The organism is Streptomyces sp. NPDC001796, from assembly GCF_042892355.1.
Lineage (GTDB): Bacteria > Actinomycetota > Actinomycetes > Streptomycetales > Streptomycetaceae > Streptomyces.
Map to the genome: position 1 here is coordinate 115,344 of NZ_JBIAUC010000014.1, position 56,872 is coordinate 172,215.

The window sequence follows — 56,872 nt, forward strand, 5'->3', positions numbered from 1 at the left end:
TCGACGAGGACCGTACGGCCCGTCAGATCGCCGAGAAGCGCGCCGCCCGTGAGCGCAACGCGGCCTTCGCCAAGCGCACGCGCCGTGTGTCGCTGGAGGACCTGGACAAGGTGCTCAAGGCCGGCGAGGTCCAGCAGCTGAACCTGATCATCAAGGGTGACGCTTCTGGTTCCGTCGAGGCACTGGAGTCCTCCCTGCTCCAGCTGGACGTCGGCGAAGAGGTCGACATCCGCGTCCTGCACCGCGGCGTCGGTGCGGTCACGGAGTCCGACATCGACCTGGCGATGGGCTCCGACGCCATCGTGATCGGCTTCAACGTCCGTGCGGCCGGCCGCGCGGCGCAGATGGCCGAGCGCGAGGGTGTGGACGTCCGGTACTACTCGGTCATCTACCAGGCGATCGAGGAGATCGAGGCGGCCCTCAAGGGCATGCTCAAGCCGGAGTTCGAAGAGGTCGAGCTGGGTACGGCGGAGATCCGCGAGGTCTTCAAGTCGTCCAAGCTGGGCAACATCGCCGGTGTCCTCATCCGCTCGGGCGAGGTGCGCCGCAACACCAAGGCCCGCCTCATCCGCGACGGCAAGGTGGTCGCGGAGAACCTCACCATCGAGGGCCTGCGTCGCTTCAAGGACGACGTCACCGAGATCCGCGAAGGCTACGAGGGCGGTATCAACCTCGGCAACTTCAACGACATCAAGGTCGACGACGTCATCGCGACGTACGAGATGCGCGAGAAGCCGCGGGCGTAAGCCCGGGGTTCACCGCCGGCCGACGGAACCACGGTTCCGTCGGCCGGCGGCCGTCTGCCACGCCCAGCCGCCGGCGGGGGGCGAGAACAATCCCGTCGAGTGGCCCGCACCGTTCGTTGTACGGTTTTCGTGTCCCTGCCCATACCGACGGCAGGGCCACCGATCCCGTACCGGCGGGTCATCCGGACACACATGTACGTGGGGACCCTGTCCTTCGACCTCCTCCTCGGCGACGTACGGTCGCTGAAGGAGAAGCGTTCCGTCGTCCGCCCGATCGTCGCCGAGCTCCAGCGCAAGTACGCGGTGAGCGCCGCCGAGGTGGACCACATGGATCTCTACCGGCGGGCCGTCATCGGGCTCGCGGCGGTCTCCGGCGACGCGGGGCACCTGACCGACGTACTTGACCGGTGCGAGCGGCTGGTCGCCGGACGCCCCGAGGTGGAGCTGCTGTCCGTAAGACGGCGCCTCCACGGCGACGACGACTGACGACCGACCGAAGAACACAGCCAGGAAAGACAGGGAGACGGACCAGTGGCCGACAACGCGCGGGCTAAGAGGCTGGCGGACCTCATCCGAGAGGTGGTGGCCCAGAAGCTGCAGCGCGGGATCAAGGACCCGCGGCTCGGCTCGCACGTCACCATCACGGACACCCGGGTGACGGGCGATCTGCGGGAGGCGACCGTCTTCTACACGGTGTACGGGGACGAGGAGGAGCGGAAGGCAGCCGCGGCCGGCCTGGAGAGCGCCAAGGGCATCCTGCGCTCCGAGGTGGGACGCGCCGCCGGCGTGAAGTTCACCCCGACCCTCACCTTCGTCGCGGACGCCCTCCCGGACACCGCCCGGACCATCGAGGACCTCCTCGACAAGGCGCGCGCCTCCGACGCGAAGGTGCGCGAGGCGGCCACGGGCAAGTCGTTCGCCGGTGACGCCGACCCGTACCGGAAGCCCGGCTCCGACGACGAGACGGACGACACCTCCGAATGACCCAGCAGCACACCACGCCCGACGGCCTCGTCATCGTCGACAAGCCGTCGGGCTTCACTTCGCACGACGTCGTCGCCAAGATGCGCGGGATCGCGAAGACCCGGCGCGTCGGCCACGCCGGCACCCTCGACCCGATGGCGACCGGTGTCCTCGTCCTCGGCGTGGAGAAGGCCACCAAACTCCTCGGTCACCTCGCACTGACCGAGAAGGAGTACGTGGGCACCGTCCGCCTCGGGCAGACGACGCTCACGGACGACGCCGAGGGAGAGATCACCTCCTCCACCGACGCCTCAAAGGTCACCCGGGACGCCATCGACGCCGGGATCGCCAAGCTGACCGGCGACATCATGCAGGTGCCGTCCAAGGTCAGCGCCATCAAGATCAACGGCGTACGGTCCTACAAGCGGGCCCGGGACGGCGAGGACTTCGACATCCCGGCCCGGCCCGTCACCGTCTCGTCCTTCGCGGTGTACGACGTCCGGGACGCCGTCGCCGAGGACGGCACCCCGGTGCTCGACCTGCTCGTGTCCGTGGTCTGCTCGTCCGGCACCTACATCCGGGCCCTCGCCCGCGACCTCGGCGCCGACCTGGGCGTCGGCGGCCACCTCACCGCGCTGCGCCGCACCCGGGTGGGGCCGTACAAGCTGGACGCCGCCCACACCCTGGACCAGCTCCAGCAGGAGCTGACCGTGATGCCGATCGCCGAGGCCGCCGCGGCCGCCTTCCCCCGCTGGGACGTGGACGCCAAGCGGGCCCGGCTGCTCGCCAACGGTGTGCGGCTGGAGATGCCCGACGAGTACGCGGGCGCGGGCCCTGTGGCCGTCTTCGGCCCCGAAGACCGCCTCCTGGCGCTCGTGGAGGCCCACCGGGGCAAGGCGAAGAGCCTGGCCGTGTTCGGCTGACGCACGCGGTGCCTGCCCGTGGAGCGGCGATCACGGGGATGCCGGTCGCCGCTCCACGGTCCCCCCTCGGTTCCCCCTCACAGAGGTGTATCCAATCACCCGTATCCATTCACCCCGGGGAGCGGGCGCTCGGAGTGAACCGAGGGAGCGGAAGGGGGCGCGTTCACCGCACGATCGTCCCGACCGGTGCCGCAGGGCCCGCACGGCGGTCGCCTGCCCGCCGTCCACCCCGTGATCTGCCTGCCGACCCCCCTCGCTACGACGTGCCGCCCGTCACAGCCCCCATGCCGATGCGGGCCGAGGCCGCGCGGCATGGCACCCTTAGACCTGCGTACAAGCAGAGACGGACACGGGTTCGACGAGGAGCGGTCACAGTGCAGCGCTGGCGTGGCTTGGAGGACATCCCCGAGGACTGGGGGCGCAGCGTCGTCACCATCGGCTCCTACGACGGAGTCCACCGCGGTCACCAGCTGATCATCCGGCATACCGTGGAACGCGCGCGTGAGCTGGGCGTTCCCTCGGTCGTCGTGACCTTCGACCCGCACCCCAGCGAGGTCGTGCGCCCCGGCAGCCACCCGCCGCTGCTCGCCCCGCACCACCGCCGCGCCGAGCTGTGCGCCGAACTGGGTGTCGACGCGGTCCTCGTCCTGCCGTTCACCACGGAGTTCTCCCGGCTCTCGCCCGCCGACTTCGTGGTCAAGGTGCTGGTGGACAAGCTGCACGCCAAGGCCGTCGTCGAGGGCCCGAACTTCCGCTTCGGCCACAAGGCCGCCGGCAACGTGGAGTTCCTGGCCGAGCAGGGCAAGACGTACGACTTCGAGGTCGAGGTGGTGGACCTCTACGTGACCGGCGAGGCAGGCGGCGGCGAGCCCTTCTCCTCGACCCTGACCCGTCGGCTGATCGCCGAGGGCGACGTCGAGGGAGCGCGCGAGATCCTGGGACGCCCGCACCGGGTGGAGGGCGTGGTGGTCCGCGGCGCCCAGCGCGGCCGCGACCTCGGCTACCCGACCGCCAACGTCGAGACGCTCCCGCACACCGCGATCCCGGCCGACGGCGTCTACGCCGGCTGGCTGCAGGTCGAGGGCGAGGCGATGCCGGCCGCGATCTCCGTCGGGACCAACCCCCAGTTCGACGGCACCGAGCGCACCGTGGAGGCGTACGCCATCGACCGGGTGGGGCTTGATCTGTACGGGCTGCACGTCGCCGTCGACTTCCTGGCGTTCGTCCGCGGCCAGGCCAGGTTCGACTCGCTGGACGGGTTGCTGGCACAGATGGCGGAGGACGTGAAGCGCTGCCGTGAGCTGATCGCGGCGGCCGGAGGCCCCGCCTGAGCGACGGCCGCGTCCGTTCGCTCGCAAACCCCTCGCCGCCGCCCCCAGTTGTACAATTCCCCTCGTCCTTAAGGTCGGTGGAACGGAGTGGACCCGGTGGCGACCGAGCAGGAGAAGGAAGCGCTGTACGCCATGGACATCAGCGGCGTCGAGTGGGTCGGCTCCCCTGATGGTCCCCAGGACGAGCGGGTGGAGATCGCCTACCTGCCGGGCGGCGCGGTCGCGATGCGCAACTCCGCGGACCCCGACACGGTGCTCCGCTACACCGCGGCGGAGTGGCGGGCGTTCGTACTCGGGGCGCGCGACGGGGAGTTCGACCTGAAGTAGTGCTGAAGCAGTGCACCCGGAGTGAGACCGGGACAAGTGCGCTCGCGCCGCGACGTACGCGAAAGCCGGAGGGCCGGCACCGTGAAGGTGCCGGCCCTCCGGCGTTGCGACCGGTTCGCTACTGCTGCGTCCAGCCGGGCGGTACGGCGCCTTGCTGGGGCTGGGGCTGCTGCGGGTTCTGGTCCGGGGCCGGCTGCTGCCAGCTCTGGCCCGGGCCGGGCTGCTGCTGCCAGCCCTGACCCGGGCCAGGCTGCTGCTGCCAGCCCTGCCCCGGCTGCGGGGCGCCGCCGGGCTGGACGTAGGGCTGCTGGGGCTGCTGCGGGGCCGCGTACCCCTGCGGGGGCTGCTGGAAGTGCAGGTTCGGGTTGCCGAAGCCCTGCTGCGTACGGGCGATGTCCTCGGCGACGAGGGCGGCGAGGTCGAAGTAGGCCTCGCGGGTCTTGGGACGCATCATGTCGAGGTCCACCTCGGCGCCTGCCGCGAGGTGTTCGTCGAAGGGGATCACGACGACTCCGCGGCAGCGGGTCTCGAAGTGCGCGACGATGTCCTCCACCTTGATCATCTTCCCGGTCTCGCGGACACCGGAGATCACGGTGACCGACCGCTGGACGAGATCGGCGAAGCCGTTCGCCGACAGCCAGTCCAGCGTGGTGGAGGCGCTGCTCGCACCGTCCACCGAGGGCGTGGAGATGATGATCAACTGGTCGGCGAGGTCCAGGACTCCGCGCATCGCGCTGTAGAGCAGGCCGGTACCCGAGTCCGTGAGGATGATCGGGTACTGCCGCCCCAGCACGTCGAGCGCGGCACGGTAGTCCTGGTCGTTGAAGGTCGTGGAGACCGCCGGGTCCACGTCGTTGGCGATGATCTCCAGCCCCGACGGCGCCTGCGAGGTGAAGCGGCGGATGTCCATGTAGCTGTTCAGCCGCGGGATCTCCTGGACCAGGTCGCGGATGGTGGCGCCCGTCTCGCGCCGCACCCGTCGGCCCAGGGTGCCGGCGTCCGGGTTGGCGTCGATCGCCAGGATCTTGTCCTGTCGCTCGGTGGCGAGCGTCGCTCCGAGCGACATGGTCGTCGTGGTCTTGCCGACGCCGCCCTTGAGGCTGATGACCGCGATCCGGTAGCAGGACATCACCGGGGTGCGGATCAGCTCCAGCTTCCGCTGCCGCTCGGCCTCCTCCTTCTTGGCGCCGAACTTGAAGCGGGACGGACCCGTGTTGTTCTTGCGCGCCTTGGGCTGGTGGCGCAGCAGCCGGTCGGAGGAGAGCTCCACGGCGGCGTTGTAGCCGAGCGGCGTGCCGGGCGCGGCCTGCTGCTGGGGGGCACCGGGACCCGCCTGGGGGCCGACCGGAGCGGTCCAGCCCTGGTTGCCGTATGCGGCGGGCGGGGCAGCGGGAGGCTGCTGGGGCGCCTGCTGTTGCGGCAGTGGCTGTGCCGGGGGCTGCGGCTGGGCCGGAGCCGGTTGCTGGGCCGGGGGCTGCTGGTGCGGCGCGGGCTGCTGCGGCGGGGCGGGCTGCGGGTAGCCGTAGCCGGGCTGCTGGGGCGGGTAACCGTAACCGACCGGTCCAGGCTGCTGCTGCGGCAGCGGCTGGGCGGGCGGCTGCGGGTAGCCGTATCCGGCGGCCTGCGGGTGCGGCTGCGGGGGCTGGGGCGCCTGCCGCGGGTCCACCGCGGGCTGCCCGCCCTGCGCCGGGTACGCGGGAGGCTGGCCCGGGTACGCGGGAGGCTGGGCCGGGCCGAACGTGCCCTGCGGGGGCGTCGGGTACCCGGGCTGCCCCGGTACCGGCTGGGCGGGCGGCTGCGGGTAGCCGTATCCGGCGGCCTGTGCGGCCGCGGCCTGCTGGTCCGGCTGCCCCGCCTGCTGCGGTGCCCCCTGAGCGGGCTGTGCGGGCACGTAGCCCTGGGGGAGCGGCGGAAGCTCCTGGCCGGCCTGGGGCGCGGCGGGGGGCTGCGCAGCGGGCGCCGCCTGTGGCTGCTGCCCCTGCGCCGAGGGCGCGGGTCCTGGAGCGGCGGGCGCCGGCTCCGGCTCTGTTTCCGGCTCCGCTTCGCCGGTAGCCGACGTGGCCTCGGCATCGGGCCGCCCGGCGGATTCCGCATCGGAACGGACGTCCGCCGTCTCGTCGCCCTCCGGGTCCCGGACCCCGGATCCGGCGGAGTCACCCGACTCCACCTCGTCGCTCCGCCCCTCCTCCGGCTTCTCGTCGTCGTCGGATCCGCCGAACAGCCTCGCCGCCTCGGCGTCGGCGGCGGCGTGGTTGAACTCCGCCATCGACTGCTCGGGCATCGGCTGCGCGGAGGCAGGCTGTTGGGGAGCGCCCGCCGCCGGGGCAGCGGCCTGGGGCGGGGCGGCCTCGGCGTCCTCGTCGACGGGCCGCAGCACGGGGAAGCCCGGTGCGGGCGGCTGGGCCGGCGCCTGCGGCTGAGGCTGTCCCTGGCCGGCCGACGTGTCCTGGCCCTGCTGGGGCGCGCCCGCTCCCGTCTGCTGGGGGTAGCCGTACCCGCCGGGCGCCGGCGCGCCGCCCGTTGCCTGGGGGGTGCTCGGAGCGGACTGCGGCTGCGGAAAACCGTAGCCGCCCGTGCCGTTCTGGTTCCCTCCGGGCGCGCCCTGCGCGGGCTGCTGCGGAACACCCTGGGCGTACGGCTGCGCCGCCGCGGGAGCCTGGGGTGCGGGGGCCTGCGGTGCGGGGGCCTGGGGCGTGGGGGCCTGCGGTGCGGGCCCGCCCGGCGGTCCGGTGGGCGGGCCGACGGGTGGACCGGGCGGCGGAGGCGGAGCGGCCGGTCCGGCGTCGCGCTGTACGCCGGCCGCGGAACCCCCCTGCGTGCTTTGGGCGTACCAGGCGGGAGGTGTGTAGACGATTTCGAACTCGCCGGTGAGGTCGACGTCTTGATCGTCCCCGTCCGAGGACGGGCTGCCGCCGTTGTACTCGGACCGATCGCTGTTCACTGCTTGCCTCCTGGTCAGCCACTGCTGCTGAGTTGGTCGTCGTCGCGGCCGGGCGGACCGAGTGGCGATTCCCACGCGGCTGCGATCGTCACCGCATCACCAGAAGAGACTAATCACTTGGATCGCGGTACGGAAAAGTGACTGTCGACCCGACCGGTAGGCACCGCGATCCGGGGACGACAAGGCGTCGGACGAGCGTTCAGTCCATACGGCGGGCCACGCCCAGCAGGCCCGTCTCCGCGTCGGTGGGCTCGGTCATGACGAACTTGCGATGCTTACGGGTGCACCACAGGGCCACGCCGTCGTAAAGGGTGGGCAGCAGCTGGAGATGCTCGTCCGGAATGCCCAGAGTGTCGCGCACGATCTCGGTCTCCTGGGGCGAGATGCGCTGGATACCGACCAGTTGGGCCTGGGACAGCCAACGAGGCGCGTGCTCGCCGACGAACGGCAGCACCGTCACCACGGCCTGCCACGGCAGCGAGGTGACCCGCCCACGGGGCGGGCGAACGCCGCAGTCCCGGATCAGCACCACCGGACTGGAGACGGAGGGGCCCTGCGCGGGCACCCGTCCCACCGGATACACCGTCACACACTGCTGGCCGCCACCCGCGACCTGGGCCAACTGCTGCCAGGCCTGCGGACGGCCCGTCTCGACACCCACACGCGCCCCGGTCGCGGCCGCGCGCAGCGCCAGCACCTGGGCGAGCCAGAGGCCGCCCACGAGCACGACGTCGAAGGGAGTGGGGCGGGACAGGCCCAGCACGGCCGGCTGCGACTCCGGGTCGGTGCCGATGATCACGCCGTCGTCGCCGATCGGCATGCTGATGGCCGCGAGCTCGTCGACGGTGACGACATGGCGGTTCCGGCGCGGGCCGCGCAGCCCGAAACCCGGGCTGAAGATGCGCCGTTGCTGCTGCGGGGACTCCGGCTGCCGGATGATGGGGATCATGCCGGTGTCGGTCGGCGAGGCCACGTGCGCCGGCGTGCGTCCGGAGGCCCGGCCGTGCTGCCGCGGGTCCGTGGCCGTGGCGGGGTGGGACATCAGTACGTACCTCCGAGCGGCAAAGTGGCGAGGGCTCCGGGGACCTGCTCCCGGTCGAGGCGGACCAGACCGACCTTCGCGGCACTCGCGGCCCGTTCCAACTCACGGGCGACCTCGGCCAGTTCGCTGTCGCCACGGGCGGTGACGCGCAGGTGCCCGGCCAGGGAGACGCCGCGGCTGCCGGCCTTGCCCAGCGTCACGCTGAACGTCGTGGCGAGCACCGGCAGCGAGGTGAACCGGGTGATCAGCTCGGGCAGAGCCACACCCCCGTTCCCCAACTGCGGCCAGCGGGAGAGCCAGTACGTCGTGTGCCACCGGTCGTCGACCCGCCAGGTCCGTACCGACTCGACCGTACGCCGCTGGGGCGACCGCCCGTCCTGAGCGTGCTGCGCGTTGGCCCGCGGGTTCAGGCAGCTGGACGTCGCGAGTGCCTGCACGAGTTCGGTCTCGTCCAGAATGGTCGCCTGGAATCCGGCCCCGGCCAGCCGACTCGTGAGCTGGTCCGCCACCCGCAGCAGTGCGCGCTGCGCCCCGGGAACGCCGTCTCCGCGTGCCTGAACCGCCTCCGGGCACAGTTCCGGGTCGAGTTTGAGGGCGACCCAGGTGAGCCGGAGCGCGGGCGAACCCGTCTGCGCCTGCAGGGGCCCGTACGACCGCGCGGCGACCGACTGCTGGGGCAGGTGCGGCGCGGGCGCCGGCTGGGTGTGCTGCACGACCTGTGCGGACGCCAGACGGATCCCGTCGACCTCCAGAGCCTCCTGGACCAGGTGCAGCGGCAGCTGCCGCCCCGCGGACTCGGGACGCAGCGGCTGGTCCGCCGGCTGCACGAAGAGCACGGCGGTCAGGAACGTCCCGTCGCCGATCATGCCGATCGAGCGGTCGTCACGGGACACGAAGCGGTACGTCCGAAGGGCCGGGTCGCACTCCACGGTGGGGGCCAGCATCGGATCCGTCCCGGGCGGGACGGGCGTCTTGGCCCCGCGCTGACGGCGCCTGAGCGCACGCGTCGTCTCGTACCACTCGGGCAGCGGGCGGCGGCCCCGTCGCAGGACCGCCAGGAGCAGCAGCAGCGCCGCCACCCCACCGGCCGGAGCCAGCAGCCAGGAGGCGTCCGCGGCCCAGGCGACCAGCATGACCGCAGCCGCGAGCTCCACCAGGATGAGCTGCTGCAGTCGCAGCGGACCCATACCGCCCGGGCTGGGCAGCAGGCGCGGCGACGCGGCGGCGGGGGCCGGAGCCGGCCCGCGTCTGCGGCCCGGACCGTCCTGTTGCTGCTGTGCGCGGCCTCCGCGCCGAGTGCTCGTAGCGCTGGTCATCCCCCGGGACATCCCTTTCGCGAAGTAGTGGCCATATGCCGGGCGGAGATCCTCTGTTGGAGATCCCGGCGACGGGCCAGGGGCACCGATGGCCCACATCATCCATGCGAGTGGCTCACGGTACCCGCTGCTGCACGCGGGCGGACACAGGGGACACCGAAACCCCAGGTGGCCAGCCTTTCACGGACCGGCCGCGCATGGTGGGGCGCAGGGGTTGAGGCTCTGTGAAGATGCGGGGGCCACCCCGTACCTGATGGAACGTCGCCTCGCGGCACAGTGCATAGTAAGTGCCTGCTCTGCCGAGGCCGCCCTTCGAGCACATGGAGCAGCTGCATCGAGCAGAGCTCCACATCGGGCAGCACAACCGAGCAGCACATCGAGCATCACACAACGGGAGACCTGGGGACCATGGCAAAGCGTCGCGATGAGCTCGCTGCCTACACGTTCGCTCGCAAGCGCACCGTCGCGGCGTTCCTCGCGCCATCGCCGGGGGGCTCCGACGAAGGCGCGCCGCGTCCCATGCAGACGGTGATGCCCAGCCTCGCGGTGGGCGTCGTGCTGGTGGTGGGCTTCATCGCCTGGGGCGTGATCAAGCCGTCGGCACCGGCGGGCTGGGACACCCCCGGCGAGTACATCATCGTCGACAGCGACTCCACGACGCGCTACGTCGTCCTCAAGGACAAGGCGACGAACGGCAAGGAGACCCCGACACTCCACCCCGTCCTCAACTACGCCTCCGCCAAGCTCCTCCTGGACAAGGGCAAGGGCAGCGTCATCGAGGTTCCCGGCAAGGAGATCGACAAGAGCGGCATTCCGCACGGCGCGACCCTCGGCATCCCGTACGCCCCCGACCGGCTGCCCGCCGCGGCGGACGCGGAGAAGGCGAAGACCTGGGCGGTGTGCGAGCGGCCGGCCCCTGGATCGGGCGACGCCATCGACCGTGCCGTCTTCGTCCTCGACGCCGACGACGCGAAGGCGCTGGGGAACGAGGGGAAGGTCGACGCCCGCGAGGCCCTGTACGTCATCGACCCGAAGACCTCGCGCGAGTACCTGGTCGACGGCAAGGGCAACGCCTTCCTGCTGGGCGGTCCCTCCGGTCTCGACAGCACCACCATGGAGCAGCTGCGCGCCGCGGTCATCGGCACCACGGCCAAGCCTCAGCCGGTGAGCGAGCAGTGGCTGCACACCCTCAATGTGGGCGGCGTCATCACCTTCCCGGAGATTCCGTCCGCCGGACAGCCGACCTCGGTCTCGGGGCTCCCCCAGGACGCGCGGAAGGTGGGCCGGGTGCTCAAGGCGCAGGACGCGCAGGGCAGCCAGTACTACGTCGTCCTGCGGGACCGGGTCGCCGCCATCACGCCGTTCGTGGCCAACCTGCTCAAGAGTGCGCCCTCCGCCAAGCAGGCGTACGGCACGGACGCGATCACCGACATCCGCGTCGACACCCCGGACATCATCGCCGCCAACGGCGGTCAGGCGGACACCTTCTACGCGGACAAGGGCTGGCCCCAGACCGTTCCCCGGCAGGCCAACCCCGCGGCCACGGCGACCGAGGAGGCCCGCACCACCTCGTGCAGTGTCTACAACGGCACGATCGGCGAGGACAGGAAGCCGCAGCTCGCCACCTGGGCCGGGACGGCCTACCCGAAGAAGGTCGTCGCGGATTCGCTGAGCGCCTACGTCTCGTCCGGCTCCGGCCTGCTCTTCCAGGAGGTCACGGGCACGGCGCAGGGCGGCGGTGCGACGTATCTGCTGACGGACACCGGCCTGCGCTACTCGCTGCCGTCGAACAACGACAGCGCCGCGCAGGGCAGCGCCACCGGCTCGTCCTCTTCGGGAGACGCGAGTTCCTCGTCCGAGGGGGCGAGCGAGACGGACAAGGCGCGCACCCGGCTGGGCTACGAGAAGGTCTCCAACCCCGCGGTGGTGCCGCAGTCCTGGGCGACGTTCATCCCCAAGGGCCCCACCCTGGACACCGGCAGCGCGGCGCAGCCGCAGAGCCAGTGACAGGCCAACTGGCCGAAAACAAGCGGCACTTGGGGGCAGTGGATCACAGGATCATCGCTCAAGTGTGTGAACCCTGTAACTCATTGGCCTTGCTTGTGGATGTGTGACGGGCGGACGATAGAGTGCTTTCAGCGCTCATGGATGGGCCGCTTCTCCGGGTACTGGTGCAGGTTTCCCGGATCAACGACGACATGGGGGAAGGTTCAACATGGCCGGCCAGTTCCGGGTAACAGAAGACGAACTGACCAAGCTCTCGGGCGACATCAACACCGTGAACGGTCAGTTGCAGGGCGAGATCCGCCGTCTCAACGGAGTGATCGACCAGATCGCGGGCGGCTGGCAGGGCCAGGCCGCCCAGTCCTACCACCAGCTGCAGGAACGCTGGAACGCGGACGCGAAGAGGATGAGCGACATCCTCAACGACATCAAGGAAGCCGTGGACTCCACGCGGAGCAACTACTCCGCGTCGGAAGAGCAGCAGAACTCCGAGATCAGCAAGATCATGTCCGACTTCGGCTGAGCCGAACGCTCGCGACTCGACTCTTCCTGCTCTCCAGAGCTCTTCACCACTTTCCGCGGTGGTCACCGGTTGCCGCCGATTGCGACCGGTTGCCGCCGATTTCCTTCGACTCTTCCTGAAAGGGAACGACGATGTCGGGCATCCTCGTAAATTACGCCACGATCACCAACGCGTCCTCGGACGTGCGCTCCACCGCCGGCCGCATCAAGCAGCAGCTCGACGACCTCGAGGCCGCGGTCAAGCGCGTCGCCAACACCTGGGAAGGCGAGGCCCAGGAGGGCTACCAGCGCAAGCAGCGCGAGTGGGACAAGACCGCTGCGGACCTGCACGCGACGCTGCTGAAGATCTCCGCCGCCCTGCAGAACGCGGCCGAGAACTACCAGGCCACCGAGAAGAGCAACGCCTCGACCTGGGGCTGAGCCGTCGGCGGCCCGAGGGACATGACATGAGGAGAATCGGCCCAGCCGACGCCACGGCGTCCGCTGGGCCGAGCCCTTGTCCGGGGCCGCGCACGGTAAATCCCTGGAATCTTCACAAGCCTTGGCGCATCTTCACCTACACGCACATGACCCAGCTTCGAAGGAAGCAAGGAAGCCCTCAGGGCCTGAACACGGGGGACCTGAACATGCGGGGCACGACCGCCCGTTCGCGTAGCCGCACGGCTGGAACCACCGCCGTACGGCGGGCCTTCGGCGTGCTCGCCGTCACGGGAATCTGCCTCGCACCGGGTACGCCGGCAGTGGCCGCCTCGGCGCCCGCCGGCCCGGTGGTCCCCACCCACCTGACCGACTCCGACCCCGGCTCCGGCGACACGGCCACCAGCGAATGCACATTCGGCGGCCCCGTCATCAAGTCGACGCCATGGGCACTCCAGCGGATCCTCCTGGACCAGCTGCGCGCACAGGCGACGGGCCAGGGCGTCACGGTCGCGGTGATCGACACCGGCGTCGACGACTCCAACCCTCAACTGCGCGGCGCGATGGCCTCCGGTGGCGGCGACTTCGTCGGCTCCACGGACGGCACACAGGACCTCGAGGGCCACGGCACCCGGGTCGCGGGCATCATCGCCGCCCGCCCGCTGAAGGGCACCGGCTTCGTGGGCATCGCACCCGAGGCCAAGATCCTCTCCTTCCGCTACACGGGCGCGCAGGACAAGCAGGGCAACTCGCGAACCATGTCCGCGGCGATCCGCGCCGCGGTCGCCAAGGGCGCGAAGATCATCAACATCTCCTCGGACACCGCGGACAAGCAGGACAACACAGAACTGCGGAACGCCGTCGCGGCCGCCGTGAACTCCGGCGCCCTGGTCGTGGCGGCCGCCGGCAACGACGGAGCTGACGGCAAGTCAGCGGACACCTACCCCGCCTCGTACCCGGGCGTCCTGGCGGTAGCGGCCTCCGACCGCAACGACGAACGCGCCTTCTTCTCACAGGCGGGCGACTTCGTCGACGTCGCGGCACCGGGCGTCGGCATGGTCTCCACGGTCCCGAAGGGCGGCCAGTGCACCGCCGACGGCACGAGCTTCGCGGCTCCGTACGTCGCGGGCGTGGCGGCCCTGCTGAAGGAGAAGCACCCGAACTGGACGGCGGCCCAGATCGCCACCCGCATCGAGCAAACGGCCCAACGCCCGGGCCGCGGCCCCAACCGCTTCACCGGCTGGGGCGTCGTCGACCCGGTGGCCGCGCTGTCGGACGACTCGACACCGGGCACGTCCCCGACGCCGGATCCGCCGGTGAAGGCTGGGGCTGGCGAGGTTGTGCCCATGGCGGTGACCATGGGCGAGAGCGAGGCGGAACAGCAACGCCGGATCGCCGTGTACGTATTGGGCGTCGGACTGCTCTTGGTGGGCGTGGCTGCGGGGAGCGGGGTCGCTGTGCGGGATTGGCGGAGTAAGAGGGATGGACGCGACGGCAGGGGCCGCCGGGCTGGACGGCCTGGGCGCGTCGGGCGTGCTGGGCTGTCGGGCTAGGCGATGACTCGGGCGCCGGGAGGCTGGCGCCGACAACTTTCAAACAGGGGAGAGGACAACGGGGTATGAGCAACGGAATGCGGGTCGATCTGAGCGCGCTGGATGAGGTCATCCGCAAGCTCAACGGCCTTCTCTCGGACATGGACGACGCCCACAACAAGGCCAAGTACCAGACGGACATCCCGAGCACTGCGTTCGGCAGCATGAAGTTCCTGGAGTCGAACGACCTTCATGACGCCCACCAGAAGCAGAAGACCCGGATCGAAACCATGATCAAGGACCTGCACCAGCTGATCGACGACTTCAGCACGAGCACCTCCAAGGTCAGGGACAAGTACAACAACCAGGAGCACGCGAACAAGCAGGGTGTAACTGCTGCTCCAAACGGCGGGTCCACGGGTTCGGCCTACTAAGAGGCCACACTGACGAAGGGGGAGTTTGACGATGGTCTACGGCGGCGAGTACTACAACAACCCTGAGTACATCAAGGCTCAGGAGCAGGCGCGAGAGCAGCGGATCAAGGACAAGCACGACGAGAAGCTGGAATCGCTGCCCAATGGAGGCATGGGCGGCCCGGACCGCAGCCAGCTCAAGACGCCCTTCATGAAGATGGGCATCCCTGAGCTGCGCTCCATGATCCTGGACGCGGACCCCAACCGGATCTACGAGGTCAGCCAGCACTGGAAGTCGGTCCACAACATCCTGTCCGGCGGCGACGGTGATGCGAAGAGCGGTGGCGTGGACCAGGTTTCCGCGAAGGACAGCGTCGCAGGCATGATGCAGAGCGCTGTCGAGAACGTCCTGGAGCACTGGCAGGGCGAAGCGGCCGAGGCATTCCGCAAGAAGGCCAACGAGATCCTGCAGAACATCCGGAACGGGGCTGCGTGGGCCAACTACTACGGCGAAACCATGCATGCAGTCCAGAACGACCTGCGGAACTCCATGGAGAAGATGCGGGACGTCAAAGAACCATCCGGCTGGGACAGGGCCTGGGACAAACTTACGGACGACGGTCGCAGCGACAAGCAGCTTCTGGAAGACATCAACAGGGGCGTGAGCACGGACGCTGCGCGCCAGGCGAACGCCGACTCTCTGTCGAAGGGCAAGGAGGAGCAGCTTAAGGGGGTGGCGATCATGGAGCAGCTGGCGGTCAACTACAAGGCGTATGCCCAGAGGAACCCTTACGATGCCGGTAAGGAGGACCCTTTCTCCCCTCCGAACCCCAACACGCCAATGCCTCCCCCTATCACTATGCCCCCTGCTGGCGGCTCAGGCCCCCGTACTGGAGGCAGCACCGCTAAGCCGTGGAGCGCGGGGCCGACCACCAGCATCAAGCCGGCCCCCGCGGTGCCCCTGCCCCGTGACAAGGGCATCACGGGCGGGACGCAACTCCCCACGGGCGGAACGCAACTCCCGACTGCCAAGACGAACGTGGACAGCATCAACCCCGGTCTGACGGGACCCACTCCTGGCACCGGTCCTGTAGGCGTCGGCGGCGGTGGCGTTGGAATCGGCACCGGCGGGGCTCAAGGCTCAGGAATTGTGGCTCCTGCGGGAGGGCTTGGTGTCGGCGGCAGTAGTGCCGGTCGTGGCGGCATCGGAGGTATGGGTGCTCGCGGTAGCGTGACTGGTGGCGGTGCGGCAGCAGGTCGTGGCGTCGGAGGCCGAGCCGGCATGGGCGGCATGGGCGGTGGAGCTGGCGCGGCTGGCCGAGGCGGTTCTGGCATCGGCGGCCGTGGAGCACTTGCGAAGGCTCGTGGTGGTGTGGTCGGCGCCGCCAAGGGGGTCGGCAAGGGAGCCGGTGGCGGTGCAGGTCTGCACGGCAGTCGCGGCGGAACCCAGCGCGGCGGCAAGGCTGGCGCTATGGCCGGTGGTGCAGGCGGCCGTAGCGGCCGACGGTCCGAGGAAGAGAACACCCGCGGCGAGCGTCCCGACTATCTGGTCGAGGACGAAGAGACCTGGATCTCTGAAGAGGACCGCAATCGGAACGTACCGCGAACCATCGAGTAAGCCAACGAGCGGGCCGGACAGAACGCCATCCGACCACGTATGAGGGCTGGCGCAGCCATCAGCTGAGTGAGGAGCAGGGAATTGGGTTTCAAGCGAGTCTGGACCACGACAGGAGTCGTGGCGTTGACGGGAGCCTTGCTCCTCACTTCAGCCCCAATCGCCTCGGCAGACGCCGTACGCGATGCGCAATGGCCCCTGACGGTTTACGACGCCGAAAAGGTTTGGAAAACTTCACAGGGGGCGGGAGTTACCGTCGCTGTGGTCGACTCAGGGGTCGACGCCAACCAACCTGATCTCACAGGACAAGTCTTGGCCGGCAAAGACTTTACTGGTGGCGGAGATCCTCACAATGATACTGACGGTCACGGAACCGGAATGGCGAGCCTAATTGCTGGCCATGGACATGGTGCGAACGGTTCCGCTGGCGTGATGGGTTTGGCTCCGAAGGCCAAGATCTTGCCGGTAAAAGCTCCGGCGAGCGCGGGTACTGAAACCTGGGCTGCTGGCGTCCGCTACGCGGTTGACCAGGGAGCTTCGGTTATAAACCTGTCATTTGGTGACAGCAGTGCGTATCCGGGATCGGCAGGTGCCGAGGCCATCGAATATGCTCAAAAGCACGATGTCGTAGTAGTGGCAGCTACAGGCAACGACTCCGGAACCGTGAGCTATCCGGCTGCCCTTCCTGGAGTGGTTGCTGTTTCTGCTGTGGACAAGGACCTTAAGTACTGGTCCAGCTCAAACAAGGGGAACGTCACTGTCGCAGCGCCAGGCGTGCAAACAGCTCAGGCTGATCCGACTACCCGCAGCGGTTACGCGGTGGCGGATGGAACTTCTGGCTCCGCTGCCTACGTCTCAGCCATCGTCGCGCTCCTCCGGTCCAAATACCCTGACCTAACCGCTGGTCAGATCATCAACCGTCTGATCAAGTCAGCATCTTTCCTAAACAACGCGGGCAAGAAGGCTCCGGACAGTGAGCTGGGCTACGGAATCGCCCGCCCCGGTTCCGCGCTGACGATGAACATCCCCGCTGGTCCCAAGGAAGGCCCCCTCGCCCAGGCCTCGCCACCCACGTCCACGAACTCCGGCAGCGCCTCCAAAGACAAGGACGGCACGAGTCCGACCAAGGACAACGGTGCATCCTCCTCCGGCAGCATCTTCCTCATCGCTGGCATCGTAGCCGTCGTGGTCGTTATTGCGATCGCCATCGTGGTAATCCGCAGTCGCCGCAAGGGCGGTAACGGTGGCCCCGGCTCCGGCGGCGGAGTCCCCCCTCAAGGCACGGGCTACCCGCCTCAGTACCCGACGGGCCACCAGCCGTACCCCAATGCAGCCCCCAACCAGGGATACCCCGCGCCTCCAGGACAGCACCCGCAGCACCCCAACCCCTACGCCCAACAGCCGCCGCACCAAGGGCAGTAGAAGCAGCTCACCGTCCATCGGCGGTGGAGGAATTCGGGGGTTCCGGGGAACCATGCATCACGGGAAAACGACGGTTTAGGGAACCACCCCCAGAGCAAGAAGGGATCCTCCTCAATGGGTGCCATCGTCCTTCTCGTCGGCGCTATCTGCATCGGAGCCGTAATTGCCGCCGTTGCCGTCCTCTTTGCGGTATCCCGCAGCCGCTCTGGCATCGGGAACGGCGGCTCATATACTCAGAACACGGGTTATCCACCTCAGCAGGCTATGTACCCGACAGCCCAGCAGCCGTACCCGACTGCAGATCCCGGCCAGGGACACGGGTACCCCACTCCTCCTGTACAGCCACCGCAGCACCGCAACCCCTACGCCCAATAGCGCAATAGAAGGGCTTTGGAAAGTCATGCAGCAGACAGGCTGTGCGGGTGAATGCGAATCACCTATGCAGCATAGGGGGAGTGGGATCGAACGGTCCGCTGTGAACTGATCGACGAGGCTTCTCAGATCGATGGTCGGTCACAGAAGTCATCCCCCCGCCTGCAAGGGATATCCAGACCTGTGCGTCCCACCGGACCGACAAGCCGGCGCTGACGTCGGACAAGCCGTGAGCGGGCTCGGCCGGGGTGGTAACGCGTGAGGACTTTGACCATCTCATGGAAAATCAGACTGTGGCGCCCGATGTTGTCAAGGTGCTCAAACACAATCGCATGCTGCTGTACCGGCACATTGCCACGCGACTTTCACTTGCTGTAGTCCTGTTCGCCGTGCCGTTCGTGGCGCACCTGTTGGCCTGGGATGCCGTCCTGCCCGCGTTCGGTATACCTGTCGCCTTGTTGTTGCTGATCTTCTTGGTTCTCCGGCTGCGCCACGGGTCACGGCTCGAGGTGTGCGAGAAGGTGTTGCGCACCTACCCTCTGGAGTACCGCACTCGGGTGCTCAAGAAGGAATCCGAGTGGAAGCGCCTCGGCGATGTGCACACCGTGCGGCTGTCCGTGCGTGGGCAGCATGGCGCTCCTTATCTTCGTGCGATCAGCGCCTCGACGGTGCGCGGCTGGCCGAAGGAGGCCGATGATGGCGGCGCCTGGTTCGCCGGTGATATAGCCTTCGGCGGCGTCGTGATCATACCGGGGAGCAACGACATGCTCTTCGTGCAGCCCGCGGATTGGGAGAAGTACGAGCAGGAGCGCACCCAGGCCGCCCCGCAGCGGAAGGCTCTTGCCGAACAGGCTGGTATCACCACGTTGTTGGAGAAGGAGCCGAACATCTTGCTGGGTGGCTGATGGCCGTATTCGGCAGGGCGCATCGCTCGCCCTGAGGGCATGGCGTCGTTGCCTCACCCGGCGTTCCTGTACGCCCCCAGTGGCCGGTCAGCGCCTCCACGAGCAACAGTCCGCGCCCGGGGATCTCGTCCTCGTCGGGGTCCCGTACCTCTCGTCGGCCCTCGCCGACATCGCCTTTCAGCCTCGACACGTGGAGTGCCTTCCTCGACCGTCCGGGGTGATCGACCGCACGGAAACACGGGCGACACGCTTGCGATCATCCGTGGCGCTCGGCAGGCGGCGCCTGCTGACGGCAGCCGGTGCCGTCCAGCGTGGTTGGACGCCGGAGCTGCAACCGGTTGTGGCCGGGCTGGTGCCCGGGTCTCCTGAGGCCGGATCGATCGGTCGGGGGAGGTCGGTCCAAGTCAACTTGACGACTCTTGTACGGTCTGTTTGCTGCTTCATGACATGATCGACCCATTCGACTGCCCGTTGTCATTTGCTGATGCGACCGTCGACACGCAACAGGAGGCCTGCGTGGGGGACCACTTCAAGACCGACATTGATCAGCTTGCCACTTTCACCAAGGACCTCAAGGAAGCCAACGACTGCCTTGAGCAGGTGCGGACGGCTCTGCAGCACGTGCGGGCCGACCAGATCGGGACGCCGGAGCTGGACGAGGCGTGCGACACGTTCCAGGAGCGGTGGAAGTACGGCAACGAGCAGATCAAGGATCGCATCGCCAAGCTAACCGAGGGCCTCCAGAAGAATACGGACAACTACCGCGAAGTCGAGACCTCCCTGGAGGAGAGCTTCAAGCGCGCCGCTGCTGCGGGGAGGTGATTGCGATGGCACAGAATCCGTATGTGAACCTCGGGTGGAATCCCGTGCCGGGGGAGCCGGGGGAAGTCGAGAAGCTCCGCACCCAGCTCGTGAATTCGGCGAGCGCTCTGCAGACTGCCTACCAGAAGATCGACAAACTGCTCGGCGAATCCAGCTTCTGGGAGGGCGACGCCGCCCTGGGCTTCCGCGAGGCCCTCGACGGTGACCTGCCGAAGTACATGAAGGACGCCCACAGGTCCCTGACCCTCGCCGCCGGCCACCTCGGCACGTGGCACGGAGGCCTGACGAGCCGCAGGGAGTTGGCGCACAAGTATGACGCCGAGGCGGCCGACCACAAGGGTGAGCTGAAGGCCGCCAACTCCCGGCACGACGTAGCCAAGCAGGACCCCGACCTGAAGCTCGCGGGACAGACCTTTGAGGAAGGCCCTGAGCTGGAGACCGCGCAGGCCCGCCTGAACGCGGCCACGGCCCGGCTCAACGACGCCGTCACCGCGGTCAACAAGGCGCAGGGCGCCCTCGACGACGTGATGTGCAAGGCACGGGAGTTGGAGGGAACGCACGAATCCGAGGCGCGGGACCTCGCGAAGAAGTTGAACGACTCCACGAAGGACCTTGCGCCAGAAGAGCCGGGGTGGCTGAGCAAGGCGCTCGGCTGGGTCGGGGACAACCTCACCAACATTCTTGGTGTGCTTGGTGCGGTGGCGGGTCTGCTTGCACTGTTGTGCACAGGGCCGTTCGGGATTGCGATGCTGCTCGCCGCGAGTGCACTGAGCGTGGCCACCATGGCATCGAGGCTTTCCGACCCCAAGGTGCGGGCCTCGCTGAAGGACGGGTTCGTCAAGGGCGAGTTCGACGCGGACTTCTGGGAGAACTCGGTCGGACTCGCCGGCGATTTCCTCGGCGCTGTGCCGGGTATCGGGGCGGTATCACGTGGCCTCAACGGCGCTGTCCAGTCGACGCGCTTCGCGTCCGAGGCGGTGACCGCTGGGCAGTTCCTCGGTCGCTTCGCGGACGATACCGCCACCGCTGCGGGAAGGATCACGGCCTCAGGCGCGAACCCCTTCGGAGATCTGGTTGTACGGGCCGTCGGCGGCGGCCAGGGGCTCAAGACGGCTGTGGAGTTCGCCTCCCCGGTGGCCGGAGTGGGCACGGCCGGATTCGGACTGGCCGCCGATAACATCGACGCTCTGAACGACGGTAAGGGGACAGCCACCGCGATCGACACGGGGCGCGCGGGTCTGTTCGACGGCCCGGCCGCGGTCAGTCTGATCGGCAACACAGTGAGGCTGTTCGGATGAAGCAGAAGTCCATGAACCCCCCGCTGCGGCTGTTGATCGACGAATCGGCCCGGGACCCGAGTGCGAAGATCTGGTACGCGTTACCCAGGGGATACGTCGATGTCCCGCTCGACGCCCTTGATGCGGAGCCCGGATCGGAGTACGAGGCTCAGCTCGACAACGTCATGGCGCTCATCGCCGACTGCGCACCCGAGTCGGAACGCGCCCGGTACGTGGGGGCGCTGCGCGACGTGCGGTACATGGTGCGACAGATGCAGAGCGAGGGCGTCATCGGCTGCTCGCTCGGCATGCACCACGCCGACAACGGTTCGTCGGCCGTCTCTGTGGTCACTGTGGCGCTGCGTGATATCGAGTGGGCGCCGCCCAAGCTCACGGTGGTCCGAGCGGTCTCTTTACGCGAATGCTCGGAGAACGTGGCCTTGTTGGCTCTTCCGGGTGGTCGGCCCGGAACGGTGTCCGACACCCTGGTCACTATGCCCGCCATCGCTGGCAATCCTGCGCAGGAGCTCTACCAGTGCAATCTCTATATCGCGGCGCCTTCAGGCGTACAGCTCGCCGTCCTAACGCTGAGCACAACGGCCGTGGGTTCGCGCAAGCACTACCGGGAGTTGATGGAGGGGATCGCGTACACCGTTTCTTTCAGCAACCCCATGCCGGAGATCGAGCGCGCCGCGCGCGACGATGGCGCCGGTGGCGACATCAGGGACTGCATCACCGCCGATTTTGGATGACCGCATGAGCATGAGCAAGTGCGCGGCGGCCTACGAGGGCACTGTCGCCTGGGAGACTCCGGGAACCTCCAGTGCCTTGGGCCGCTGGGCTGCACTGCAGCTGGCCAAATTGGTGGGCTGGTCCGCGCTCTGGTGGGTGTTCGTCGCGGTCACGGTGGTCGTGCTTCCCGTCTGGGCGGCCGCCCTCATGGCCCTGCCACTGGCAGTGACCGGATATCTGGCGGTCATGGTGTCACGACGGCTGAAGAAGGTCTGGTTGCTGCGACGCATCCTGACCGTCTACCCGTGGCGGCAGCAGCCCGAAGCCGTGCGGCTGAAAGGCAAGTCCGCCGTCTTCGTCCTGCCGAATCCGGACCGTCCGGAGAAGATGGTGTCGCCCAAGGAACCGGGCAACCTGTTGAAGCTGTGGGACCGCGTCGCGCGCAAGGGCTTCCACGAGGAACTCTGGTACGCAGGCGATCCCCGTTTCGCCTGTGTGGTGGCTCGGCCGGGGCTGAAGTCGCTCAGTTACGTGGTCGATCCGGTCGCCTGGCACCCCCGCACCTCCCCCCGCCGCAAGGGTGTCAGCCCTGAAGCCCGCCGTCGCGCCCGGGCCATCGGCGCACGCGTCGCCGACTGAGGCACGAGTATGCGGTGGCCGGCCGGCTGGCTGGTCGGCTGGCCGGTCCGGACCGTGGCCAGGAGCCGTAGGGCTTCCCGTGATCCTGTTCCGATCGCCATGGCCGCGGAGCCACAGACCCTGGACTTCATCTCCACATGGGCAGTCACACCCGGACTGCGCACCGGGTCCGGCATCCTGGTTTACTTGCGCCTTATGAGGGAGCTGCGACACGGTCGGTGCAGTGTGAAGTCGGTGCCGAGGGACGGCATGAGGTGCGACCGTGAGCTGGTCGAGAGGTACGACATGGGAGAGGGCGCGTAGTGACGCAGCCGGAATTGACGCCGCTCGCACCGATCACGACGCTCCCCCAACCTGGCGTCATGGGCCGTGCTCTCGGGGGACTGTTCTTCGGTCTCGCGCTGGTGATCTTCGGCGTCGGCCTTTACAACGCGTCCCACGCCGCCGGCGTCGTCGGCACCCATGGCACTCTGACCGTGGAGCGCTGTTGGGTCGAACAAGGTAGCCGCAATTCCAGCGACACCACGGTATGCGGGGGGACCTTCAGGTCCGACGACGGCAAGGTCGTCGACGACCAGGCCAGCATCCGGGCGAAGGTGAAACCGGGTAGCAAGGTTTCCGTGCAGCTGGGGACTGGGGGCCGGTACGTGAAGGTCGGCTTCGGGGAGACGACCCGGTGGATCGCCATGTTCTTCCTCGGCTGGCTTGTGGCGGCGTTCGGCATGGCGTTCGCCGCCACAGGCATGTTCCCCCGCAGCGGGATGCAAGTGGCCTTGATCACCCGGGCGATATCAGGAACCAAGGTCGGCACGGTGCGAAAGTGGTTCGTTCGCGGAGGCCTCGCCGGTGCTGGTGTCTGCCTCCTCCTTACACTGCTGGCCTGGCTCCTGAGCTGAGGGCGGCTACACCGCGGGATTGTCGTAGCTCTGCCCTGGCTCGGGAAAGCTTTTCAGGGCGACGCTGAGTCTGCCGACCACCAGTCCACTGGCGGTCGTGGCCACATCCACGGCTTGCTGGGCAGCACTGTAGGCTTCGGTGATACGCCCCCACGTCTTGATCATCTCGGCGATCTCCAGAGCAGCAGCCGCATAGCCCACGACGGCACCCACCCCCGTCTCGGCCAGCAGTATGCCCGCCGCGAGCTCGACCTCCGCGATGATTGCCTCATCCGCCAGTTGTTCAAGCAGGCCCTTGATGAGGTCTGCGCCCCTGGCCACAGCCAGGCCGACTTCCTTGTACGCGCTCTGAAGCTCCTTCAGGTCCCCGTCCAAGGCGTCGATCTTCTTCGCCAGTTCATTGAAGTAGACGTAGGCGGCATCGGCCGCGTTGCCGTTCCACGTCGCGTCCAGCTCTCTGTTCCCGGACTTCAGGTTCGTTGCCACGTCCTTGGCGAGACTTCCCGTGTTCGCCCACATCTCGCCGCACTTGACGTACGACTCCCAGTCACCGGTGAACCAGGCGATGGCCTCTTCCAAGGGATTGAAGCCGAAGACCAACTCAATCGTCGAGAGCGCCCATTCGCTGGGACTCAGGATCACTCACCGTGCTGACGGTGTCGCCAACAATTCCCTTCGAGAACTCCTCGGGCTGGCTGGGTGCTTTAAGGTTGTGGACAGGTTCGACAGTGTCTGTGAAACTCATGTGAGTGAGGTCTCCAGATGCGTCAGCGCTTGCTCGGCGGGTAGGTGGCGTCGAGCTTTGACGCCTGGTCCTGATCGGTTGCGCGATAGTATTCCGCGGACTTCGACAGCTCCTTTGCGCTGGCAGTCAGGAGGCCGTGAAGTCGAGTGACCACGTCGTTGACCCCGTCCATCGCCTGCGAATGCATGCCGGTTGCCCATAGGAACAGCCCCTGCCCGGTGACTGCGTCCATATCGCCGTACTTCTTGATGTACTCCTGCGCCTGATGCACGTCTTCAGCTGCACGCTCCACCTGGCGGCTGTACCCATCAAGGTAGTCCGGCTTGACCTCGAACGTCATTCCTCACCCCGTCACCATGCTTCCGATCTACAGCCGCCAGCTACTCTAGCGCTGTCCACAAACCCCCACGTGAGGAGCAGTGCGCATGGATGAACGCGAGGTCGGAGACGAGGAATTCCTCGACATCGCCAAGGACCCGGCTCGGGCCCGGGCGTTGCGCAAGTCACTGCAGAAGCTCGCGGGGAGCGGGGACGAAACCTTGCGGGAGATGGCCCGCGAAGTGCTGGCCGGCAGGGTCGGGTTGCGCCAAGCGATGCGGACGGGAGCCTACCGTGAGGCGTTGCATGAGAGGGCCGCACTGGGAAAGCGTGCGTACGAACAGATGAGCGCTGAAGAGCGCCGTGCTGCAGAAGCCGAGGGTCAGCGGCAATTGGACGAGTACCAGAAGGAGATCGACCGGGAGCAAGCTGAGCGGCAGGGGGAGTTGGGGACGGGCAAGAAGGGGGCGGCAGCCCGACACCATAGCCGTGGCTGGCAGCTGTGAAGCGTTCTGGTGCCGGAAGAGCCGGGGGCTGAACTGAGCAAGGCGCTTGGCCGGGTCGGGGACAACCTCACCAACATTCTTGGTGTGCTGGCTGCGGTGGCAGACCTGTTGGCGCTGTTGTGCACAGGGCCGTTCGGGACTGCGCTGCTGCTTGCAGCGAGTGCGCTCAGCGTCGCCACCATGGCATCGAGGCTCTCGGAGCCCAAGGTGCGTGCCTCACTCATGGGCTGTTCCACCAAAGGCGAGTTCGACGCGGACTTCTGGGAGAACTCCGTGGGTCTCGCTGGTGACCTAGTGGTCCCGGGTGCCGGGGCCGTGGCACGTGGCCTCGACGGCTCTGTCCGGCCGAGGCGCTTCACTTCTGAGGTGGTGAGCGCTGGGCAGTTTCTCGGTCGTGCTTCCCGTGTGGGCGGAAGTTCCCATGTCGTGTGGAAGCGGTCTCCGCTCGCCTGGCGAAGACGCTGGACGAGCTGATGGAGGAGGTCCGGAAGATCAAGGAGGCCGCAAGTCCTTCCGTACGATCAAGGACGGGCTGAAGGCGGCCAAGGCCGTGCGGAAGATCGGCGGCGTGGGCAACAGGGCCAGGAGCCTCAGGGACCTGGTCCGCTCCCCGTCGATGGAGAACCTCGGAGAGTTCGCGGCCGCCAGGGCACCAAGGCCGTGTATGGCGCCGCGAAAGGCACCATCGCAGGTGGCATCGGATCAGTCCTGGGTGCCGACGGCCCGATGAGCGCCGTCACGGACGGGCTGAGCAAAGACCCCGCCATCGACGCCGTGACCGGCCAGCTCGACGGCCGCTGGAATGAGGCCCCGTACCGTGTGCCGAAGACACGGATCGAGGAGGACTTCGGATGAGCGCCGGCCAGTACGGCCCGCCACAGCCTATTTTCGAGCCGCGCCTGTTCGGCGGCGGTTCCCATGTGCCTTTGATGGCACCGTCGTTGCAGCCACACGAGCGACTGTTCGGCATCGTCGAGGTGAAGCTGAGCGATCTGATCCGCCGTCCCCTGCCCCGCGAGCTGCGGAATGGCAAGCAGTGGACGGGCACGCGGGGCGCGGTGGAGGGCGCCTTCGAAGGTGCCCTCTCGGCCGCGGATGCTGTCGAGAACTTCGACTTCGGCATCATCCGCAGGCTCCGACGCGTCGTGCGCGGGGCCGGTCTTACGGGCGGATGGCAGAGCATGGCCGGCCAGTTCGCGATCGCTGTGCGCACCGGACCCGACACCTCGCGCACCGACTACGACAATGAACGGGCGCTGATGGTCTTCACCGACCGCAGGATCCTGCTGATGTGCACGGTCTCCACCAAGAAGGTGCCCCTGTTCGGCAAGGTACCGCCCGGAACGCCGCTCAGGGAGGCCCGGCGTCTGGGCGAGATCCTGCCGGGACAGCTGCGAAGCGTTGCCATCCGGCACACATCGCTTTCGGAACGCGTGGACCTGCACTTCGCCGACGGCTCCATGGCTGCGGTCGAGGCGACCAAGGAGCAGGCCCGGGCTCTGGAAGCGCTGAGTCAGGGCATCGTCCCACCCCCGCGACGCTGACCCGACGCATCGGGCGTCCCAGTCGGAACGGGGTGTTTCCTGGTGCAGGCCCTGCCCGGTGGCCAGTGCCTTGCGAGGGCGAGAATGGCACGCACCGACGGCCGACGCCATACGGCTGTCCCTGCGGATGAGGTGCGGTCAGGCCTGTCGGCGAGGAACTGATGTCATGAGACGGCAGACCTGGCCCACCCGCCCGGCTGATTCACCGATCGCAGGTCCCCGACTGGCTGGCGCACTGCCAGCCCGAGAAGCCGTCCTGGGGGTGGTCGATGTCGTGATCGAGCTTGATGAACCCGTAGACCACGACGACGGTGAACGCGACGGCGGCCAGCGCCGCCAGCCACAGGACGACCCGTAGCACCGACCTCAAGGCTCCGCGGCGGCCGGGGTCCGGCTCGGCCGCCCGGTCGGGGTCCCGGTCCCGGCGAGCGGCGTTGCTGGTGGTGTGCCGGCCGGTCATGCGCAGGACGTCATCTCGTCGGAGGTGCCGACGACATCGAAGTCCCGGCCCATGCCGACGGTGTTGAGGTGGGCGATGTCGGCCTGCTCGAGGTTCATGCTGGCCGGCCCCCAGCCCCCGGTCGCGTTGGCGCGGTGCTCGCTGGGAATGCCCCAGTCGTAACGCTTCTTGACTTCGACCCGGTACGTGACCTCCCCGTCGTGGACGTAGCCGGTCAGCCGGTACTGGAAGTGGTTGAGCGCGTAGTACCACTCCGTGCTGCTGTCCCCGTCCGCGGGGTTGGGAGCGGTGGACTTCCACTCGGTGGTGAACGGGCCGTCCGGGCGGCCGTGGACATCCTTGCGCAACGTGTCGTCGACGTCCGACTGGAAGGCCGGGATCTGATCCATCATGGTCTGCGGTTCCACCTCGACCGTCTTGCCGCTGCAGTCGAGGTAGTGCTGGATCAGTCCGGCCGCCGTGGGCCAGCCCTTGACCGTGGCGAAGTACGCGCCGACGTTGTTCAGCTGGTTGCGGACCTTGTGGTCCTTGGCGTCCGGTTCCTCGATGTCGAACTTCCGGTTCTCGCTCTCGAAGTTGTGTGCCGTGCCGAAGACCACCTTCAGGCTCTTGGCCAGCCACTCGTCCTCCTCGCTCGCCTGGCCGAGGACCTGGTTCAGCCGCTCCTGGAGGCGGTCAGCGGTGTTCTGGTGCTTCTCGTAGTTCTCGTGCACCTCGGGATCGGCCGGGTCGTCGATGACGCAGAACTCGATCCGACCGTCCGCACTGACCGTCATGCCCTGCTCCAGCGCCTCCTGCTGGATCTCCCGGGCCTGGCGCTGGAGTGCCTGCAAACCCTTGCTCCCGCCGGTGCCCTTGACTCCGTCGACCTCCGTGTCGATGAAGTCGCGCAGCCCCCTGACTTCCTTGTCCAGGGCGTCGATGTCCATCTGCACGCGGTCGCAGAACACCTGCGCCCGCTGACCGGCCTCGCCCTGCCAGTGGTCCTGGTGCAGCTTCTGGACCACGCCGTCGTGGAACTCTGTACGGGCTTCCTCGATCTTGCGGTGGATGGCGTTCCACCTGTCGGCGAACGTCTCCAGCGCGTTCGCGTCCAGTTCCATGAGTTGGTGGAAGGTGACCACGGTGCTGCTGCCTCCGGCTCAGCCGAACGGGTGGGGGGCGTGCGGATCGGCGAACTGCGAGGCCGTCGCGAACTCGTTCCGGTCGTAGGCGTCCGCGCTGTCGCGGAAGTTCTCGGCGGCCTCGTCCAAGCGGTCCGTGACGACCTTGAGCAGGCCCTCCCAGCGGCGCTGCATGTCGTCGACGCTGCCGACGAAGGACCATCCGGGTGCCGCCTTGGCCAGGTCGCCGTCGGCGTCCTCGGCGGCGCCCCGCGTCTTGCGGAGCATCTCGGAGGTGCTCTCGCACACGCCGGCCCTGGCCCTGAGGAAGGACGAGCTGACGCCGACGTCCGGATCGCCGCCCCAGACCGGTGGCGAGGCCGGCGGAGGCGTGGGCGGAGGGCCCGGCGAGGGCGACGGCTCAGGCTGCGGCGCAGCGGTCGTGGCTGGTGCCGATGGCTCGGCATAGGCCAGCCTCGGATCGACCGGTTGGTTCATCGTCGCCTTTCCAGGAGCCGGTTGGCCGGCCCTCACCCCGTGCGGAAGGAACGTTCTTGCTCAGCCTAGGCCAGCAGTCACTTGGCATGCCAGCGACATCTTCTTGACCCGCACGCGGCTGGGTCACGTATCCGCGCCGGAGCTGCACATCGCTCGGCGCGGGACGCGGTCAGGGGACGGCCTTCCTCGCGCGGCGGCAAGCGGAACGGGACCGCGACGCGGTGGCTGCCGTGGAATCGGGCCGCCAACCGTGCGCCGGCAACTTGTCGGTGCGGGCCGGCACTGCCGCCTGCCGCCCGCCGCCTGCCGCTTGCCGCCCGCCGCTTGCCGCCCGCCGCCTGCAAGCGGCAAGCGGGAAGAGGCCGATCGAGCATCTGATCACAGGGTCCGCTCAGCAGCGCCCGTCTGCTTACGGACGGATGGGGACAGCGATTGCTTCGGGCCGTCCCCCCACTGCTTTCGGCCGTACCCCCACTGCTTCGGGCCGTCCCCCCAACGCGGCTACGAACCGTCTGCGTGGACCGCGTAGACGTACCGCTTTCCGACGTACTCGCTGAGGTTCCAGATGACGGACTCGCTGTAGGCCCAGCCGGACGCGCCACTGCTGTGGTAGCTGAGGTCCTCGCAGCCGATGGCCAGGTCGCAGACGGTGGTCGCGGTCGAGTCGCCGGAGCTGAAGGTGCGCAGTGAACCCTTCGTGGACGGGCCGGCGCTCGTCGCCAGGTAGTGCTTGCTGTTGCGCGACACCACTCCCTGAATCTTCTGCTGGGCGACGGTGACGGCTTCGGACGCGGTGAGAGAGGCGACCTGCCGGTTGGTGTAGTCGAGGTTCCAGCGGACCACCTTGGGGGTGGTCGTACCGGGGCCCGTGCCGTTGAAGGTGCCGTCTGTGTAGTCGACGGTCCCGGACAGGGAGTACTCGCTCACCACCAGGCTGTCGGGGCTGCTGGCCCGGTCGAGCCCGATCGTGGTGTAGCGCAGGTACGTCCCCGCGTTGTCGTAGGCGTGGCTCTGGGGCAGGACGTACTGGTACCCGTAGCCGTAGTAGGACCCGTCGGTGTGCAGGCCGCACACATCCGTCTGAGTGGTGGCCACCTTGAAGAGGGTGTTCAGGTCGAACACCCTCAACCCCTTGTAGGTGTCGACGACATAGAGCAGGTTGCCGTACCACATGATGCCGCCGGCGTGCTTGCGGATGGGGTTGAAGGAGTACTCCCCGGTGCCGGTCCTGACCGGCTCGACCAGGAGGACGTGCCGGTACGTCGGTGTGCCGGCGGTGGTGCAGTCGACGAACGTCAGCCTCAGGCCCTTGTCGAGCGCGTACTCGTCGACGCCGTCGTCGTCGGGGTCTGTCTCGAAGTACCAGGAGACGAGGACGACCCTGTTGCTGCCGCCTGCCGGGTAGACCCCGTTGCCGTAGGCGTCGGCGCTGGTCGTGACGCCTTGCGGGATCCAGTAGTCCACCGCCTGGTCGGGGCTGTCCCAGGCGAATCCGGTCGCGAACGCCTCTACGGTGCCGGGGGCGCTCGTGAGGTGGATGGCGTTGCGGTTGGTGTCCGCGATGACGGTCGTCGCGTCCACCTTGGTCAGCTTGGTCGCCAGGCCGGCGGCCAGATCGGCGAACTCGCCGTGACCGTTGGAGGATCGGCTGCTGAGGCTGAACTGCCCCGCGTCGATGGTGGCCGCTTCGGCGACGGTGGGGGCCGTCAGGCTGCCGGCGGCTGCGACGAACGGGGCGGCGGTCAGCCCCTTGAGGATCGTTCTCCGCGTCATGGTCATGTGGCGGAAAGCTATGCACACGTGATCACGCAGCACAACCCGGCTTGCTTCAGTGGCGAACACATTCGGCACGGTCGGCGGAGCAGAAGGGGCCGTCCCCGCACACGCGGGGGCGCCGCCTCAGAAGGTCGGGCGGATGACGGATGCGCGCCGGAGGGCCTCCGTCACGTGAAGAACACCACCAGCAGACTGATGGCGAACCCGGCAACGCCCACCGCGACCAGTACGACGGTGGTGCGCAGGAGGGCCTGGCTCGCCGGCTGGTTGGAGGAGAAGCCGGTGGAGGCGCCGAGGAGGCCGACGGCGAGGGGGATCAGGGCGCCGAACCACCAGGCGCAGCCGACGGCGATGGCGCCGACCCAACCGTGGTCCAGTTTGTAGGAGGTGTCGCCGGTCTTGCGGGCCTGGAGGACGTGGCCGCGCCGGTACAGGGCGTCGCTCTTGAGCTCGGCGTTGAGGTCCTTGACGCTGCCGTCGTCGGCGGTGAAGGTGCCGTAGCACCACCTGGTCCTGGTCTTCTTCCGCGAACTGCTCGACGTTCCCCGGTACTTGTAGTCGACGGTGCAGTTCTCGACGGTGAGCTTGCCCGGTGTGGACGTGGCGTAGGTGTAGGGGCCGAGGAAGGCGCCGAGGGCCAGGAGGACGAGGCCCACGAGGAGCAGGCCCGCGCCGATGAGACGGCCGAGGGGCGTTCGGTCCCCGGATACGGCGGCATTCGTCGCGGCGTTCCCGTGCACTTGGGTCATGAGGGTTCCTCAGGATGGGGATGCGGGCGTCACAGAGCGAGTGAGCATACGAGCGCTGCCAGGGCGCCCAGGGCGAAGATGCCGCCCAGGACGGGGCCGGTTACGGCAGAGGCCGGCAGGCGTTGCCAGGACGCCGTGAAGCCGGGACCGTTGCGTGTACCGAAACCGGTGAGGAGGCAGTAGCTGCCGAATGCCAGCAAGGAGAGGCAGAACGCGAGAATCGCGGCGTCTTTTCCGGGGTCCCGGTCCTGCGGCTGCTCGAAGGTGTCGTCCACTTGCACAACGGGGATTTTCGTCCCGGTCTCGAAACGCGACGAAGTCTGCACTGCCACGTCCTGGTGCGTCGCCCCACCGTGTGCTGCCGCCCAGGTTCCGGTGCAGCTGAATTTCAGCTCCGTAGTACGCCTGTGGGTGCCGTAGTGGTACTTCGTGTGCGCTTCGCATGAAGAAACGGTGAGGGTTCCGTCGGTGCCCTCGCCGGCGAGTTCGCTGCGCAGTTCCGGAATGGTCAGAGCGGCGACGACCGCGGCGACGACCAGCAGTCCCAGCCCGAGGAGTCTTCCCGCCCACAGGCTCCCGGTACTGCCGTAACGCGGCTGTGCTGTCAGCACTGTTGGTCCCCCCGGGCGACTTGACGATCTCTTGACTGACGGGCTGGCTGGGTCGTGCGCGAGGAGTCTAAGGTATCGGCCTGTCGTGCAATACGAACTGCAGCAACGGGGAGTCCGGGGGAGAGCGATGGAGTTCGACACCTTTGACGTTGACACGGCCGTGCTCCGAAAGCAGGGGCAGAACTTCGTCGACCTCGGAGGTTATTTCTCGAAAGCCTCCAAAGGGCTTCAGGACACCCTCGAAGGGTTGGGGGAGCCATGGGAGGACGCGGACTTCGGGGAGCTCTTCGGCCAGATCTACACTCCGATTCGCGACGGAATCCTCACATCGATGGACAGCCTTGCGAAACGGCTCCAGCAGATCGGTCACAATCTGCAGGACATGGCACGTGACTACGACGGATCGGACACGTCGAACAGCGACCTGCTGAACGGGATTTCCGGCCACTTCTAATCAAATACGGGGCTATTGGCATGTCGCTCACACTGCCCGGCGAGCTTGTCTGGGTGCTCGACCTCCTCGGCTACAGCTGGCCCGAGGCCGACGAAGAAGCACTGCACGAGGTCGCCGAGGCCTGGCGGAGTTTCGGCGAGGCGCTCGAAGACATCGAGACGCGGGGCGAAAGCTTCGCCCGCACCGTCGTCGGCGCCAACGTCGGCACGGCCGTCGACGGCTTCAGCAAGTCCTGGGGCGCCTACACTGGGGCGAACGGCGAGGACAGATACATACCCGACGCGAAGACCGCGTGCGAAGTGATCGCCCTCGCCTTCGACGCGGCCGCGGTGGCGGTCCTCACGGCAAAGTTGTCCGTGATCGCGCAGCTCGTCGCCCTCGCCTTGGAGATCATCGCGGCGCAGGCGTCGGCACCCTTCACCTTCGGACTGTCCGAGATCGGCGGGCTGGGCGCGACGCAGGCCACGCGCGTGATCGTCCGGGAGCTGCTGGACAAGCTCAAGAGGGAGGTCATGGAGGCGATCACCAAGGCCATGGAACACGCCTCCATGGACGCTCTCAAGAAGATCGCCAAGGAGCAGCTCGAGAAGATCACCAAGGACAAGGTCGAGCAGTTCGCCAAGGACCGGATCAAGCAGCAGGCCAAGCAGTTCGTCCAGGAGAAGGTGGTCGACGCCGCCAAGGACAAGGCCAAAGAGGCCGCCATCGGAATGGCGCAGGACATCGGCCGGCAGAGCATCGAGACCTACTTCGACGCGCGGTCCGGCATCGACCTCGGGGAGACGGCGGGCGTCGCCAGGACGGCGGCCGGCGAGTACGTGGACGGCCTCAAGAACGAGGTCACCGGGGGAGAGGGGTCGACCTTCGCCGACTACACCGATGTGTCCGGGCACGTCGACAACGCCGTGGACAGCGCGACGGAGAAGGTCAGCGGTGCGGTCGGGGACCGGGTGCAGCGGGGTGTCGACGCGCTCGCTGGGCACAGTGCCCATACGACGCAGGCGTCCGGCGGCGCTGAGGCCACCGCCTCCACGGAGGGTTCCGGCTCCACGGAGGGTTCCGCCGCCACGGATGGTTCCGGCTCCTCGGGCACCATGCAGGCGTCCCGCAGAGCCGTAGCCACCGCCTCCGTGGCGCGCTCCAGCTCCTCGAGCACCTCGGGGAGCACGCACGACTGGGCGCGAAGCGAGTTCGGATGACGCCGCCGCTGCCTTTCACCGACCTCACCGACCCGTTGACCTCACAGACCTCGGCGGACGCTTGACCTCACAGTCTCATCGACCTCGCTCACCTCACTGACCTCGTTTGACTCACTGACCTCACGGCCGGACAGGAAGGACGTTCCCGACCATCCGCGCAACACAGAGGCCGTCCACCAGCGGCTCCACGTGATGCGCCGGGCGGCCGACGACCAGACGTACGCGGAACCCCGGTAGCCCAAGGCCGCGTTCGGCGAGTGGGACGCGCGGCAGCAGGCGGAGCCGGACCGCGAGCGTGCTGACCGGGATGCGCCGGTGCACGGCTCCGGCCGGGGAGGGCGGTCCGCTCCGCGCTGACGTTCGGGGGTGACTTTGCCCGAACGCGAAGTCGCTCGGATACCACAGCACGGTACGGGCGCTTCGGCCCACATCGGTCGAAATAGCCTACGAACGCGCGGAGTTGGGGATTGATCCCGCGCCGAAATCGTCGGCTACGCTGTGCGCCTCGAACTCATGAGTGAGCAGGAGCAACGGGGGTTGCCTTATGTCCACTTGGGTGGACTCGCCATGCCCTGAAGGGCACTCGGGCCGGCCGACCGGGAGCCGACGTGGCTTCTGACTTCTCCCGGCTGATGAAACAGGACTTCTCCGACCTGGAAGCCGCCGCCAAGGGCTGGCGCAACCTGTCGACGACCATGGACTCCCTCACCGACCGTCACCGTCGGCAGGTCACCGGACCACTGCACCAGTCCTGGAAGGGCGACGACGCCGACGCGGCCCTCTTCTACCTGGAGGACGTCGAATCGCGGATCGGCGTGGTCGAGACGGAGGCCATGGCCATCGCCGAGGTCCTGGACACTACGAAGTTCTGGATGGAGCAGGCCCAGACGGACCTCCGCAACGCGGTGCGGCGTGCGGAGGAGGACCACTTCGAGGTCGACGGCGATGGCTGGGTCACCGATCCGACGACCACCGGCCTGCCGCGCCAGGACCCCGACGCACGGGAGATCGTCGCCGACCGCAGTGCCCTGATGGGAGAGCACCGTTCCGCCATCGACGAGGCCCTGACCGCCGCGCACAAGGCGAGCAACGACGGCGCGAAGGCCCTCGCGGAGCTGAACGGTGACATCCTCACCGACCCGCTCAGCCATGACGCGGCAGCCGAATCCGCCCAGGACGTCAAGAACGCGATGAAGGCGGTGGGCGTAGAGCCTCCGCAGATCCCCGACGACGACCCGAAGGCCGCTGCCGAGTGGTGGAAGGCCCTCAGCCCCGAGGAGCGTCAGACCTACACCACGCTGTATCCGAAGGAGATCGGCGCGACCGATGGTCTGCCGACCGACGTACGCGACGACGCCAACCGCACGACCCTTGCCCAGGAGATCAATCTGGCTCAGGAGGGCAACTACGCCGAAGGGTTCCCGGGTGACAGCCTGGAGACGGTCAACAGGCGCCTGAACAACATGCTGGTGCTCAACGAGCGGCTCGACGCCGCGGACGCCGCACCCAAGGGCAAGGAGCTGTACCTCCTCGGCTACGACTCCAAGGACGACGGACGGGCCATCATCGCCATGGGGAACCCGGACACCGCCGCGCACACCGGCATCCTGGTGCCGGGCACCAACACGAACATGGACGCCGTGCCCGGTCAGATCGAGCGCATCGGCAGGCTGCAGTCCGCGGCGGTGCAGCAGTCCAACGGCGAGAGCGTGGCGATGGTCACCTGGCTCGGCTACGACGCCCCCGAGGCTTCCCCGACCGATTTCAACAGCGTCGGCGGGACCGGACGGGCCGAGGACGCCGCTCCAGACCTGCGCCAGTTCGTGGCGGGCATGCACGCCTCCCACGACGGGTCGCCGAGTCACACCACCGTCCTCGGACACAGCTATGGCTCGACAGTCGTCGGTGCCGCTGCGGCGGGGGGCTCCGGTCTGGGAGCTGACGACGTAGTGGTGGTCGGCAGTCCGGGGATGACCGTGGACAAGGCGAATGATCTGCAGATGGACCCGGAGCACGTATGGATCGGCGGGGCGGATGACGACGCCGTAATCAAGCACGCCGCCAATCTCACCCTTGGCCCCGACCCGATGTGGAGAGAATTCGGTGGCAACAATTTCGAAGTCGACACGCACGGCCACAGCGGTTATTGGAACAAGGGAAGCGACTCCCTCGCCAACCAGGGAGCAGTCATCGCGGGGAAGCAGCCCACGGAGGTTCCGAAGGAGGACCTGCCACCGGAGGCTCAAATCGTACCCGGCCTTTAACTCCCTTCTCCGCACGGTACTGGCTGTCTCCGCAGCCCTGCTCCTGACTGGAGGCTGTATGTCTCAAGGTGACGACCCGAACGCTCCGCTGCCCCGGATGGAAAAGGACGCCGCGGTGAAATGGGCCAAGGACTACACCGCGTACATGGCCCGGCTCACCGATGTCGAACTCACCCCCTCGACGGAAAAGGTGAATTTCGAGGCGTGCATCGGGGAGAACGACGAGGTCGCCGAGGACGGCCGGTACAGCCTCTTCTACTACGTCAACTCCCCGGCCCCTGTGACGGAGCACACACGCGTCGTGCGGACACTCCGCCGCGAACTCTCTCAGCGAGGGTACGAGGTCACCTCGTACCGGGAGTTCAAGAACGCTTATGCGTCGGCGGTGTTCAGAGCCCGCAACAAGAAGAACTCCTATGTGGTCTCGGCCGACACCGTCGGTTCCGGCAAGACGGAGCCACAAGAACTCTCCTTCGCCGTACGCACCCCCTGCATGCTCCCACCCGGCGTCAAGCAGCAGCAGTTCTGAACGCCGACGAGGAACCGAGAGGAACCGACGTGTCCCAGCGCACCGACGTCGACCCGGCTGAACTCCGTGCCTCCGCCGGAGCCTGCGACGGCATAGCCCGGGCCATGAAGGACCCCGCCGACAAGGCGGTCAAGGAGACCGGCACGGCGGGGGCCTCGCTCACCGGCTGGTCGATCGGACCCGCCCTGACGGAGATCGCCACCAGCTGGAAGCCCGCTCTCGACGGCCTGCACGCCCGCGTACAGGCCGGCGGGGACAATCTCAGGTCGTCGGCGAACGGTCACGAGTGGAACGACGAGCGGGTCTCCCGGGACTTCGAGAAGACGGGTACGGACACGGCGACGCAGGCCGCCCCCGGTGAGATGCCCGCGGTGCTGCGCCCGCGTGCGGGCGAGCAGCACCCCGTCCGGCACCCGGGCGCCGCCCCGGGCTTCGACCCGGGCGGCCGGCCCTCCGGCGACGGACCACTGGACCCGCGCACCTCGTACGGCACCAACATGCCGACATACGACGAGACGATCGGCACCCGCCCCACGCCCGGCACGAACGACTTCGGCTGACTGGCTGCACGGGCTGCACCGTGCGGACCTACAAGGCGAGAGCACTTCCCTGACGGGCCCGGCACTTGACCGGCACTTGACGAGCAGTCACATCTGACGGCGCCTGTTGCCGACCACGTAGGCAAGACCCCAAGCCGCGGCCGCAGCGACCACCAGGCCCAGTGGGGAGAACCAGTCGACTCCACCGTGGGCTTCACTGGTCCACCAGGCCTTGGCCGGGAAGAAGGGTTCGGCCTCCAGCAGGTCCATGAGGGCCATGGGCGACCGCTCCCAGGCGAAGACCAGCGGGATGGCGTTGACGTAGCCGAAGAAGGCGCCGAGCGCGGCGATGACGGCCCCACCGATCCGGGCGCCGTTGCTCTGTTGAGCCATCAGGCCGACGAGGGAGCCGACAATCGCGCCGTTCAGCAGCGCGTGCGCCAGGTAGAGGGTGTTGGCCGTGGTGAGCGACTGATCCTTGTACGTGGCCAGGATGAGACCGCTGTAGAGCAGCGAGACGACGACCGAGACGAAGAATCCCAGGAGGACCGCGCCGACCGGATTACCGCTCGCGCTCGGCTGCTGTCCGAAGGGGCGTGCCTGGAACGGCGGTCCGGGCTGCACCGGGTAGGGCAGTTGCGCCGGCGGCGGCCCTGGGACGGGCGGCGGCCCTGGGACGGGCGGCGGCCCGCTGTACACGGGAGCCTGGCCCGGAACGGGTGGCAACCCGGCCTGCACCGGTTGCTGCCCCGGAACCGGCGGCGGCCCGGGCTGCACCGAGGGCTGCCGAGGGGCAGTCGGCGGCCCGAATCCCGGCTGCTGCTGCGGGACAGGCTGGGCGTACGGGTTGGAGAGGTTCTGTGGCGGCTGCGGAGGCTGTGGCGGTGGTTGGAACGGCGGCTGGCTCATGATTCCCCCATGGAGTCAACTGGCAGAAGCAGCAAGTTATCAGTGACATCAGGAGGCGGCAGTCGGACCCGGAGCGAGCTGCGTGAAGGGCTCTGAAGGGACAAGTGCGCCGAAGACGTTCCCGGTTGACGAGGTACCGGGTCGGCCCGACCCGCGCGGAACGTGCCGCGGGCAGGCAAGCCGCGGCGGGTGTGTCACTGCTCCCTGCTGTACACGCTCTCCTCCTCGCCGTCCTCCTGGTCCATCCACCGGTACTCGCCGTTCAGCTCCAGGATGAGGTCGCGGGCCCAGGCGGCGAGGAAGCGGGGACAGCCCCAGACGTCGGCGGACCAGGCGCCTCCGGGCGCGGGGAAGGCGTCGGACGTGTACAGATGGTGGAGGTGTGCCGCGAACTTGCGGCTGTTCCAGCGCCTGATGTCCTCGCCCGGGTGTCCGTCGCCGTGCGGGCAGGCCACCTCTGGCGGCGCGCAATCGACGGTGCGGAGCAGCGCGCGGACCTCACGGCCCACGCCGTAGGGCAGGTCGCGGATCTGCGTGACCCACAGGACGAGAAGCAGCAGGACGAGCTGCTCGTGCGCATCCTGTGCTGCGGGGTGTCGGCGGGCTGCCCACAGGGCGACGTTCTCGGCACGCTCGTCGAAGTCGTCGCCGTCGACGACGTACGTGGTCAACGTGACGATGTCCAGGGTTCCATCGGGCAGTACACAGGTGCTGTCCAGGGCGCTGGTGTCGCGTACGCCGAACTTCGACGCGTGCGCGGTCCGCAACTCCGTGAGTGCCTCGTCGGCGAGGTCGTGCAGGTAGCGCGGGCACAGCCAGGCATCGGGTGGGTACGTGTCGAAGATGTCCCGGAGTTCGGACCGGCCTCCGGGGCTGCGCAACTTGAAGCCGATCTCGGCGATGTCGGCCGACTCGAACTCGGGGTCCGGATGTTCGTCGTCGCCGTGTGTGCAGGCCGTGGGGTCCCCGAGCATCGGCAGCACCGTCTCCAAGCCCTCGATCATCGCGTCGAACACCGACCGCTCCGTGACCCGGTACACGGCGTACCAGCAACTGGCGTGCTGGGTGATGACGTAACCCGCTCGCGCGCCTTTGGTGGAGAGCCAGGCCACGCCGCCCGCATTCACCTCGAGTTCTGTGGCGGGGTCGGAGCCGGGATAGTCCCAGAGGATGGAGGACAGGCTGTCCACCGACGAGGCGTGGTCCTCCGGCACCTCCGCGGGTATGCCGTCGGCCGCGAAGGGGCGGATCGTATCGGCGGTGACACGGGCGATCCCGGAGATGTTGGCCGGGCACAGGTCGGCCTCGCCGCGGGGCCGCCCGGGCGAATCGGCGAACATGTACCGGGCGCGCAGCCCCGCCCAGCCCGGGTCGTCCTCGGCGAGCTCGCCGAGGCTCTGTTCGTACGGGTGCGCGTCGTGTTCGCAACTGCGCTCGCCGAATTCCGATGCAGCGGCCAGCAGCGCCTCGACCGCCGCCTGCTCGGCCTCAGGGCTGGGTCGACCAGCGAGATAGGGGACCATCTCCGCGAGCCCGGCCACCCACACATGCGCTGTCTCACCACCGGGATCGGCGAGGAGGCGGCGTGCGCAGTCGAGCACGAGGGGCTCGGCCTCGGCGGGCTCGGTATGTGCCTGAACGCGGTTCCAGACCTCGAGCAGTTCGGCGGTTCGAGGGTCGGAGGCATCGGAAGTGCGGATCATGTTCCTTGACGACGCACCACCAGCGACCGCGGTTGCGCGGGGCCGTTGGCCGTCGATCGAACTTCTTCATGCGGACCCGGTAGAAGTCGGCTACGGCCGGCAAGCGGACCTCCTGCGTCAGGCCGATCAGACGCGGTTCACGGCTGCCCGGTGCAGCCAGGCCGGCCACTCATCCTGCGAGTCGGGGCTGATCCTGAACTGCCAAAGAAGCAAGGAGACTTCAGGCCGATCAGAGGTTGTCCAGATGTCCGTCGAGTGCTCCCTGCCAACTCGACGAGGCTGCGGCTTCGGGATCGACCTCTCCCGCCCAGGCTTTGACACTGCGGCGGGCATCCCGTCCTTCGTCGCTCCGGAACGGGAAGTCGCTCAGGATGAGCATGCGGTACAGGCCGATGAGCGTCATGAACCGGGGCAGGCTGCTGCCGAGGAGTTCCGGTCCGGCGGCGGAGGCGAGCAGGATGCGACCTGTCCGGCCCTCCAGGACCACGGATTCGGTGAGCCAGTGTCCCAGGAGGTAGGCGGCGCCGCTGGAATGCGGAAGTTCGACGGGTTCAAGACCGGTCTGGTCGAGCGTCACGGTGGTCAGGAAGGCTGGTGCGGTTCCGCCGCCGAGGGCGGGAAAGCCGACTTTGGAGATGATCGCGCGTGCCTGTGGCTCGGTCAGCGCAGCCGGTAGATCAGCGACGGGTACACGGCGCAGGGCGCGGTCGCCGAAAGTGTCGGCGAACCATCTGTTGAGCTCTTCGCCTTGTTCGGCAACGGGGCGGGGCATGGGCCACAGGGCCGTGGAACGGACCGACGGGACGAGAGACCGCTGCCACACCCCAGGCCCTGCCGTCAGTTCCTCGGGGTGCAGAACATCGAAGGCGTACAGGCCCCTTGGCCCGTACGCCACCCAGCGCCCGTCGTCCGCAACTTCGGCTCCGCTACGGGGAATCAGCAGCCCCGGCCAGTCAGGACGGCCCGCTCCGGACGAAGCGACGTATCGCCTGCTCTCGAGGGCGCTGCCCACAGTCCGTTCCACATCTCCTTCGTCACCGATGAACTGGTGGACCACCCTGGGCTGAAGCAACTCCTCACCATCGGACAACCGCCAAATGCGTTCCCGCACCTGGTCGTCCCCCCAGTCGTCGAGGTCGTCAGCCAAGGGCGCCTCGAGTTCCTCCTGGCTGAAGACGCCGCTGTGCTCGCTTGCTGCGACGGGGATGCCCGCATAGGTGCCGAAGTCCACCCCGCGAGTTGGTCCGGGTAGATCCGGCAGGGCTCCCAGCACACCGTAGGGACGCCACTTCGACCATGCGGTGCGCCATGCCAGCGGCACTGGGCTTGCGCACTCGAGCTGCTCGGCCCAGTCACGGCGACCGCGGTTCACGGCTGCCCAGTGCAGCCAGGCCAGCCACTCACTCTGCGAGTCGGGGGTGACACCGTCCCGCTCCAGATAGTGGGCGTCTGCGGCGACACCCCCCACCGGAGGGCCTCCAGGCCACGCCAGATCGACCGCTTGCTGCAGCGAGACGCGATCGGCCACGGCCGCCAGGACGGGCTGCTCCTCGATGAGCTGGGGCAGCATGCCGGAAAGCGCGGCATGGACGGCGAGCGCGCGGCAGGCGTATGTGGCGATCCGCACGTCGGCTGTGCCCGCGGTCGTTGTGGACACCGCGGAGAGGAGGGCCTCGGTGATGGCCAGTTGCTCCGCGCCCGTGATCGGCTCGGCCCTGCGGAGCAGACTCTTGAGTGCGTCCGACGCCAGTCGCACGACAGGGGATCCGTCGGCACCCGGCGCCACGTGGAGGGCATCCGGTCGCTGCTGCACGATGTGGCGCAGGCTGTCCTCGGTGTGCTGTCCACCCAACGCTGTGTCCATGAACTGCCAAACGCGCAAGGGGACCTCACGCAGCTCGGTTGCTGCAAGGGAACGGAGGGCGGGATGCTCGGCGAGCAGCGCTGCAGGAGCTGGGCCTTCGGGCTCTCCCTCCAGCAGAACCTCGTCGGGACGTTCCGGCCGTGCAGGGTCACTCGGTTCGTCGAACTCCAGGACGGGAAGCACATGGCCACGGCCCATACTGCTGAACTCGCCGACGACTCGGTCGATGAGTTCCGACTCGGTCGAGGAGTACAAGGTGCCCGCCCATTGCACATTGGCAAGAAACAGGATCCCGCCCTTGCGAAGACCTGCCAGCGTGTCCTTCAGCGGGTCACCCAGGGGGCGATGCCTGGCCTGGAGACCGAAGTGCGCAAGGAGTCGCCCGAGCACCTGGTCGGCCTGCAAACCACGGCAGTCCAGGAACAACGAGCCGGGCAACTCCTCGTGCAGGCCGGACAGGAGAGCCGTCTTGCCAACCCCCGGCGAGCCGCGCAATGTGAGCTTGGGCGCGTGTTTCGGCGGGCTGGCCAACCAGCTCACGATCTGCTGATCCACTTCCTCGGCAAACACTGTGCATCACTCCGATCAGACCCGGCCGATCAGGGTACGTCAGCGCTCGCGGCGAGCTTCATCCAGACTCTCGCGAGTTCCCCGCGGAAGCGGTGCATATCGGCGTTGCGGGCATCCACGGCCTGCTGCCGAACCCTCTCGATCTCGGCGGCTCGTTTTTCGGGCGGAAGACCCTTGATCCTGGCCATCTCGTCGGGAGACAGATCGCCCAGGCGGTATCCGGCACCGTAGACGATCTTCGTCTTGTTCTTCTGCTCAGGGATCGCCGCCTTTTCCTCGTCACTCTTCTCGTGGTACCTCTTCAGCTCCTGGCCGGCGGGGCGCTCGAGTTCATGCGCAATGTAGTCGGAGCAGTTGGCGTAGGCCGGGTGGGTTCGATCACCGCACGGCTCGAACTCCGTATACATGATGGGTGCTTCGTACCGGCCCGGGTGCTCCTGATCGAGTCGCCGGAAGGCTTCGCCGAGCACGGGCTCCGAGTGATCCAGCGGTGGGCTTGAGGAGTCGATGATGTAGTGGGTCTCGGCGGTTCCGTCAGGCTTGTGTTCGATGACCTCCAGAGCCGCGAAGTTCTTACCCGAGAAGTCCGGTCGCATCATGCGGCGATGCTCGCGCATGGCATCGATCTCGGCCTGTGGCCTGCCTTCGTTCACGGCCTGTTCAATGGCCCGCTTCAACTGTGCATCGCCGACGTGCCTGTTCCAGAGCTTGTTGAAGTTGAGCCGTTCTCGTCTGATCTCCTGCTCGCTCTTTTGCTGATTGCTCTCGTTGAGAGCCTCGCCGCCTTCCGCGAGCTCCTGCGCGTCCTTGTCCGCAAGGTCCTGAGTTGCGGCATACCGGCGGGCGAGAGGAGCTGGATCCAGGTGCTCACCGCGCGTGGCCTGGTGCCGCGAGTGGAGATCGGCGCCACCTGAATCGTCGACGGCGTGCGCATCATGGAATGCACTGCTGAGGCGTGCGATGGCGGCAACCGTCGCAGCCTTGTCCTCCCGCGACATCTCCGCGAAGCCGGGCTTCAACAGCTCGTTGAGCCGGTCCTGGGTCAGCCTGCCGCTTTGGGAAGCCTCCCGGACGGTCTGCAGCAATGGCGAAGGGTCGCCTTCGGCCCAGCTGTGGAGATGCTGGGCGATGGCGTGAAGATCGGTCTGCACCACGTCGTTGGCTCTGCGCAGCAGATTCTGGGAGTCGTCGCCCAGCATGTCATGGTGGACCGAGGATCCGTCGCCCTGCTGAACGACTCCATAACCGGGATGCCCCTCGGGGCCGGCACTGTCCAGTGGGGTGTTGGCAATTTCCCGCGCCCTGGCCAGCTCTGCTGCCCTCTCGGCTGCGGTCTTCTTGGGTTTCTTCGGCTTGTTCTCGCCCTGCTCGTCGTCCTTCTTGTCCTTTTCGCCCTTGCTCTTGTCGTCGCTGCCTGCGGGAGCCTCCGGCCCTCTGCGATCAGACTGAGGATTTCCCTGTACCTCCCGCTCCGGGCGAGAAGAAGCGGCAGGAGTAGAGGCGCTGGGTGCCTGGTCGGTCGAGGGGCGATGATCTGCTGAACGTGTGTCGCCTGATTCCTTCTGCCCGGGGCTCCCGCTGGTCGGCTGATCAGCAGGCATCGATCCTGCGCGGGAGTCGGGAAGGGCGGCTTGTTGGGGGCTGCGGTCGATGGTCGGATCGTTCGGCGCCGTACGCGAGGCGGACGGGACCGCGTCATCCGAGACGGTTCGCATATGAGCGTCATCGGAGAGCGAGGTCGGTGAGGGCGTCGTCTGCTCGGGGGCCGATTCGGTGGCACCGGGGGTGAGTGTGACGGTGCCGCCGGTTCGAATGCCGTTGTCCGACGCCGACGCGTCGCCCTGTGCAGGTGATGTGGCTCGGTTGTTTCTGCTCTCGCCCTGGGGGTGCACGGAGGCCGAGTCCGTGGTCCCTGTTGCGTCGGAAGCCCGTCCTCCTGAGGTCACATGGGATTGCCGTGAGTCGGCGTGGGACGTGCCTTCTCGGGCTGTATGGGGTTTCCCCTCCGCGGAGCCGTCGGCGGGAGCGCGGTCGGGTTTCTCGCCCGATGGATGCGGCTGGGCCTGATTCTTCTCGGTCGGGCCGCTCGTCGTCTCCTTCTCCTGCTGGGAAGGATCGGTTCCCTCTTGAGAGGTATCCGCCTGCCCCTGGGATGTCCCAGGCCCCTCCTCAGGTGTGTCCGTACCGTGCTCGGCGCCCTCGGAGTCCTCCGCGTGAGGCTGGCTGGTGTCGATCGGGTTCCGGTCGGCGTCCAGCGGGATGTGCCAGACGTGCTCGGCGTTGTCGATGTGGATGGGGTCGTGGCTGACCTGTCCGGTCTGGGTGTCGATCCAGACGATGTTGCCGTGGTGGTTGACGGCGTTGAAGGCGTGGCCGCCTCCACCGGGCCAGTCGACCTGGACGATGGCCGCTGAGCCGTGACCGGCTTGCCGGAGGGTGTTGGCGATGTTGTCGGCGGTGTCGGGGTCGCCACCGGGGCCGGCGTAGGTGTGGGCGGCGCCCGTCCAGCGGATCTGGTTGTCGTTCGCGTTGTTCTCGGGGGACCAGACGTCGGGGTTGCCGTGTTCGTCGGTGTCGAGGGTACGGGGCGCCGAGACCTGGGGATTTCCGTACCAGGTCTCGAGGAACGAGCGGGAGCAGTCGGCGCAGTTGTTGCTGCGTCCGGGGACGGTGTTGCCGCCGTCGTTCTGGAGTTGGGACCAGTGACCGAAGGGGTCCGGGAAGCGCTGCGGGGTGCCGTCTTCGTTGTGCGGCACCGCGTCGACCAGCGCCTGCTGGTCGGCGGGGTCGGGTTCGGACAGGCCTCCCGGGTAGTGGTCCAGGTCGGCGCGAATGTGCTCCAGGCTGTCCTGCTGCGGGTGTTGCTGGTGGTTCGGGGTGCCGGGAGTGGCCTGGGGCGAGCCCGGGTGGTGCGGCGTGGCAGGCCCTGCCGAGTGCGACGGTGAGGCCGAGGCGCTCGGGGTGTGGACGGGGGTGTGGATCGGGACCGCCGTCACCTGGTGGTGCTGTTGTTGCTGTTGCGGGTTGCTGGACGGTGCGTTCTGCGAAGGCGTGTTCGGCTGTGCGGCAGGCTGCTGTGGAGCGTTGGGGGTGCGGGGCGTGGTTCCGGCGGGCTCCTGGGGCGGCTTGTTGGGGGCGGAGCCGGTGTCGGTGCCCGGCCGGTTCTGGGCACCGGACGTGCCGGGTGTGCTCTGGGCGGTGGGGCTGTCGGCGGGGCCGGGCGGGGTTGAGGAATTCGGGGTACGGCTGCTCGGACTCGAGGAGTTCGAGGTGCCGTTGCTCGGTGTCGATCCTCGCTCGGACCCGGTGCCGGCCGAGGTGGAGGGCGTCGTCGTGGAGGTGCTCGCGGTGGGCGGGTTGGTTCTGGGGGGCGACGACTGGGACGGGTTCTGACTCGGGGTGCTCGTGCTCGGGTTCTGGCCCGGAGTACGGGTAGGGGTGCTGCCGGCCGGGTCCGTGGTGTTGCGGGGGGCGGTGCGGTCCCCCGGGGCGGTACCGGGGGTGTGGCGGGGTGTGGTGCCGTCGCCCGGCCTCGTGCCGGGGGTGTCGCGGGGGGACGTACGGTCACCCGGCGTCGTACCAGGCGTGTTGCGCGGCGTGGTGCCGTCGCCCGGCGTCGTGCTCCCGGGCGTGCGCTGGGTCGGTATGCGGCCGTCCGCTGTACCGGATACCCGGCCGTCGGCCGTGCCGGATACCCGGCCGTCGGCCGTGCCGGATACCCGGCCGTCCGCCGTGCCGGATACCCGGCCGTCCGCCGTAGGGCCCGGAGTGCTCCGGGGTGTCGTCGGAGACGTGGGGCTCGGGGTGGAAGCAGGTCCGGTTCCCGTGGACGAAGCCGTGCCGGAGGTACTGGCGGAAGGGGTCCTCACCGCACCCGAGTTGGCGGTCGGACTGCTCGGGGTCGCTGCGGGCGAGGCGCTGCCGGATGTACTCCCGCCCTGGTGCGAACCGGCCACGCCGCCCGTCGTGGAGGGCGCGACAGGAGGCGTCGGGATGGCCGAGACGCCATCCGCACGGCCCCCGCCCCCGGTGGCCGCAGGGGACGGATCACTCGTCGTCGGTGTGGGTGCGGCACTGGAGTGGGTGGGGACGCTGGCGGCCAGACTGTCGATCGACGTGCCGATTCCGCCGCCGCTGCCGCCTTCCGCCGGGGATGTCGTACCGCTGGAGGAGGCGTGGCTGGGTGCGGCGTGCGGTGTCGGTGAGGAGATACCGGACGGGGAAGAGCCGCCGCTGGTGCCGGTGGGTCCTGACGTGCTGGGAGCGTTGGGCGAGCCGGTGGCGTCCGGGGCGCTGTGTGATGGTGCGCTGGGGGAGGGGTCGTCGAAGTCCGACAGCGACGTCGTATGCCTCGGCGTCGGGGTGTCCGAGGTGGAAGGATCGTGCCCGGTGTCCGACCCGGAGCTGTCGGAGCCGGGGCCTGCACCAAGATCCGGCGTGCCGATGCTGTTGCCGCCGGTGTCGGCGGATATCCCGCCACCTATGTTCGTGCCCGGGCCGCTGTCCGAACGCGTCGACGGTGAGGAGTCCGATCCGGACGAGTCGGAGCCGTTGGAGCTGGAGTGGGAGTCGGCGGAGGACGAGTCGGAGGAGGAAACGGACGAGGACGAGTCCGAGGAGGAAGAGTCGGAGGAGTTGTTCGAGGTGGAGTCCGAATCCCCGCCGCTCCCCGACGAGTCGGAATCCCCGTCACCGTCGCTCGAGCCGTCCCGGCCCTCACTCCCAGACGCCTCATGCCCGTCGATGCGGCTGTCGATGGCGTGGTGGGCGCGGTGGCCGGCCTTCTCGCCCAGGCTGTCGCGTACGCCCTCGGCGAGGGTCTGCGGGGTCTGCTTGATGGCGTCCCAGGCGCTGTCGGTGCCCTTCTTGACGGTGGTGGCGAGGTCGTAGCCCTCCTGGGCGCCGAAGCCGACGTTGACCGTCTGGCGGATCAGGTCGGTGATGATCGCCTCGATCATGGAGATCGCGGGCTCCTTCATCGCCTCGACGATCGCCTCCAGCAGCGCTTCTTTGAGCTCGTCGAGGAGGCGGCGCACGATCAGCCGGGTGGCCTGGGTCGCGCCCAGCGCGCCGACCTCGGACAGGCCGAAGGTGAAGGGGGCGGCGGCCTGGGCGGCGGCGATCTCGATGGCCAGGGCGATCAGCTGGGCGATCACCGCCCACTTGGCGAACTCGACGAGGTAGGCGCAGGCCTCCAGCACGGTCGCGATGATGTAGGCGGCCTGGGCGGCGTTGGCGAGGTAGCCTCCGGAGCCGCCGCCGTCGAACTTGGCGTAGGTCTTGGTGAACGCGTCGATCGACTCGCCGGCGTTGTGGGCGACCACCTGGCGGGCGCTGGCGTTCGCCGCGGTGTGCAGTTCGGTGACGTCGTCGCCGAACTTCCGCCACAGGGCGGCGCACTCCTTGAGCTTGTCCTCGTCTGCCGTCGGCCAGCGGTAGCCGAGCATCTCGAGAACCCATTCGAGCTCGTCCGGCAGCATCATCGACACAGCAGAAAGCACCCCCGTCAGCCGACACGGCCGTACAACTCCCTCATAGGTCAAGGGACATCACACAGGAGTACAGCCGTCCGCAAAGTTTACGGAATCACGCGCAGGCGATTTCAGGCGTCGCTGTCACAAATCCGTTGCAGGTCCTGACGGTTGCTTCGACATACCCGACCGTCAACGGCGCGCATCGACGAACCGGCCGCCGGCGTTCCTGCGGACGGCGGCCTGGCCTGCGGACGGCGGCCACGGACGGCGGCCGGAAGGCGGGGCGACCCGGAGGGGCAGACCTGGTGCAGACAGCGTGTCAGTCGGCCCCCCACCGGCACCGGTCAGACGAAATAGCTGACCAGGAAGGACACCCCGGCTCCCACGATCCCCACGCCGATCATCCCGAGCAGGACCGGACGCGTCACTCCCCGCCCCGCCGCCTCCCAGGCCTCGTCGTACGAGACACGGCTCGGGCCGAACGGTGCGTATCCCGTGGCCAGGCAGAAGACGCCGAGACCGGTGAGGACCCATCCGCCGAAGAAGGCCCCGAAGAAGCGCCAGGCGCGGTCCATTCCGCCCTGGACGTAGTCGCCGTTCCCCGAGGTGGCCGTCGTCGGCGCGTCCGTCTGCTGCACCGCCAGCTCGGCACCCTTCGCGTACCGATGCCTGACCTGCACCGCCGCGGCCGCGTCCTTGCTCTTGCCGTCATCGGATACGAACGAGCCCTCGCAGCGGACGGGGCGGCGGTTGTTGTGGCTGCTCCGCGAGGCGTTGTTCGGGTAGCTCACCTCGCACTGCTTCACGGTCAGGGTGCCGTGCGTGCCGGCCCAACCCGCCAGGTACGCCCCCTCGTACGCCCCCCAGCCGCTCAGGGCCAGACCCGCGAGCAGGAAGACCAGACCACCCCAGCGCCCGAGGCGGCCGAAGGCCCTGCCGACGAGACCGGCGGCGGGGGAGCGGTCGGTTCCCTTGTCCTTTCCCGTGCTGCGCGTCTGAGCCATGACGACGAAGTCCTTCTCCTCTTCGGCTGATTGGGGGGTCAGCATGGCATCCGTCGATTACAGGAGATACTTCGGGTGTCCGAGGAACGAGGGCAGCGAGGAGAAGCGGACATGGCCAGTCACCCCGAGAACTCACCGACCCCCTACGGCTCTTCGCAGGACCGCGGGGTGCTGGACGAGGCACTCGAACCGGAGCAGATACGTTCGCTGAACTCCGCCCTGCGCAAGCTGTCCGAGAGCGACAACGTCGGCAAGGACATGCAGGACGCGGCGAAGCGGTTGCTCTCCGGCCGGCTCGCCCTGCGCGACGCCCTGGACGACCCCGCCGTGGCACGCTCCCTGGGCGGGGGCCTCGCCTCCCTGCGCGGCCAGTGGGAGTCGCTCTCCGAGGAGGAGCGCGAACAGATCAGGCACGGTGAGCCGCTGACGAGCGGTGATCCGTCCGCGGGGCAGCCCGAGCCGAAGGGTGCGATCGGCGAGGTCTCACGGTCGGGGAGGAAGAGCCAAGGGCGGCACAGCGGCGGGTTCTCGCTGTACTGATTGCGCAACGGCTGATCACCGGCGCTGTCTGCGGTACAGATCGATGGCCGCCGCGTTCGGGAAGTTGGGGACGGTGACAGTCTCGCCGGTCTCCTTGGAGACGACGATCTTGCTGCCGCCGGGCGGAGCGGGCTGAGGCCGGCCGGCGACGTCGGTGACCGACGGGAACTCCGCGTACACCAGGTAGCCGATGTCGAATTCCTCGACGCGCAGCTGGGCGGGCGTGCCGTCCGGCAGCCGGGGCTGTGCATACCGGCTGCGGACGATGTCGAGGGCCTGTTCGGCGGTGGTCGGCGGTGCCGGGCTGTCCGATGTCACGGGTGCTCTCCTTGTTCTCTCAGTTGTCTCAGGTCTCTCAGCGAGGATCTCCGGAGGCTGCTCAGAACAACCCGTGCCACATCTGCTCGACGATCAGTGACCACCAGGTGTCGGCGTTGGCCAGTGCGGACGCGTCGACGGCCACCAGCTGCTCCTGCAGTGCCGCCACCTCCGCGCCCGCCGCGACCGGGTCAAGGCCCCGCATCCGCTGCCGTACGGTGGCCAGCAGCGCCAGGGAACGGGCGAAGGCGGCCGCCGAGACGTTGACGTAGCGGGCCTCGGCCGTGACCGGGTCCACGGCCCACAGGGCGCCGAGGCCGTCCGGCTCCGTCGTCCCGGGCACGCACTGCACCGCGATGACCGCGACCCCGTCGAAGCCGATCCGGGCCAGGTGGGCGAGGGCGCCGATCTTCTCCTCGCCCGCAGGGCTGCGGCGCTCGCGCAGGTTCGTGGCGACGTCGGTGAACAGGCCGCCGGCCGGAGCGGCATCGGGCCGGTCCGCGGTGAAGAACAAGGGAAGGTCGGCGGGGAGTCCGGCCCAGGTGAGCGTCGACCTGGTGGCGTCGGGCAGGGGGCTGTCGGCGACGTCGTCGGCGTCGTAGCGCCGTACGCCCTCCTGGCCGAAGACCTCCGCGAGGTGGTGGCCGAGGGCCACGTCACGCATCGGCTCGGCGGGCGCGACCCGGGCGGGGACCGGGTGGCGGTGCGGGCGGGGCGGCGGCTCCTGGCCGGCGACCCGGTGCAGCATCTCGACCTGCTCGACCAGCGCCGTGACCCCCTCCGCGCGCTCCTCGGGACGGGTTCCGTAGGTCTGCGCGCAGGAGAGCTGGGCGTTCGGGAAGGAATTGAGGAGTTCGGCCGTGTAGCCGCCCGGGAGCAGGCTGGGACGCAGGTCGGTGTGGACGGCGACGACATTGTCGACAGGCACGTTCATCCGCCTCAGCTCGGCCCAGCACTGGTACTCGGCAGGCGGCAGGCCCGGGCCCGAGTTGCGGAAGAGGGTGGTCTCCTCGCCGCCCGCCGGATCGACGTAGGTGAAGACGGCGGTGTTGCCCGGGCCGGTGACCGGACGGGCACCTTCGGGCGTGTTGGCGCCCTGTACCGCCGCCTGCTCGTGGCTGGTCAAGGGGAGGCTCCTTCGAGATGGCTGGTCCCACGGGTGAGGACGGGTGTGGCTACGGGGTGGGACAGGGTGTGGCTACGGGTGGGGACGCGGTGTGGCTACGAGGCTAGCGTCGCGTCGGTCGGATGGATGCGCAGGGCCTTCGCCCCGCGCTCGGTGGCCAGGAGGAGGATTCCGTCCGGGGAGAGGTCGGCGGCGGTGAAGGGTGTGTCGGAGATCAACGCGGCCACGACCTCCTCCCTCGCCCGGTCCCAGACACGCAGGTAGTCGGCGCCTCGGCTGAGCCCGAGCGGGGCGGCGGTGCGCTCCTCCTCGGAGGGGCGCAGGATCCGTGCGGGATCGGTGCCGCCCAGGTCATCCGGTTGTACGAGGCCGCGGACGAGCACCGCGGAACTGCTCGCCTCCTCGGACTCACCGATCGGGCGCGCCCCGGGCGTGCCCGCGGGTACCGCGAGGACGGCGACGGGAGTGGCCGGCCCGTCCGGGCTCGGGAGGCTGCCGACGGTCACGGCACTCACACCGGCGACCGGCAGGCTCCACAGGGTCCGCCAGGGCAGCTCGAGGCCGAGCCGGTGTACGGCGTCGGCGTACTCCGGCAGGCCGTCCTCGACGAACGCGGTCTCCAGCAGGGCGGCGCGCAGCACGGCAGGGGCCTGCGTGCGGGTCAGCAGGGGAGCGGTGCGCAGGTACGTGCGGGCCGGCGCACCGAGCGCCTCCACCGGAACGGCCTCGATGGCGGCGCGCAGCGGTACCGGGTCGGCGTGCACGAACAACCCCGGGTCCGTGAGGAGTTGGGGCAGCAGCCCCGCTTCCAGGGTGTGACCCGAGATGTGGTCGCGCACATAGGGGTCGGCCTTGCTCCAGTCCTGTTCCGGCACGGCCTCCAGCAGTGCCATCGCGATCTGCGTCTGAGCGGCGCGGACGTTCGGCAGCCCGGCGCGGACCGCGTCACCGATGGCCGGGTGCAGCAGCCGGAGCAGCGTACGCCCGCCGTCCTCCTCTTGGCCCTCCGGCTGCACGAACGGCCCGGCGAGCAACATGCCGCCCGCGATGGCCTGGCTCATGTCCTGCCCGGCGACCGCGCTCGCCAGTCGCTCCCACAGATGGACGGGGATGCCGTCGGCCTCGGCCAGGGCGAGCGGTGCCAGCATGAGCCGCAGGGTCCGCGGGTCGGCGCCGAGCCGTCGGGCGTGCAGGTCGAGGGCCTCGCCGACGGACGTCGGCAACCGGCTTTCATCGGCCGGGTCGAAACCCTCGGGAGCCATCAGGGCGCAGTTGACCGCGAGTTGGACGACCAGTGGACTGGTCCCGGCCCGGCGGGCGACGGCCGCCGCCAGGGCAAGGCGGGCGGCGGGGTCGACGGTGAACGGCAGTTCCGGAGCGCCGAAGCCCGGGTCCAGCACCGCTTGGGCGTGCAGCACCAGGCCCTCGGGGTCGGCCCACTCCGACTCGTCGAGATCGATGATCTGCACAGCCCCCGGCGGCAGCCCCGCGGCCAGCTCGGCGGCCAGCGGTCGCGGCAGCTCGGCCAGGAGCCGTACCGTCTCGGTGGCGGCCAGAGGAGCGAGTACCTCCCGGACGAGCCGTGCGGGCTCACCCGTGGCACGTACCGGACCGGCGCGGTCGACGTCGGGTACGACGACGGTCACCGGCTCGTCGAGGGCGGCGAGCTCCGCGTACACGTCCTCGGTGCCGGCAGCGTTCAGCTCGTAGTGGTCGGCGAGCAGCCACAGGACCTGGGCCGCGGTCAGCCCGTCGGCGGCCGGCACCGCCGGGGCCGGCAGCTCCGGCGGCACCGTCGACGGATCCATCTCGTCCAACGGCAGTCGCTTGCGGAATTCCGGCTCGCACAGCATCAGGAACCCGGTGAGCAGCCGCGAACGGCCGCTGCCGGAGCTGCCGGTGAGCGCGACCACGCGTGGAGCTCCGGGCGCGGCCGCGCGCCATGCGGCGAGCGCGCGCAGCGCGGCGGCTCGGCCGCCTATGTGAGGGTGCGGTGCGTAGTCCTCGGTCGAACCGGTCATGGATCCCCGTCCTCCGCCATCACGGACGCCTTCGCCTGCGACGACGATCTTAGGCGCCGATGGGCGGGATCCCGGCCCGTGTGGCACCGCGACGTTCGACCGGATCGTCCGCCCCGCCGACGCGGACCGCGAACTTGCATTCCTGTACGGCCGGGGGGCTTTGCAAGGTTGAAGGCTGTCCACCCTGCGGGCCAGCCGGCCGGTCCTGGCGAACCCCGCCAACCGCCACCGCACCGTCAAGCTCGGTCGAAGAGCCCATCGGCCCGGCGCCGCGCGTGACGCCCTGCACGCCGGGAGCGGTTCGGTCTGCGGCCCTGGTCGTGGACCGAACCGCTCCCGTGCGTCGGCCGGCGCCACGGATCCTGGTTGAGGGCGTTGTCGGCGGTGGGTGACAGGATGGCCGCATGAGTGAGGAGCCGGACGCCGTACTGGCCGACCCCGCACGGCTGTTGACCGCCGACCGTGCCGAGCTGCGCGCCCACCTCGCCGCGGGGAGTGCGGCGGAGAGCGTGGGGCGCGAGGTCTTCCTGCAGGCCTAAGCCATTTTCGGCGGCGCGGACGTGGCGCCCGCCGAGTTCGCCTCCTGGTTGCACTTCGCGGCGAAGGCGACCGGCCACGAGGAGTACGCCGAGCGGATCGCGACGGCCGAGCCGCGGATGCCGTGGCGCACCGTGTGGGCGTGGTGGCGGCCGGCCAACTGGTTCATGGCCCACCCGAGCCGAACGGAGACTATTACCGGCTCCGCCGCCGCCTGTACGAGGGCCGGGAACTCATCGAGGTGGTCGAACAGCGCGGCCCGCTCTGGCTCGACGCCCAGACGGGCCGGAGGACGAAGGTCCGGGACGAGGGAACGCCGGCAGAAGCCCCTCGGCCGCCGGAGACGCTTGACGCACCCGAGCTCCACAACTGGGACCTGACCGCCCCGGAGAGCTGGCAAGGCGCCGTGGTGTTCGGCGCCGAGGGCGGAAGGACACGCCACCTGGTCGAGGACGCGCACGGCGTGGCGATGCTGGAGACGGACGCCGAGGTGCTGCGGGACTGGCCGCGTGGCGAGGGGATCGACCCCACATCGTCCGAAGAGCCGCCGCCCGGCCCCGAGCCGGCACAGCGGCGGCCCACGGGCCCGCTGACCGCGGCACGGCTCGACGACGCCTTTGGGGAGCGGCACATGGTCCGCATACCCGAGGGTGCTCTGCCCGAGGGACTCGAACACCGGGACAGCAGGCGGCACTTGCGGGACCTCGGCCTTCCCGCGTGGTGGAGCTGCAACGGGGCCGAGTACCAGACCCATTCGGCCGACGCCATGCGACCACCGGACGACGGAGCCCTCTGCCCGGACAGCCTGCCCAGCGGTGTGTCCGCCACCGACCTGATCGCCTTCGGCACGTGCGACTACGGCGAGCTGTATCTGCACCGCCAGGACGGATCCGTGTACATCCGGAGCCGGCTCGACGGCCCGAAGAATCGGGTACTGGTGCCGCTCGCACCGGACCTCGATGTGTTCACCCGCATCCTCGAGGCCGTCCATCGCTACAGCAACGCCTGCTGGCACCCCTATCCGGTGGAAGAGGACCAGGAGGCGGTGGCGCAGGTGTTCCTGGGAGAGATCGACGAGCTGGCCCCAGGCCTGCTCGACCGCACGACGCCCAGCGGCACGGTGTGGAGCTGGCTCCACGCGGGCATCACCGAACTGGGCGTGGATGGCTTCTAGCGCCCCGGCAGGCAACGTACGCCCGTCGAGGAGCGGGGTCCGGTGCGTGCTTCCTGACTACGGGTCCCTCATGCCTCTTGGCGTCGACGCAGGTGGTGCGGCCCCGTAGGCATCTCCACCTGCCCGTCGTACTCGGCGGTGGTCTTCCGCCAGATGTCCACCTGGTCGGCCTCGTTCTGCTCGTGGGCCACGCCCATCTTGGTGAAGGCGATCCCCATCCCCGCCAGCCGCTCCGCCAGGCTGCCCATCGACTGGTACATGCCGTCGCGCAGGCCCTCGTAGGCGACGCCGAACTTCTCGCCGATGTCGTCGTCGCCCCACGGTGGGGTGTCACCCTGCTCCAGCTTGGTCAGCCCGTCCTGCAGGCTCTTCACGGCCTTGGAGAAGTTCTGGCCGACCGTGAACATGTTGAAGCCCTCGGTCTTGAGGACCTTCGGGTCGGAGTCCATGTAGTCCGACGACACAACTGCCCCCCGTGGCTCGCCTTTTCGTTGGCAACGACACCTTAGCGGGTGATGTGCCCGTAGGAGAGGGGGCGGTACCCATGCGGGTACCGCCCCCTCCGGCTGCGGTGGCCGGCCCTCAGAACCGAGCCGGCAGCCACCCCGTCTGGATCAGCTGTCCACCGCGCCGCCGCGTGTGGAAGTACCCGCGTCCGGGCGGAAGCTGCGACGGCGTGATGTTGCCGAGAAGCGCACCCTCCGTCCGGTCGCCGGACAGCACGATGCCCTGGGCGCCGAGCTCGCGCATGCGCTGCATCACCGGCTCGTACAGCGACCGGCTCGCACCGCCCGAGGCGCGCGCGATGATGACGCGCAGACCGATGTCACGGGCGAAGGGCAGGTACTCCAGGAGCGGGGACAGCGGGTTCATGCCCGTCGCCACCAGGTCGTAGTCGTCGATGATGACGAACGCGTCCGGGCTGCTGTACCAGCTGCGATTGCGCAGCTGCTCGGGTGTGACGTCCGGGCCCGGCATACGACGGCTCATCGAGCCGGCCAGGCCCTCCAGCGTCTCCGCCAGGGCCGGCGCCGACGCGCAGTACCGCGACAGGTGGGAGTCGGGCACACCCTCCAGGTGGGCACGCCGGTAGTCACCCATGACGATCTTCGCCTGGTCCGGCGTGTAGCGCTCGGTGATCTGCTTGATGAGCAGCCGCAGCACCGCCGACTTACCGGACTCGCTCTCACCGAACACGATGAAGTGCGGGTCCGTCTCGAAGTCGACGAAGACCGGCGCGAGCGACGACTCGTCGATGCCGATCGCGACACCGCGGTCGGGGTGCTCGAACCCCTTGGGCAGCCGGTCCGCCGACAGCATGGTCGGCAGCAGCCGCACCGCCGGCGCGTGGCTGCCCTGCCAGTTGTCGTTGACGCCCCGGACGAGGATCTGCGTCGCCTCGGACAGGTCCTCCGTCGCCGAGGAGCCGTCGACCCGCGGCAGCGCCGTCATGAAGTGCAGCTTGTCCAGGCTCAGACCGCGGCCCGGCATGGTGGCGGGGACGTTCTGCGCGACCTTGCGGTCGATCTCCGACTCGGTCGGGTCACCGAGCCGCAGCTCGATGCGGTTCTGCAGCATGTCCTTGAGCGCGGGCCGCACCTCGGTGTAGCGGCTCGCCGTCAGGATCACGTGCACACCGAAGCCGAGACCGCGCGTCGCGATGTCCGTGACGGTCGCCTCGAGCAGCTCGTAGTCCGTCTTGAAGGACGCCCAGCCGTCGATGACGAGGAAGACGTCTCCCCAGGGCTGGTCGGGCAGCAGACCCGAGGCCCTGCGCTGCCGGTACGTCTGGATGGAGTCGATGTTGTTCGCGCGGAAGTACTCCTCGCGCGCGTTCAGGATGCCCTCGACCTCGCTGACCGTGCGGCGCACCTTCTCGGCGTCGAGCCGGTTGGCGACCCCGCCGACGTGTGCCAGCTCCTCCATCGCGATGAGACCGCCACCACCGAAGTCCAGGCAGTAGAACTGCACCTCGGTGGGCGTGTGGGTGAGGGCGAACGACGAGATGAGCGTGCGCAGCAGGGTCGACTTGCCGGACTGCGGACCGCCGACGAACAGACCGTGGCCCGCACCGCCCGAGAAGTCCCGGTACAGCACGTCGCGGCGCTGCTCGAACGGCTTGTCCACCAGGCCGACCGGCACGTTGAGCCGGCCGAGCGCCGTGTACTCGGGCGCGGTCAGGCCGCGCTCCGGAGTGACGGCGAGCTGGGGGAGGAGCTGTTCCAGCGAAGGAGCCTCGTCGAGCGGGGGCAGCCACACCTGATGGGCCGGCGGCCCCTGGTTGACCATCCTGTTCACGATGACGTCCAGGACGGTGTCGGCGAGCGCGTCGTCCACCCTGTCGTCGGCGTCCGGTTCCTCGACCACCGGCTGAGGGGGCAGCGCCACCGGCCCCGCCGTGAACAGCGCGGGCCGCAGCTGGGTGGAGCGGTTCACCCGGGACGGGCCCTCGCCGTGGTAGGGCCCCGACACGTACGCGGCCTTGAAGCGGACCATGGTGTCGGTGTCGTACCGCAGATAGCCGGAGCCGGGGATCGACGGCAGGTGGTAGGCGTCCGGGACACCGATCGCCGTACGCGACTCGGCGGCGGAGAAGGTGCGCAGACCGATCCGGTACGACAGATAGGTGTCCAGACCCCGCAGCTTGCCCTCCTCCAGGCGCTGCGAGGCGAGCAGCAGGTGCACACCCAGCGAACGGCCGATACGGCCGATCTGGATGAACATGTCGATGAAGTCCGGCTTCGCGGTGAGGAGCTCGGAGAACTCGTCGAGCACGATCACCAGTGAGGCCATCGGCTCGAGAGCGGCGCCCGCCGCCCGGGCCTTCTCGTAGTCGTGCAGATTGGCGTAGTTGCCCGCCGTGCGCAGCAGCTCCTGGCGGCGCTGCATCTCCCCCGTGATGGCGTCGCGCATACGGTCGACGAGCGTGAGGTCGTCCGCGAGGTTGGTGATGACAGCCGCGGTGTGCGGCATGTCCGCCATACCCGCGAACGTCGCACCGCCCTTGAAGTCGGCGAGGATGAAGTTCAGCGTCTCCGAGGAGTGCGTCACCGCGAGACCGAGCACCAGCGTGCGCAGCAGCTCCGACTTGCCGGAGCCGGTCGCGCCGACGCACAGGCCGTGCGGGCCCATGCCCTCCTGGGAGGCCTCCTTGAGGTCGAGCATCACCGGCTCGCCGTT

The 56,872-nt window shown here is 68.7% G+C and carries 52 protein-coding genes (2 of these 52 only partly in view); 30 read left to right on the forward strand and 22 right to left on the reverse strand.

Annotation, left to right across the window (positions count from 1 at the left end; translation table 11 throughout):
• The 6 genes from infB to ACFYZE_RS25625 form a co-directional block, all read left to right on the forward strand.
• Window positions 1–746, forward strand: the final stretch of a protein-coding gene (gene infB, locus ACFYZE_RS25600; protein WP_388998455.1) for a translation initiation factor IF-2. The gene continues 2,353 nt to the left of window position 1, outside the view; the window shows 746 of its 3,099 coding nt (coding positions 2,354–3,099); the start codon falls outside the window, past its left edge; its stop codon occupies window positions 744–746.
• A gap of 192 nt (window positions 747–938) precedes the next feature.
• Window positions 939–1,232, forward strand: coding sequence for a DUF503 domain-containing protein (locus ACFYZE_RS25605; RefSeq protein ID WP_200422685.1), 294 nt, complete (start codon window positions 939–941; stop codon window positions 1,230–1,232).
• Between the two features lie 45 nt (window positions 1,233–1,277).
• Complete coding sequence (rbfA, locus tag ACFYZE_RS25610; protein ID WP_388998457.1) at window positions 1,278–1,730, forward strand: 30S ribosome-binding factor RbfA; 453 nt, start codon at window positions 1,278–1,280, stop codon at window positions 1,728–1,730.
• On the forward strand, window positions 1,727–2,632 hold the full coding sequence (gene truB / locus ACFYZE_RS25615) for a tRNA pseudouridine(55) synthase TruB (RefSeq protein WP_388998460.1): 906 nt from the start codon (window positions 1,727–1,729) through the stop codon (window positions 2,630–2,632). Before rbfA ends, truB begins: the two co-directional genes overlap by 4 nt.
• Before the next feature lie 374 nt (window positions 2,633–3,006).
• Entirely contained in the window at window positions 3,007–3,963 is a 957-nt protein-coding gene (locus ACFYZE_RS25620; RefSeq protein WP_388998463.1) for a bifunctional riboflavin kinase/FAD synthetase, read from the forward strand.
• Window positions 3,964–4,059: 96 nt separating this feature from the next.
• A complete protein-coding gene (locus ACFYZE_RS25625) occupies window positions 4,060–4,290 on the forward strand; it encodes a DUF397 domain-containing protein (RefSeq protein ID WP_103845576.1) in 231 nt (76 codons plus the stop codon).
• Between the two features lie 118 nt (window positions 4,291–4,408).
• On the opposite strand, the gene ACFYZE_RS25630 is transcribed toward ACFYZE_RS25625, so the two are convergent.
• From ACFYZE_RS25630 to eccE, 3 genes are all read right to left on the reverse strand, one after another.
• On the reverse strand, window positions 4,409–7,231 hold the full coding sequence (locus ACFYZE_RS25630; protein WP_388998466.1) for an SCO5717 family growth-regulating ATPase: 2,823 nt from the start codon (window positions 7,229–7,231) through the stop codon (window positions 4,409–4,411).
• Window positions 7,232–7,430: 199 nt separating this feature from the next.
• Window positions 7,431–8,273, reverse strand: coding sequence for a hypothetical protein (locus tag ACFYZE_RS25635; protein WP_388998469.1), 843 nt, complete (start codon window positions 8,271–8,273; stop codon window positions 7,431–7,433).
• Window positions 8,273–9,589 carry a type VII secretion protein EccE gene (gene eccE, locus ACFYZE_RS25640; RefSeq protein ID WP_388998471.1) on the reverse strand — a complete coding sequence of 439 codons (1,317 nt, stop codon included), beginning with the start codon at window positions 9,587–9,589 and terminating at the stop codon, window positions 8,273–8,275. The genes ACFYZE_RS25635 and eccE overlap by 1 nt, the downstream gene beginning before the upstream one ends.
• A gap of 408 nt (window positions 9,590–9,997) precedes the next feature.
• Between eccE and eccB the strand changes: the two genes are divergently transcribed.
• The 13 genes from eccB to ACFYZE_RS25705 all read left to right on the forward strand — a co-directional run bounded on the left by eccB (window position 9,998) and on the right by ACFYZE_RS25705 (window position 23,157).
• On the forward strand, window positions 9,998–11,596 hold the full coding sequence (gene eccB / locus ACFYZE_RS25645) for a type VII secretion protein EccB (protein ID WP_388998474.1): 1,599 nt from the start codon (window positions 9,998–10,000) through the stop codon (window positions 11,594–11,596).
• 208 nt (window positions 11,597–11,804) lie between these two features.
• Window positions 11,805–12,116: a WXG100 family type VII secretion target gene (locus ACFYZE_RS25650; RefSeq protein WP_103843682.1), complete on the forward strand. Its 312-nt coding sequence runs from the start codon at window positions 11,805–11,807 to the stop codon at window positions 12,114–12,116.
• A 131-nt stretch (window positions 12,117–12,247) separates the two neighbouring features.
• Window positions 12,248–12,535, forward strand: coding sequence for a WXG100 family type VII secretion target (locus ACFYZE_RS25655; protein ID WP_388998477.1), 288 nt, complete (start codon window positions 12,248–12,250; stop codon window positions 12,533–12,535).
• 206 nt (window positions 12,536–12,741) lie between these two features.
• Entirely contained in the window at window positions 12,742–14,085 is a 1,344-nt protein-coding gene (mycP, locus tag ACFYZE_RS25660) for a type VII secretion-associated serine protease mycosin (RefSeq protein ID WP_388998480.1), read from the forward strand.
• 65 nt (window positions 14,086–14,150) lie between these two features.
• The gene (locus ACFYZE_RS25665; protein WP_388998483.1) at window positions 14,151–14,498 is read left to right on the forward strand and encodes a hypothetical protein; all 348 of its coding nucleotides are present in this window, start codon (window positions 14,151–14,153) and stop codon (window positions 14,496–14,498) included.
• A gap of 31 nt (window positions 14,499–14,529) precedes the next feature.
• Window positions 14,530–16,095 carry a hypothetical protein gene (locus tag ACFYZE_RS25670; protein ID WP_388998486.1) on the forward strand — a complete coding sequence of 522 codons (1,566 nt, stop codon included), beginning with the start codon at window positions 14,530–14,532 and terminating at the stop codon, window positions 16,093–16,095.
• 117 nt (window positions 16,096–16,212) lie between these two features.
• Entirely contained in the window at window positions 16,213–17,514 is a 1,302-nt protein-coding gene (locus ACFYZE_RS25675; protein WP_388998641.1) for a S8 family serine peptidase, read from the forward strand.
• Between the two features lie 650 nt (window positions 17,515–18,164).
• A complete protein-coding gene (locus tag ACFYZE_RS25680) occupies window positions 18,165–18,791 on the forward strand; it encodes a hypothetical protein (RefSeq protein ID WP_388998489.1) in 627 nt (208 codons plus the stop codon).
• Between the two features lie 447 nt (window positions 18,792–19,238).
• Entirely contained in the window at window positions 19,239–19,613 is a 375-nt protein-coding gene (locus ACFYZE_RS25685; protein WP_388998492.1) for a hypothetical protein, read from the forward strand.
• A gap of 44 nt (window positions 19,614–19,657) precedes the next feature.
• A complete protein-coding gene (locus ACFYZE_RS25690; RefSeq protein ID WP_388998494.1) occupies window positions 19,658–20,911 on the forward strand; it encodes a hypothetical protein in 1,254 nt (417 codons plus the stop codon).
• Complete coding sequence (locus ACFYZE_RS25695; RefSeq protein ID WP_388998497.1) at window positions 20,908–21,642, forward strand: hypothetical protein; 735 nt, start codon at window positions 20,908–20,910, stop codon at window positions 21,640–21,642. Before ACFYZE_RS25690 ends, ACFYZE_RS25695 begins: the two co-directional genes overlap by 4 nt.
• A gap of 4 nt (window positions 21,643–21,646) precedes the next feature.
• Window positions 21,647–22,261 carry a hypothetical protein gene (locus ACFYZE_RS25700; protein WP_388998500.1) on the forward strand — a complete coding sequence of 205 codons (615 nt, stop codon included), beginning with the start codon at window positions 21,647–21,649 and terminating at the stop codon, window positions 22,259–22,261.
• A 362-nt stretch (window positions 22,262–22,623) separates the two neighbouring features.
• On the forward strand, window positions 22,624–23,157 hold the full coding sequence (locus ACFYZE_RS25705; protein WP_388998503.1) for a hypothetical protein: 534 nt from the start codon (window positions 22,624–22,626) through the stop codon (window positions 23,155–23,157).
• A 6-nt stretch (window positions 23,158–23,163) separates the two neighbouring features.
• Here the strand turns inward: ACFYZE_RS25705 and ACFYZE_RS25710 are convergent, their stop codons facing one another.
• Together ACFYZE_RS25710 and ACFYZE_RS25715 are read right to left on the reverse strand one after the other, a co-directional pair.
• Window positions 23,164–23,799, reverse strand: a complete 636-nt coding sequence (locus tag ACFYZE_RS25710) for a hypothetical protein (RefSeq protein WP_388998506.1) — start codon at window positions 23,797–23,799, stop codon at window positions 23,164–23,166.
• Window positions 23,800–23,924: 125 nt separating this feature from the next.
• Window positions 23,925–24,242 carry a hypothetical protein gene (locus tag ACFYZE_RS25715; protein ID WP_388998509.1) on the reverse strand — a complete coding sequence of 106 codons (318 nt, stop codon included), beginning with the start codon at window positions 24,240–24,242 and terminating at the stop codon, window positions 23,925–23,927.
• Window positions 24,243–24,327: 85 nt separating this feature from the next.
• Between ACFYZE_RS25715 and ACFYZE_RS25720 the strand changes: the two genes are divergently transcribed.
• The 3 genes from ACFYZE_RS25720 (at window position 24,328) to ACFYZE_RS25730 (ending at window position 26,270) form a co-directional block, all read left to right on the forward strand.
• Window positions 24,328–24,726 (forward strand): hypothetical protein, encoded by a 399-nt coding sequence (locus ACFYZE_RS25720; RefSeq protein ID WP_388998512.1) that lies wholly within the window; start codon window positions 24,328–24,330, stop codon window positions 24,724–24,726.
• Between the two features lie 726 nt (window positions 24,727–25,452).
• On the forward strand, window positions 25,453–25,581 hold the full coding sequence (locus ACFYZE_RS25725) for a hypothetical protein (protein ID WP_388998515.1): 129 nt from the start codon (window positions 25,453–25,455) through the stop codon (window positions 25,579–25,581).
• Window positions 25,578–26,270: a hypothetical protein gene (locus tag ACFYZE_RS25730; protein WP_388998518.1), complete on the forward strand. Its 693-nt coding sequence runs from the start codon at window positions 25,578–25,580 to the stop codon at window positions 26,268–26,270. Before ACFYZE_RS25725 ends, ACFYZE_RS25730 begins: the two co-directional genes overlap by 4 nt.
• Before the next feature lie 202 nt (window positions 26,271–26,472).
• On the opposite strand, the gene ACFYZE_RS25735 is transcribed toward ACFYZE_RS25730, so the two are convergent.
• The 6 genes from ACFYZE_RS25735 to ACFYZE_RS25760 form a co-directional block, all read right to left on the reverse strand.
• Window positions 26,473–26,730: a hypothetical protein gene (locus ACFYZE_RS25735; protein WP_388998521.1), complete on the reverse strand. Its 258-nt coding sequence runs from the start codon at window positions 26,728–26,730 to the stop codon at window positions 26,473–26,475.
• Window positions 26,727–27,854 (reverse strand): hypothetical protein, encoded by a 1,128-nt coding sequence (locus ACFYZE_RS25740; RefSeq protein WP_388998524.1) that lies wholly within the window; start codon window positions 27,852–27,854, stop codon window positions 26,727–26,729. Before ACFYZE_RS25740 ends, ACFYZE_RS25735 begins: the two co-directional genes overlap by 4 nt.
• Before the next feature lie 18 nt (window positions 27,855–27,872).
• Window positions 27,873–28,121 (reverse strand): hypothetical protein, encoded by a 249-nt coding sequence (locus ACFYZE_RS25745; RefSeq protein WP_388998527.1) that lies wholly within the window; start codon window positions 28,119–28,121, stop codon window positions 27,873–27,875.
• A 711-nt stretch (window positions 28,122–28,832) separates the two neighbouring features.
• Complete coding sequence (locus ACFYZE_RS25750) at window positions 28,833–30,110, reverse strand: hypothetical protein (protein WP_388998530.1); 1,278 nt, start codon at window positions 30,108–30,110, stop codon at window positions 28,833–28,835.
• A gap of 164 nt (window positions 30,111–30,274) precedes the next feature.
• Window positions 30,275–30,856, reverse strand: a complete 582-nt coding sequence (locus ACFYZE_RS25755; protein ID WP_388998533.1) for a hypothetical protein — start codon at window positions 30,854–30,856, stop codon at window positions 30,275–30,277.
• 29 nt (window positions 30,857–30,885) lie between these two features.
• A complete protein-coding gene (locus ACFYZE_RS25760) occupies window positions 30,886–31,467 on the reverse strand; it encodes a hypothetical protein (protein WP_388998536.1) in 582 nt (193 codons plus the stop codon).
• Between the two features lie 127 nt (window positions 31,468–31,594).
• Here ACFYZE_RS25760 and ACFYZE_RS25765 point away from each other — a divergent pair, with 127 nt between their 5' ends.
• The 5 genes from ACFYZE_RS25765 to ACFYZE_RS25785 all read left to right on the forward strand — a co-directional run bounded on the left by ACFYZE_RS25765 (window position 31,595) and on the right by ACFYZE_RS25785 (window position 36,473).
• Window positions 31,595–31,921 (forward strand): hypothetical protein, encoded by a 327-nt coding sequence (locus ACFYZE_RS25765; RefSeq protein WP_388998539.1) that lies wholly within the window; start codon window positions 31,595–31,597, stop codon window positions 31,919–31,921.
• 20 nt (window positions 31,922–31,941) lie between these two features.
• On the forward strand, window positions 31,942–33,120 hold the full coding sequence (locus tag ACFYZE_RS25770; protein WP_388998542.1) for a PE-PGRS family protein: 1,179 nt from the start codon (window positions 31,942–31,944) through the stop codon (window positions 33,118–33,120).
• A gap of 608 nt (window positions 33,121–33,728) precedes the next feature.
• Window positions 33,729–35,384, forward strand: a complete 1,656-nt coding sequence (locus ACFYZE_RS25775) for an alpha/beta hydrolase (protein ID WP_388998545.1) — start codon at window positions 33,729–33,731, stop codon at window positions 35,382–35,384.
• 58 nt (window positions 35,385–35,442) lie between these two features.
• Window positions 35,443–35,913: a hypothetical protein gene (locus tag ACFYZE_RS25780; RefSeq protein ID WP_388998548.1), complete on the forward strand. Its 471-nt coding sequence runs from the start codon at window positions 35,443–35,445 to the stop codon at window positions 35,911–35,913.
• 29 nt (window positions 35,914–35,942) lie between these two features.
• The gene (locus tag ACFYZE_RS25785; RefSeq protein ID WP_388998551.1) at window positions 35,943–36,473 is read left to right on the forward strand and encodes a hypothetical protein; all 531 of its coding nucleotides are present in this window, start codon (window positions 35,943–35,945) and stop codon (window positions 36,471–36,473) included.
• Between the two features lie 87 nt (window positions 36,474–36,560).
• Here ACFYZE_RS25785 and ACFYZE_RS25790 read toward each other — a convergent pair whose 3' ends face one another.
• From ACFYZE_RS25790 to ACFYZE_RS25810, 5 genes are all read right to left on the reverse strand, one after another.
• Window positions 36,561–37,076, reverse strand: a complete 516-nt coding sequence (locus tag ACFYZE_RS25790; protein WP_388998554.1) for a hypothetical protein — start codon at window positions 37,074–37,076, stop codon at window positions 36,561–36,563.
• 479 nt (window positions 37,077–37,555) lie between these two features.
• The gene (locus ACFYZE_RS25795) at window positions 37,556–39,064 is read right to left on the reverse strand and encodes a hypothetical protein (RefSeq protein WP_388998557.1); all 1,509 of its coding nucleotides are present in this window, start codon (window positions 39,062–39,064) and stop codon (window positions 37,556–37,558) included.
• A gap of 229 nt (window positions 39,065–39,293) precedes the next feature.
• Window positions 39,294–41,498 carry an SUKH-4 family immunity protein gene (locus ACFYZE_RS25800; RefSeq protein WP_388998560.1) on the reverse strand — a complete coding sequence of 735 codons (2,205 nt, stop codon included), beginning with the start codon at window positions 41,496–41,498 and terminating at the stop codon, window positions 39,294–39,296.
• Window positions 41,499–41,527: 29 nt separating this feature from the next.
• On the reverse strand, window positions 41,528–46,981 hold the full coding sequence (locus ACFYZE_RS25805) for a toxin glutamine deamidase domain-containing protein (protein ID WP_388998563.1): 5,454 nt from the start codon (window positions 46,979–46,981) through the stop codon (window positions 41,528–41,530).
• Window positions 46,982–47,316: 335 nt separating this feature from the next.
• Window positions 47,317–48,021, reverse strand: coding sequence for a hypothetical protein (locus ACFYZE_RS25810; RefSeq protein ID WP_388998566.1), 705 nt, complete (start codon window positions 48,019–48,021; stop codon window positions 47,317–47,319).
• A 66-nt stretch (window positions 48,022–48,087) separates the two neighbouring features.
• Between ACFYZE_RS25810 and ACFYZE_RS25815 the strand changes: the two genes are divergently transcribed.
• A complete protein-coding gene (locus tag ACFYZE_RS25815) occupies window positions 48,088–48,516 on the forward strand; it encodes a hypothetical protein (RefSeq protein WP_388998569.1) in 429 nt (142 codons plus the stop codon).
• Window positions 48,517–48,531: 15 nt separating this feature from the next.
• On the opposite strand, the gene ACFYZE_RS25820 is transcribed toward ACFYZE_RS25815, so the two are convergent.
• The 3 genes from ACFYZE_RS25820 to ACFYZE_RS25830 all read right to left on the reverse strand — a co-directional run bounded on the left by ACFYZE_RS25820 (window position 48,532) and on the right by ACFYZE_RS25830 (window position 51,981).
• Window positions 48,532–48,834: a hypothetical protein gene (locus ACFYZE_RS25820; protein WP_388998572.1), complete on the reverse strand. Its 303-nt coding sequence runs from the start codon at window positions 48,832–48,834 to the stop codon at window positions 48,532–48,534.
• 61 nt (window positions 48,835–48,895) lie between these two features.
• Entirely contained in the window at window positions 48,896–49,960 is a 1,065-nt protein-coding gene (locus tag ACFYZE_RS25825) for an SUKH-4 family immunity protein (RefSeq protein WP_388998575.1), read from the reverse strand.
• A 95-nt stretch (window positions 49,961–50,055) separates the two neighbouring features.
• On the reverse strand, window positions 50,056–51,981 hold the full coding sequence (locus ACFYZE_RS25830) for an ATP-binding protein (RefSeq protein WP_388998578.1): 1,926 nt from the start codon (window positions 51,979–51,981) through the stop codon (window positions 50,056–50,058).
• 404 nt (window positions 51,982–52,385) lie between these two features.
• Here ACFYZE_RS25830 and ACFYZE_RS25835 point away from each other — a divergent pair, with 404 nt between their 5' ends.
• The gene (locus ACFYZE_RS25835) at window positions 52,386–52,520 is read left to right on the forward strand and encodes a hypothetical protein (protein WP_388998581.1); all 135 of its coding nucleotides are present in this window, start codon (window positions 52,386–52,388) and stop codon (window positions 52,518–52,520) included.
• Here the strand turns inward: ACFYZE_RS25835 and ACFYZE_RS25840 are convergent.
• Window positions 52,517–52,687 (reverse strand): hypothetical protein, encoded by a 171-nt coding sequence (locus ACFYZE_RS25840; RefSeq protein WP_388998584.1) that lies wholly within the window; start codon window positions 52,685–52,687, stop codon window positions 52,517–52,519. The genes ACFYZE_RS25835 and ACFYZE_RS25840 overlap by 4 nt on opposite strands.
• A gap of 72 nt (window positions 52,688–52,759) precedes the next feature.
• On the opposite strand from ACFYZE_RS25840, the gene ACFYZE_RS25845 reads away from it, so the two are divergent.
• Window positions 52,760–53,692 carry an SUKH-4 family immunity protein gene (locus tag ACFYZE_RS25845; RefSeq protein WP_388998587.1) on the forward strand — a complete coding sequence of 311 codons (933 nt, stop codon included), beginning with the start codon at window positions 52,760–52,762 and terminating at the stop codon, window positions 53,690–53,692.
• A 68-nt stretch (window positions 53,693–53,760) separates the two neighbouring features.
• Here the strand turns inward: ACFYZE_RS25845 and ACFYZE_RS25850 are convergent, their stop codons facing one another.
• Both ACFYZE_RS25850 and eccCa read right to left on the reverse strand, forming a co-directional pair.
• Entirely contained in the window at window positions 53,761–54,141 is a 381-nt protein-coding gene (locus ACFYZE_RS25850) for a hypothetical protein (protein ID WP_388998590.1), read from the reverse strand.
• A 133-nt stretch (window positions 54,142–54,274) separates the two neighbouring features.
• Window positions 54,275–56,872 carry the 3' portion of a type VII secretion protein EccCa gene (gene eccCa / locus ACFYZE_RS25855; RefSeq protein WP_388998593.1) on the reverse strand. The gene runs 1,350 nt beyond the window's last position, so the window shows 2,598 of its 3,948 coding nt (coding positions 1,351–3,948); its start codon lies off the right edge, out of view; the stop codon is at window positions 54,275–54,277.

Excerpts from the sequence above, each read along its gene's own strand:
- ACFYZE_RS25605 (WP_200422685.1), top strand. The coding sequence starts at position 939 with ATGTACGTGGGGACCCTGTCCTTCGACCTCCTCCTCGGCGACGTACGG.
- truB (WP_388998460.1), top strand. The coding sequence starts at position 1,727 with ATGACCCAGCAGCACACCACGCCCGACGGCCTCGTCATCGTCGACAAG.
- ACFYZE_RS25635 (WP_388998469.1), bottom strand. The coding sequence starts at position 8,273 with ATGTCCCACCCCGCCACGGCCACGGACCCGCGGCAGCACGGCCGGGCC.
- eccE (WP_388998471.1), bottom strand. The coding sequence starts at position 9,589 with ATGACCAGCGCTACGAGCACTCGGCGCGGAGGCCGCGCACAGCAGCAA.
- eccB (WP_388998474.1), top strand. The coding sequence starts at position 9,998 with ATGGCAAAGCGTCGCGATGAGCTCGCTGCCTACACGTTCGCTCGCAAG.
- ACFYZE_RS25650 (WP_103843682.1), top strand. The coding sequence starts at position 11,805 with ATGGCCGGCCAGTTCCGGGTAACAGAAGACGAACTGACCAAGCTCTCG.
- ACFYZE_RS25655 (WP_388998477.1), top strand. The coding sequence starts at position 12,248 with ATGTCGGGCATCCTCGTAAATTACGCCACGATCACCAACGCGTCCTCG.
- mycP (WP_388998480.1), top strand. The coding sequence starts at position 12,742 with ATGCGGGGCACGACCGCCCGTTCGCGTAGCCGCACGGCTGGAACCACC.
- ACFYZE_RS25665 (WP_388998483.1), top strand. The coding sequence starts at position 14,151 with ATGAGCAACGGAATGCGGGTCGATCTGAGCGCGCTGGATGAGGTCATC.
- ACFYZE_RS25670 (WP_388998486.1), top strand. The coding sequence starts at position 14,530 with ATGGTCTACGGCGGCGAGTACTACAACAACCCTGAGTACATCAAGGCT.
- ACFYZE_RS25680 (WP_388998489.1), top strand. The coding sequence starts at position 18,165 with ATGGAAAATCAGACTGTGGCGCCCGATGTTGTCAAGGTGCTCAAACAC.
- ACFYZE_RS25685 (WP_388998492.1), top strand. The coding sequence starts at position 19,239 with ATGATCGACCCATTCGACTGCCCGTTGTCATTTGCTGATGCGACCGTC.
- ACFYZE_RS25695 (WP_388998497.1), top strand. The coding sequence starts at position 20,908 with ATGAAGCAGAAGTCCATGAACCCCCCGCTGCGGCTGTTGATCGACGAA.
- ACFYZE_RS25700 (WP_388998500.1), top strand. The coding sequence starts at position 21,647 with ATGAGCATGAGCAAGTGCGCGGCGGCCTACGAGGGCACTGTCGCCTGG.
- ACFYZE_RS25705 (WP_388998503.1), top strand. The coding sequence starts at position 22,624 with ATGGGCCGTGCTCTCGGGGGACTGTTCTTCGGTCTCGCGCTGGTGATC.
- ACFYZE_RS25715 (WP_388998509.1), bottom strand. The coding sequence starts at position 24,242 with ATGACGTTCGAGGTCAAGCCGGACTACCTTGATGGGTACAGCCGCCAG.
- ACFYZE_RS25720 (WP_388998512.1), top strand. The coding sequence starts at position 24,328 with ATGGATGAACGCGAGGTCGGAGACGAGGAATTCCTCGACATCGCCAAG.
- ACFYZE_RS25725 (WP_388998515.1), top strand. The coding sequence starts at position 25,453 with ATGAGCGCCGTCACGGACGGGCTGAGCAAAGACCCCGCCATCGACGCC.
- ACFYZE_RS25730 (WP_388998518.1), top strand. The coding sequence starts at position 25,578 with ATGAGCGCCGGCCAGTACGGCCCGCCACAGCCTATTTTCGAGCCGCGC.
- ACFYZE_RS25735 (WP_388998521.1), bottom strand. The coding sequence starts at position 26,730 with ATGACCGGCCGGCACACCACCAGCAACGCCGCTCGCCGGGACCGGGAC.
- ACFYZE_RS25745 (WP_388998527.1), bottom strand. The coding sequence starts at position 28,121 with ATGCTCCGCAAGACGCGGGGCGCCGCCGAGGACGCCGACGGCGACCTG.
- ACFYZE_RS25750 (WP_388998530.1), bottom strand. The coding sequence starts at position 30,110 with ATGACCATGACGCGGAGAACGATCCTCAAGGGGCTGACCGCCGCCCCG.
- ACFYZE_RS25755 (WP_388998533.1), bottom strand. The coding sequence starts at position 30,856 with ATGACCCAAGTGCACGGGAACGCCGCGACGAATGCCGCCGTATCCGGG.
- ACFYZE_RS25765 (WP_388998539.1), top strand. The coding sequence starts at position 31,595 with ATGGAGTTCGACACCTTTGACGTTGACACGGCCGTGCTCCGAAAGCAG.
- ACFYZE_RS25770 (WP_388998542.1), top strand. The coding sequence starts at position 31,942 with ATGTCGCTCACACTGCCCGGCGAGCTTGTCTGGGTGCTCGACCTCCTC.
- ACFYZE_RS25780 (WP_388998548.1), top strand. The coding sequence starts at position 35,443 with ATGTCTCAAGGTGACGACCCGAACGCTCCGCTGCCCCGGATGGAAAAG.
- ACFYZE_RS25795 (WP_388998557.1), bottom strand. The coding sequence starts at position 39,064 with ATGATCCGCACTTCCGATGCCTCCGACCCTCGAACCGCCGAACTGCTC.
- ACFYZE_RS25805 (WP_388998563.1), bottom strand. The coding sequence starts at position 46,981 with ATGATGCTGCCGGACGAGCTCGAATGGGTTCTCGAGATGCTCGGCTAC.
- ACFYZE_RS25810 (WP_388998566.1), bottom strand. The coding sequence starts at position 48,021 with ATGCTGACCCCCCAATCAGCCGAAGAGGAGAAGGACTTCGTCGTCATG.
- ACFYZE_RS25815 (WP_388998569.1), top strand. The coding sequence starts at position 48,088 with ATGGCCAGTCACCCCGAGAACTCACCGACCCCCTACGGCTCTTCGCAG.
- ACFYZE_RS25830 (WP_388998578.1), bottom strand. The coding sequence starts at position 51,981 with ATGACCGGTTCGACCGAGGACTACGCACCGCACCCTCACATAGGCGGC.
- ACFYZE_RS25835 (WP_388998581.1), top strand. The coding sequence starts at position 52,386 with ATGAGTGAGGAGCCGGACGCCGTACTGGCCGACCCCGCACGGCTGTTG.
- ACFYZE_RS25840 (WP_388998584.1), bottom strand. The coding sequence starts at position 52,687 with ATGAACCAGTTGGCCGGCCGCCACCACGCCCACACGGTGCGCCACGGC.
- ACFYZE_RS25850 (WP_388998590.1), bottom strand. The coding sequence starts at position 54,141 with ATGGACTCCGACCCGAAGGTCCTCAAGACCGAGGGCTTCAACATGTTC.